The 57,671-nt window shown below is 67.0% G+C and carries 44 protein-coding genes, 2 tRNA genes and 1 pseudogene (2 of these 47 running past the window's edge); 21 read left to right on the top strand and 26 right to left on the bottom strand.

What is annotated here, in order from left to right:
* Positions 1-841, bottom strand: the 5' portion of a protein-coding gene (locus AX767_RS13010) for an ABC transporter substrate-binding protein (protein WP_082755013.1). It extends 488 nt beyond the left edge of the window; the window shows 841 of its 1,329 coding nt (coding positions 1-841); it begins with the start codon at positions 839-841; its stop codon lies beyond the left edge, outside the window.
* A gap of 230 nt (positions 842-1,071) precedes the next feature.
* Between AX767_RS13010 and AX767_RS13005 the strand changes: the two genes are divergently transcribed.
* The 3 genes from AX767_RS13005 to AX767_RS12995 are packed head-to-tail and all read left to right on the top strand — an operon-like array spanning position 1,072 to position 4,613.
* Positions 1,072-2,793: an IlvD/Edd family dehydratase gene (locus tag AX767_RS13005; protein ID WP_068631727.1), complete on the top strand. Its 1,722-nt coding sequence runs from the start codon at positions 1,072-1,074 to the stop codon at positions 2,791-2,793.
* On the top strand, positions 2,790-3,659 hold the full coding sequence (locus tag AX767_RS13000; protein WP_068631726.1) for an amidohydrolase family protein: 870 nt from the start codon (positions 2,790-2,792) through the stop codon (positions 3,657-3,659). Before AX767_RS13005 ends, AX767_RS13000 begins: the two co-directional genes overlap by 4 nt.
* 36 nt (positions 3,660-3,695) lie before the next feature.
* Positions 3,696-4,613, top strand: a complete 918-nt coding sequence (locus tag AX767_RS12995; protein ID WP_068631725.1) for a dihydrodipicolinate synthase family protein — start codon at positions 3,696-3,698, stop codon at positions 4,611-4,613.
* A 188-nt stretch (positions 4,614-4,801) separates the two neighbouring features.
* On the opposite strand, the gene AX767_RS12990 is transcribed toward AX767_RS12995, so the two are convergent.
* The gene (locus tag AX767_RS12990) at positions 4,802-8,818 is read right to left on the bottom strand and encodes an autotransporter outer membrane beta-barrel domain-containing protein (protein ID WP_068631724.1); all 4,017 of its coding nucleotides are present in this window, start codon (positions 8,816-8,818) and stop codon (positions 4,802-4,804) included.
* A gap of 169 nt (positions 8,819-8,987) precedes the next feature.
* Between AX767_RS12990 and AX767_RS12985 the strand changes: the two genes are divergently transcribed.
* On the top strand, positions 8,988-9,662 hold the full coding sequence (locus tag AX767_RS12985) for a histidine phosphatase family protein (protein ID WP_068631723.1): 675 nt from the start codon (positions 8,988-8,990) through the stop codon (positions 9,660-9,662).
* Positions 9,663-9,687: 25 nt separating this feature from the next.
* Here AX767_RS12985 and AX767_RS12980 read toward each other — a convergent pair whose 3' ends face one another.
* From AX767_RS12980 to AX767_RS12960, 5 genes are all read right to left on the bottom strand, one after another.
* The gene (locus AX767_RS12980; RefSeq protein WP_068631722.1) at positions 9,688-10,041 is read right to left on the bottom strand and encodes a hypothetical protein; all 354 of its coding nucleotides are present in this window, start codon (positions 10,039-10,041) and stop codon (positions 9,688-9,690) included.
* Positions 10,042-10,075: 34 nt separating this feature from the next.
* The gene (locus tag AX767_RS12975) at positions 10,076-11,233 is read right to left on the bottom strand and encodes an ABC transporter substrate-binding protein (RefSeq protein ID WP_068631721.1); all 1,158 of its coding nucleotides are present in this window, start codon (positions 11,231-11,233) and stop codon (positions 10,076-10,078) included.
* A gap of 185 nt (positions 11,234-11,418) precedes the next feature.
* Positions 11,419-11,667: a GlsB/YeaQ/YmgE family stress response membrane protein gene (locus AX767_RS12970; protein ID WP_068631720.1), complete on the bottom strand. Its 249-nt coding sequence runs from the start codon at positions 11,665-11,667 to the stop codon at positions 11,419-11,421.
* Between the two features lie 115 nt (positions 11,668-11,782).
* Positions 11,783-13,447 carry a response regulator gene (locus AX767_RS12965; RefSeq protein WP_068631719.1) on the bottom strand — a complete coding sequence of 555 codons (1,665 nt, stop codon included), beginning with the start codon at positions 13,445-13,447 and terminating at the stop codon, positions 11,783-11,785.
* 4 nt (positions 13,448-13,451) lie between these two features.
* Complete coding sequence (locus AX767_RS12960) at positions 13,452-14,966, bottom strand: ATPase domain-containing protein (RefSeq protein ID WP_068631718.1); 1,515 nt, start codon at positions 14,964-14,966, stop codon at positions 13,452-13,454.
* Positions 14,967-15,072: 106 nt separating this feature from the next.
* On the opposite strand from AX767_RS12960, the gene AX767_RS12955 reads away from it, so the two are divergent.
* The gene (locus AX767_RS12955) at positions 15,073-15,711 is read left to right on the top strand and encodes a YbhB/YbcL family Raf kinase inhibitor-like protein (protein WP_068631717.1); all 639 of its coding nucleotides are present in this window, start codon (positions 15,073-15,075) and stop codon (positions 15,709-15,711) included.
* Between the two features lie 15 nt (positions 15,712-15,726).
* Here the strand turns inward: AX767_RS12955 and AX767_RS12950 are convergent, their stop codons facing one another.
* Together AX767_RS12950 and AX767_RS12945 are read right to left on the bottom strand one after the other, a co-directional pair.
* Entirely contained in the window at positions 15,727-16,515 is a 789-nt protein-coding gene (locus AX767_RS12950) for a substrate-binding domain-containing protein (RefSeq protein ID WP_068631716.1), read from the bottom strand.
* Positions 16,512-17,342, bottom strand: coding sequence for a creatininase family protein (locus AX767_RS12945; protein ID WP_068631715.1), 831 nt, complete (start codon positions 17,340-17,342; stop codon positions 16,512-16,514). The genes AX767_RS12950 and AX767_RS12945 overlap by 4 nt, the downstream gene beginning before the upstream one ends.
* A gap of 33 nt (positions 17,343-17,375) precedes the next feature.
* On the opposite strand from AX767_RS12945, the gene AX767_RS12940 reads away from it, so the two are divergent.
* Both AX767_RS12940 and AX767_RS12935 read left to right on the top strand, forming a co-directional pair.
* The gene (locus AX767_RS12940; protein ID WP_068631714.1) at positions 17,376-18,176 is read left to right on the top strand and encodes an SDR family oxidoreductase; all 801 of its coding nucleotides are present in this window, start codon (positions 17,376-17,378) and stop codon (positions 18,174-18,176) included.
* Between the two features lie 49 nt (positions 18,177-18,225).
* Positions 18,226-18,301 (top strand) — tRNA-Gly (locus AX767_RS12935).
* A gap of 57 nt (positions 18,302-18,358) precedes the next feature.
* Here AX767_RS12935 and AX767_RS12930 read toward each other — a convergent pair.
* Both AX767_RS12930 and AX767_RS12925 read right to left on the bottom strand, forming a co-directional pair.
* Positions 18,359-19,273 carry a YcjF family protein gene (locus tag AX767_RS12930; protein WP_068631713.1) on the bottom strand — a complete coding sequence of 305 codons (915 nt, stop codon included), beginning with the start codon at positions 19,271-19,273 and terminating at the stop codon, positions 18,359-18,361.
* Between the two features lie 2 nt (positions 19,274-19,275).
* Positions 19,276-19,971: a Bax inhibitor-1 family protein gene (locus AX767_RS12925; protein WP_068631712.1), complete on the bottom strand. Its 696-nt coding sequence runs from the start codon at positions 19,969-19,971 to the stop codon at positions 19,276-19,278.
* Positions 19,972-20,091: 120 nt separating this feature from the next.
* On the opposite strand from AX767_RS12925, the gene nhaR reads away from it, so the two are divergent.
* Positions 20,092-21,006 (top strand): transcriptional activator NhaR, encoded by a 915-nt coding sequence (gene nhaR, locus AX767_RS12920; RefSeq protein WP_068631711.1) that lies wholly within the window; start codon positions 20,092-20,094, stop codon positions 21,004-21,006.
* Here nhaR and AX767_RS12915 read toward each other — a convergent pair.
* Entirely contained in the window at positions 20,977-21,480 is a 504-nt protein-coding gene (locus tag AX767_RS12915; RefSeq protein WP_068631710.1) for an SET domain-containing protein, read from the bottom strand. The genes nhaR and AX767_RS12915 overlap by 30 nt on opposite strands.
* A gap of 145 nt (positions 21,481-21,625) precedes the next feature.
* Between AX767_RS12915 and AX767_RS21030 the strand changes: the two are divergent.
* Positions 21,626-22,361, top strand: a pseudogene (locus AX767_RS21030) (alcohol dehydrogenase catalytic domain-containing protein).
* Between the two features lie 25 nt (positions 22,362-22,386).
* Here AX767_RS21030 and AX767_RS12900 read toward each other — a convergent pair.
* Positions 22,387-23,718: a PQQ-dependent sugar dehydrogenase gene (locus AX767_RS12900; protein WP_068631707.1), complete on the bottom strand. Its 1,332-nt coding sequence runs from the start codon at positions 23,716-23,718 to the stop codon at positions 22,387-22,389.
* A gap of 250 nt (positions 23,719-23,968) precedes the next feature.
* On the opposite strand from AX767_RS12900, the gene AX767_RS12895 reads away from it, so the two are divergent.
* The 5 genes from AX767_RS12895 to priA all read left to right on the top strand — a co-directional run bounded on the left by AX767_RS12895 (position 23,969) and on the right by priA (position 31,933).
* Positions 23,969-26,110 (top strand): protein-disulfide reductase DsbD family protein, encoded by a 2,142-nt coding sequence (locus AX767_RS12895; RefSeq protein WP_082755011.1) that lies wholly within the window; start codon positions 23,969-23,971, stop codon positions 26,108-26,110.
* Between the two features lie 103 nt (positions 26,111-26,213).
* The gene (locus AX767_RS12890; RefSeq protein WP_082755152.1) at positions 26,214-26,906 is read left to right on the top strand and encodes a thioredoxin family protein; all 693 of its coding nucleotides are present in this window, start codon (positions 26,214-26,216) and stop codon (positions 26,904-26,906) included.
* 95 nt (positions 26,907-27,001) lie between these two features.
* Positions 27,002-28,306 carry an MFS transporter gene (locus AX767_RS12885; protein WP_068631705.1) on the top strand — a complete coding sequence of 435 codons (1,305 nt, stop codon included), beginning with the start codon at positions 27,002-27,004 and terminating at the stop codon, positions 28,304-28,306.
* 43 nt (positions 28,307-28,349) lie between these two features.
* Positions 28,350-29,471, top strand: coding sequence for a uroporphyrinogen decarboxylase (hemE, locus tag AX767_RS12880; protein WP_068631704.1), 1,122 nt, complete (start codon positions 28,350-28,352; stop codon positions 29,469-29,471).
* Positions 29,472-29,836: 365 nt separating this feature from the next.
* The gene (priA, locus tag AX767_RS12875) at positions 29,837-31,933 is read left to right on the top strand and encodes a replication restart helicase PriA (protein WP_068631703.1); all 2,097 of its coding nucleotides are present in this window, start codon (positions 29,837-29,839) and stop codon (positions 31,931-31,933) included.
* A gap of 10 nt (positions 31,934-31,943) precedes the next feature.
* On the opposite strand, the gene AX767_RS12870 is transcribed toward priA, so the two are convergent.
* On the bottom strand, positions 31,944-33,152 hold the full coding sequence (locus AX767_RS12870) for an OmpA family protein (protein ID WP_068631702.1): 1,209 nt from the start codon (positions 33,150-33,152) through the stop codon (positions 31,944-31,946).
* Complete coding sequence (locus AX767_RS21690) at positions 33,149-34,747, bottom strand: serine/threonine protein kinase (RefSeq protein ID WP_068631701.1); 1,599 nt, start codon at positions 34,745-34,747, stop codon at positions 33,149-33,151. Before AX767_RS21690 ends, AX767_RS12870 begins: the two co-directional genes overlap by 4 nt.
* A 233-nt stretch (positions 34,748-34,980) precedes the next feature.
* On the opposite strand from AX767_RS21690, the gene AX767_RS12860 reads away from it, so the two are divergent.
* Entirely contained in the window at positions 34,981-35,868 is an 888-nt protein-coding gene (locus AX767_RS12860; protein WP_068631700.1) for a hypothetical protein, read from the top strand.
* A 58-nt stretch (positions 35,869-35,926) separates the two neighbouring features.
* Complete coding sequence (locus tag AX767_RS12855; RefSeq protein WP_237288452.1) at positions 35,927-36,589, top strand: hypothetical protein; 663 nt, start codon at positions 35,927-35,929, stop codon at positions 36,587-36,589.
* Between the two features lies 1 nt (position 36,590).
* Here AX767_RS12855 and AX767_RS12850 read toward each other — a convergent pair whose 3' ends face one another.
* The 3 genes from AX767_RS12850 to cls all read right to left on the bottom strand — a co-directional run bounded on the left by AX767_RS12850 (position 36,591) and on the right by cls (position 41,110).
* Positions 36,591-37,559, bottom strand: a complete 969-nt coding sequence (locus AX767_RS12850) for an AEC family transporter (RefSeq protein ID WP_068631699.1) — start codon at positions 37,557-37,559, stop codon at positions 36,591-36,593.
* Between the two features lie 37 nt (positions 37,560-37,596).
* The gene (locus AX767_RS12845; RefSeq protein WP_237288450.1) at positions 37,597-39,729 is read right to left on the bottom strand and encodes an esterase-like activity of phytase family protein; all 2,133 of its coding nucleotides are present in this window, start codon (positions 39,727-39,729) and stop codon (positions 37,597-37,599) included.
* Positions 39,730-39,808: 79 nt separating this feature from the next.
* A complete protein-coding gene (gene cls, locus AX767_RS12840; RefSeq protein WP_068633667.1) occupies positions 39,809-41,110 on the bottom strand; it encodes a cardiolipin synthase in 1,302 nt (433 codons plus the stop codon).
* A 124-nt stretch (positions 41,111-41,234) separates the two neighbouring features.
* On the opposite strand from cls, the gene AX767_RS12835 reads away from it, so the two are divergent.
* The 5 genes from AX767_RS12835 to nadE are packed head-to-tail and all read left to right on the top strand — an operon-like array spanning position 41,235 to position 46,621.
* Positions 41,235-43,343: an ATP-dependent helicase gene (locus tag AX767_RS12835; RefSeq protein ID WP_068631698.1), complete on the top strand. Its 2,109-nt coding sequence runs from the start codon at positions 41,235-41,237 to the stop codon at positions 43,341-43,343.
* A 38-nt stretch (positions 43,344-43,381) separates the two neighbouring features.
* Positions 43,382-44,170: a hypothetical protein gene (locus AX767_RS12830; RefSeq protein WP_068631697.1), complete on the top strand. Its 789-nt coding sequence runs from the start codon at positions 43,382-43,384 to the stop codon at positions 44,168-44,170.
* A 5-nt stretch (positions 44,171-44,175) separates the two neighbouring features.
* Complete coding sequence (locus AX767_RS12825) at positions 44,176-44,619, top strand: hypothetical protein (protein WP_068631696.1); 444 nt, start codon at positions 44,176-44,178, stop codon at positions 44,617-44,619.
* Positions 44,620-44,624: 5 nt separating this feature from the next.
* On the top strand, positions 44,625-45,791 hold the full coding sequence (locus AX767_RS12820; RefSeq protein ID WP_068633664.1) for a phospholipase A: 1,167 nt from the start codon (positions 44,625-44,627) through the stop codon (positions 45,789-45,791).
* 8 nt (positions 45,792-45,799) lie between these two features.
* A complete protein-coding gene (nadE, locus tag AX767_RS12815) occupies positions 45,800-46,621 on the top strand; it encodes an ammonia-dependent NAD(+) synthetase (protein ID WP_068631695.1) in 822 nt (273 codons plus the stop codon).
* Between the two features lie 61 nt (positions 46,622-46,682).
* Here nadE and AX767_RS12810 read toward each other — a convergent pair.
* The 8 genes from AX767_RS12810 to rpoB all read right to left on the bottom strand — a co-directional run.
* Positions 46,683-46,758: transfer RNA gene (locus tag AX767_RS12810), tRNA-Phe, on the bottom strand.
* Between the two features lie 18 nt (positions 46,759-46,776).
* Positions 46,777-47,478, bottom strand: a complete 702-nt coding sequence (locus tag AX767_RS12805; protein WP_068631694.1) for a response regulator — start codon at positions 47,476-47,478, stop codon at positions 46,777-46,779.
* Positions 47,479-47,525: 47 nt separating this feature from the next.
* Positions 47,526-49,751, bottom strand: coding sequence for an ATP-binding protein (locus AX767_RS12800; protein ID WP_443082780.1), 2,226 nt, complete (start codon positions 49,749-49,751; stop codon positions 47,526-47,528).
* A gap of 56 nt (positions 49,752-49,807) precedes the next feature.
* Positions 49,808-50,488 (bottom strand): DUF4390 domain-containing protein, encoded by a 681-nt coding sequence (locus AX767_RS12795; RefSeq protein ID WP_443082748.1) that lies wholly within the window; start codon positions 50,486-50,488, stop codon positions 49,808-49,810.
* Complete coding sequence (gene rsmB, locus AX767_RS12790) at positions 50,439-51,764, bottom strand: 16S rRNA (cytosine(967)-C(5))-methyltransferase RsmB (protein ID WP_068631692.1); 1,326 nt, start codon at positions 51,762-51,764, stop codon at positions 50,439-50,441. The genes AX767_RS12795 and rsmB overlap by 50 nt, the downstream gene beginning before the upstream one ends.
* 79 nt (positions 51,765-51,843) lie before the next feature.
* Positions 51,844-52,455, bottom strand: a complete 612-nt coding sequence (locus AX767_RS12785; protein ID WP_237288448.1) for a LemA family protein — start codon at positions 52,453-52,455, stop codon at positions 51,844-51,846.
* Between the two features lie 79 nt (positions 52,456-52,534).
* A complete protein-coding gene (rpoC, locus tag AX767_RS12780; protein ID WP_068631691.1) occupies positions 52,535-56,767 on the bottom strand; it encodes a DNA-directed RNA polymerase subunit beta' in 4,233 nt (1,410 codons plus the stop codon).
* Between the two features lie 20 nt (positions 56,768-56,787).
* Positions 56,788-57,671 carry the end of a DNA-directed RNA polymerase subunit beta gene (rpoB, locus tag AX767_RS12775; RefSeq protein WP_068631690.1) on the bottom strand. It continues 3,241 nt past the right edge of the window, so the window shows 884 of its 4,125 coding nt (coding positions 3,242-4,125); its start codon lies beyond the right edge, outside the window; the stop codon is at positions 56,788-56,790.

Below are 57,671 nucleotides of genomic sequence, written 5' to 3'. Positions count from 1 at the left end.
GGAACATCAGCGCGCCCGGGTTGGTGTGGAAGTAATAGTGCGACTCGCCCAGCTTCATGGTGGCCATGCTCTTGGGAAACATGCCGGCATCGACCAGTTGCTTGACCCAGGTCATCGCCTCCGTCACGCGCGGGTCCTGGAAGCTCAGCTTGCCGGTCAGGAGCTTCTCGTAGTCGTCGGTGCCCAGCTTGCGCAGCAGCACTTCCTGCAGGAAATAGGCACCGGGATACGGGCGGTCGCCCACGCCGGTGGCAGTCGGCGTGATGCCGGCGGCAGCCGAGCGCTTGACCATGTCGGTGAACTGCGCCTGCGTCATCTGCATGCTGGCCGGCGGCGTCACGCCGATCTTTTTCATGAGATCGCGGTTGTAGTAGAGCTCGACGGAATAGGCCTCTTGCGGCACGGCGTACACCTTGCCATTCCAGGTCCAGGAGCGGCGGGCCCAGTCTTCCAGGTTGGCCAGGTTGATGTAGTTGTCGAGCGGCTCGAGATAACCGCTCTTCGCAAAGGCGATCTCGTCCGGCTCGAGCCAGAAGATGTCGGGCGCCTGGCCCGTGCGCACCGAGGTTTTGACCGAGGTGTAGAGGTCGGCCTTCTGCACGAACTGCAGATTGACCTTGCACTGTGGCGTGGCCGCTTCGAACTGCTTGACGCGCTCTTCGATGAAGCCGCGTTTGGAGGCCTCGTCGGGCCAGTGGCTCCACATCGTGAGCGTTTGCTGTTGCGCGATGGCGGGCGTGCCGACCCATGCCAACGCGGTGCCGGCCAAGGCGATCGCCCCGGCGGCCCGGCGGGCGGTACGCAAGCCTGACGAGGCCATGGCGCGAGGGAAAACCGTCATGTGTATCTCCTGTAGTGGGGTCCGGTTCGAACCGGTCGCGCCGACAAGAAAGGCTTCCATGCGCGGCACATTGTCAATATTATTGACTGTTGAGGCGACGGTGTTTGAGGGTTTTCCCCTGAAAAAGCGAAATTGCCCGCTTTAATTATTGACGATGTTCTTCCGATTATTGATACTTTGCCGATCGCAGCGCTCCATTCCGGACCGCAGACTCGTTCACAGGACCTCCCATGACCCAAGGCATGCGCAAAGGATTGACCTCCTACGGCGACCCGGATTTTTCGCTTTTCCTGCGCAAGGCTTTCATCAAGGCGATGGGCTTGTCGGACGATGCGTTGTCACGCCCGATCGTGGGCATCGCCAACACGTTCAGCGACTACAACGCGTGCCACGGCAACGTTCCCAAGCTGGTGGAGGCGATCAAGCGTGGCGTGATGCTGTCCGGGGCCCTGCCGATGGAGTTCCCGACCATCTCCATCCACGAATCCTTCGCGCATCCGACCAGCATGTTCCTGCGCAACCTGATGGCCATGGACACCGAGGAAATGGTGCGCGCTCAGCCGATGGACGCGGTGGTGCTCATCGGCGGCTGCGACAAGACGATTCCCGCGCAAATGATGGCGGCGGCTTCGGCAGACGTGCCCACCATCATTGTTCCGGTCGGTCCGATGCTCGTGGGCCACTACAAAGGTGAGCAGCTGGGTGCCTGCACCGACTGCCGACGCCTTTGGGGCGAACACCGGGGCGGGCGCATCGATGCGCAGCAGATCGAGTTCATCAACGAGCGGCTGGCACCGACGGCAGGCACCTGCATGGTGATGGGAACCGCCAGCACCATGGCCTGCATCGTCGAGACCATGGGCCTGGCGCTGCCGCGCTCGGCCACGATCCCCGCCACCCATGCCGACCGGCTGCGCTCGGCCGAGGCGAGTGGCATGTTCGCTGCCGCCATGGCAAAAAACGGGGGACCCAAGCCCTCCGCGCTGATGACGAAGGCCGCGTTCCGCAATGCGCTGGTGGTCATGCAGGCCATCGGTGGCTCGACCAACGGACTGATCCACCTGACCGCCGCGGCCGGCCGGCTCGGCGTGAAGATCGATCTGGACGACTTCGACCAACTGGGCCGCGACGTGCCGGTGCTGGTCGACCTCAAGCCCTCGGGCGATCACTACATGGAGCACTTTCACTGGGCCGGTGGCGTACCGCGCCTGCTGCAGGAGCTGGAAGACCTGCTCGACCTCGACACCCCGACGGTGATGGGCGGCACGCTGCGCGACTACATGGCCACCGCCGAAGACGTGCCCGGCCAGACGGTGATCCGCCCGCGCGCTGCGCCGATCAAGGCGATGGGCAGCATGGCCGTGCTGCAAGGCAACCTGGCACCGCGCGGCGCGATCATCAAACAGTCGGCCGCGTCGCCGACGCTGATGCAGCACACCGGCCGTGCGGTAGTGTTCGAATCGGTCGAAGACCTGACCCACCGCATCGACCATCCCGACCTGGACGTGACGGCAGACGATGTGCTGGTGCTGCGCAACGCCGGACCGCGCGGCGCACCGGGCATGCCTGAAGCTGGCTACCTGCCGATTCCGCGCAAGCTCGCGATGCAGGGCGTGAAGGACATGGTGCGTATCTCCGACGCGCGCATGAGCGGCACCGCTTTCGGCACCATCGTGCTGCACATCTCGCCGGAGTCGGCCGCCGGCGGGCCGCTCGGCCTGGTGCAGAACGGCGACCGCATCACCCTGGATGTGCTGAAGCGACGCATCGATCTTTTGGTCGACGATGCGGAACTGGCGCGCCGACGCGAGGCTGCCGGTTCGGCCCCGCCCGCCGGCGCAGCGGCCGTGCCCGACCGCGGCTATGCGGCGCTGTTCCACCGCAGCGTGCTGCAGGCCGACGAGGGCTGCGACTTCGACTTTCTCGTGCCCGGCCGCGCCCCCCGCGAATGAACATGGCGGCCCCGGCCACACCCGACTGCGCCCCGCCGCCAACGACCCCGTCAGCACCGCAACAGCGCCTGCCGCGGCACAGTTGCGATACCCATCTGCATGTGTTCGGCCAGCCCGCGCACTACCCGCTGGACGCGCGCCGCGGCTACACGCCCCACGTCAGCCTGCTCGCCGACTACCGCCGCGTGATGGCCACGCTCGGCATCGAACGCGCGGTACTGGTGCAGCCCAGCGTGTACGGCACGGACAACCGCGCGCTGCTGGATGCACTGCGCGAAGGCGGGCCCTGCTTTCGCGGCATCGCGGTACCGGCAGCCGACATCAGCGATGCGCAACTCGCGGACATGCATGCCCTCGGCGTACGCGGCATCCGACTGAACCTGGTCAACCCCGCGGTACTGAGCGTGGATGCAGCGGTCCGGCTTTGCGCGCGCGCCGAAGCGCGGGGGTGGCATCTGCAATTGCAGCTGGTGCTCGATGCCGCGAACGCCGGTGCACTTCAGTCGTTGCTGCAACGTATCGAGGTCCCGCTGGTCATTGACCACCTGGGCCGCGTGCCGCCGAGCGACAGCCTGCAGCCGCTGCTCGCCGCGCTCGACACCGGCCGGGTGTGGGTCAAGCTCAGCGCGCCCTATCGCGTCAGCACGTTGCCGGCACCGCACGACGACTTGGCATCGCGCATTGCAACGCTGCTGGCCGCCCGGCCCGATCGCCTCCTGTGGGGCAGCGACTGGCCGCACACCGAGCAACCCGCGACCACGCCGCAGGCCGGCGACCTGGTCGACCTGCTGCACCGCTGGATCCCCGACCCGGCCACGCGACAGCGCGTGCTGGTCGACAACCCCGCTTCGCTCTACGGCTTCTGACCGCCCCGCTGACCCATCACTTTCGGACACCCATTCATGACCACCCCTCGCCTGCGCGGCGTCATCGCCGCCACCGCCACGCCCGTCCACCCCGATTTTTCGCCGGACATCGCACGACTGATGCCGCACCTGCGGGGCCTGCTCGAGGGCGGCTGCGATGCGATCAACCTGCTGGGCACGACCGGCGAAGCCACCTCGTTCAGCGTGCGGCAGCGGCTGGCCGTGATGCAGGGCGTGAAGGACGCCGGGCTGCCGCTCGAGCGCTTCATGGTCGGCACCGGCGTGTGCGCGCTGGACGACAGCGTCGTGCTGACGCAGGCCGCAGCCGATCTGGGCTTTGCCGGCGCGCTGGTGCTGCCGCCTTTCTTCTACCCTGGCCTGGACGGCGCAGCGCTGCTCGCCTATGTGGACGCGCTCGTCGCGCGCCTGCGGCCCGGCAAGCTGGCGCTGTATCTGTATCACATCCCACAGAACACGGGCGTTCCCTGGCCCGTGGAAACGGTGGCGGCACTGGCCGCGCGCCACGCCGGTCTGCTGGTCGGCGTCAAAGACAGCTCGGGCGACCTGGAATATTCACGTGCGGTCGTGAAGGCAGTTCCGGGCTTCGACGTGTTTCCGAGTTCGGAGGCCACGCTGGCCGACGCCACCCAGGATGGCTTTGCCGGCTGCATCTCGGCCACCACCAACCTCACCGCGGCCGATGCGCAGACCGCCTGGCGTGAGCAAGGCAGCGCCGCCGGCCGCAGCGCGGTCGCACGGGCCGCGACGCAGCGCGGCATCCTCGCGAGGGAGGCGTTGGTGTCGAGCGTGAAAGCCGCGCTGGCCTTGCGCTACGACGACCCGGCCTGGGCGCGCACCTGCCCGCCGCTGCTGCCGCGCACGGCAGCGCAGCAACAGGCCCTGTTGGTTGATTTGGAGCGGGCGGGATGGGAAACGCACGCGGTCATCGCATGACGCGATCGGGTCTATTGCGATCAAAAACATAGCCTTCCGCGCCCACTGGACAAGCGCTGCCGGCGCTGTGGCTTGAACTTTCAGGCTGAAACAACGATCGGGAAGTTGGCCCGCAACCCGTCGCGGGACCGCTCGAACGGCATGGTTACGGCCGCGCGGTCCATCTGTCGCGCCGCTGCGAGTTCCCCTCAGAACCTGAGCTTCACCCCCACCGAGCCCTGCACCGAAGATTTGACCTTCGACGCGCTACCGCCCGCGTGCGTGAGGCTGCCCAGTTCTCCGTAGACGCTGGTCGTGTTCGTCACCGCCAGTGTGGCCCCCGCAGCCACTTCCACCGAGGTGTAGCCGATGCGGTTGCCGAAGCCGGTGGCACCCGCGCCGCCGATGAAGGTGGTCTGGTCGGCGCCCTTGAAGCCGTGCCACAGGTTGAGGCGGCCGTAGGGCTGCAGACGGCCGATACCGGTCGTGAAGTCACCGGTGATGCGCACGCCCAGGCGGCCGATGACCGCGTTGGCGGTGTCCAGCGCGACGGTGGTCAAGCCGCCGATCCGGAGGGTGTCCAGGCTCTGTCGGTTGTAGATCAGCTGGGCTTGCGGCTCGATGCCCCAATCGGTGCCCATCGCAAAGCGCTGGCCGATTTCCGCCGAGGCGCTCAAGCTCTTGCCGTCGCTGCTGCTGGCGACCTGGTTGACCGACGTGCCAATGATGTCGTGCCGGCCGTACTGCAGGACAAAGTCGGCGTACTGGCCCTGCGCGTTGGCATAGGTCGCGTAGCCGCCGAGGTACGCGGTGTCGCTGCGCAGGCTGCCGGCGTAGCGGCTGTAGAGGTTCAGGCCGTACACGCCGTCGACGCGGGCGTCGCTGCGCAGCTTGCCCACATACAAGCCAGCGTTCCAGCGGTCGTCGGCCACGAGGTCGACCCCCGTCTGGAAGCCGCCGATGCGGGTGCGACTCTCCGGGGCGGTGGCGCCACTTTGCGTGACCGTCGTGTTGCCGCCGATGAGGCGTCCCCAGGCGCGGGTGGCGTTGGGCACGGCCGAGGTGCCGACTGCGCCTTGGTCGCCGACGCGGCGGTGCAGCGTGGAGAGCATGGCCAGGTCGCCCTCGCGCAGGATCGACGGCAGGGCCGTGACCATCGGCACCTCGGCGCGGTAAGTGGGGCGAACGATGGCCGGTGCCGGAGCCGCCACAGGGCCTGCGGGCGGCGCCGGCTCGGCCGGGTTCTCCGGCGTGACAGGCGGGACCGGAGCCACCGGCACGACCGGCGTCACGGGCACCACCGTCGTGGTCGAGCGCAGGAACCAGCTTTCGCCGGCACCCGCCGCGTCGCCATCGACCAGGCGGTATTCGAAAGCGCCGGCGTCGACGTGACCACCGGCCAGCGTGAACGCGTTGGCCGCGGTGGTGGCACCGTTCTGCGCGGTGACGACGCTGATGCCGTCGCCGGTGGTGAGCGCACCGAGACCGCCAACGTTCGTGATCTGCACGGTCGTGTGGCCGGTCGCGCTGGCGGCAATGCCGTCGAGCACGAGGCGATCGCTCAGGCTGCCGCTGTCGCCGAGCGCGGTGCCCAGGCGCAGCACGCCGCCGTTGCCGACGTACGCGCCGATGACGGTCAACGTCGAGCCCGGCGTCGCACTCAGCAGCGAGACGGTGCCACTGTTGGCGAGCGACGCGATGCGCTGGTTGAAGCCTGCGGTGTCGAGCGTGGCGCCGGCAGCGACGGTGTGGGCCGAGACGGCGCTGAGTGTGTTGGCCGCGCCGGCGCGCAGGGTGCCTTCGGCAATGTCGGTGGCGCCGGTGTAGGTGTTGGCGCCCGAGAGGGTCAAAGCCCCGGTTCCGATTTTGTGCAACGCCCCGGAGCCATCGATCACGCCCGAGATCGCGTCGTCCAGGTTCAGGCCGCCGAGCGTGAGCGCATTGGCACCGAGCGAGACCGCGCCCGCGCCGCGCAGCGACCCGATCGCGACGCCCGCATTGGCGCCCGAAATATCGACCGTCGAGGTGTCGAGGTTCGACACGCGTGCCGTCGCGAGCTGCGCATCGCCGAACACCAGCAACTGCGAGGCGCCCTTGTTCGTGATGCTCGCGGTGCCGCCGCTGGCGGCGTCCGTGAAGATCAGGTAACCCGCGCTGTCGTTGACCAGCGTCGAGGCGCCCGCGGTGCTGTTGTCGGCAAAGGTGACGAAGCCGCCCTGGCCGTTGATTTGTGCACTTTCAGCGCTCGACGTGCCCTTGAAATCGATCGTGTTGAACGACGTCAGGGTGTCGGCACCGCGCAGGTTGAACACCGCCGTGCCGGCCCTGGACGCATCGTTGAAGGTGATCCCGTTGTTCCACTCGCTCGCATCCAGCCCGCCCACGGTGTAGACCACTGCGCCAGCGCTTGCCGCACCGTTGAAGTTCAGCTTGTTCCAGCCGTTGACCAGGGCCACGGCGCCCGTGCCGAGCGCGTCGGTGACGTTCACGTTCACGTTCACGCCGTTGCTGAGTGTGGTGATGCCAGTGCGCGTGCCCGCCGCGTTGAGCGTGAGCACCCCGCCGAAGTTGGCGGGCGTCACGGTATTCGACGTGACCGTGAAAGCACCCGGACCCGACAGCGCGCCGTTGAAGGTCGCGCTTTGCTGATCGAGGTCGAGCGTGCCGCCGCCCGCGCGCACCGACACGGCGCGCGACGTGGTCCAGTCGGCCGGCGCGCCGACGAGACGGATCGTTCCGCCGTCGAAGGCGAGGCCGCCCGTCGGCGCGCCGAGGTTGCTGTCGTTGGTGATCTGCAGGACGCCGGCACGCACCGTCCAGGGCGTCACCGCGGTCGTCGTGCCGGTGAGCGTCCAGGTGCTTTCGCCGGTCTTCTCAAAACCCGCGAAACCCCGGAACGCGGTGCCGATCGGCGCCACGCTGAAAGGCGTCGCAGGACTGACATCGCCGCCCAGTGCCAGCACGTTGCCCGCGCCTGTGGCCACCACGTCGCCAATGAAGGCCTGCCCGGAGCGAAGCTCGACGGTGTTGGACGCGCCTGTGATGTCGACGGCGTTGGCGCGCACGTTCGTGCGCGACTGGCCGCCAACGATCAGCGACGCGTTCACCAGAACGTTGTTGTCGCCCACCAGACGCACGCCGACGCCACCGGCGCCGGCAGCGCCCACCCCCCCGGCAGCGGCGTTTCCGCCACCACCGCCCACGCCGCCGAAGAGCGAACCCTCATTGACGAGCGTCACGCCGTTGGCGACCGCGCGCACGCCATCGCCGCCGCTGCCACCGGCGCCTGCCCGGCCGGCGCCGGCGACGTTGGGCCCGGCGTCGCCACCGCGCCCGCCCGTCCCGCCGACGATGTACCCCCCGGCCTCGTTCCGGAGCGAACCGCCCGTGATCAACAACCCATCGCCGCCACCGCCTCCTCCGCCGCCACTCGGCCCGCTGACGGCGTTGCCGCCGGCCCCGCCCAGCCCGCCGGCGCCCCCGATGATGGAACCGGTGTTGGCGACCACACCCCCGGTCTGCCAGAGCCCGCTGCCCCCGCCACCGCCGCCGCCGGCCTGCGCGGAGGCCGCGCCGCCCGAGCCGCCATTGCCGCCGGTGACTTGGCTGCTGTTGGTGAATGGGGTGACCGCAGGCGCGAGCACCACGCCGTAGCCGCCGGCACCGCCGCCACCCGCCGCCTGGATGCCCGTGCCCCCGGCGCCGCCGTTGCCGCCGACCAGCGGTGTCGTGTTGCTGCCCGAGGCGCCCGTGCCGCCGAAAAAACCACCGCCACCGCCACCGCCGTAGCCGTTGATCGCGGGGTTGGTGACGTCGAAGCCGCCACCGGCCAGGCCGTTGGGTGCGGCGGCCGTGCCTGCCGCGCCGCCCAAAGCGCCGACGCCGGCCGGATACGTTCCCGGAGTGCCCGCGCCGCCCTCGCTGGCGCCCGCGGTGCCGGCGCTGCCGCCGGCACCGCCAGTGCCGTTGGTCACGCCGTCGTTGAAGCCGCCGGCACCGCCGACGTTGTCCGCGCCGCCGTCACCGGCAAAGAGCGTGGTGGGCGTTGCGGGGCGTCCCCCGAGGCCCCCGCTGCCGGCGAGCGCCGGGGCGGCGCTCAGGCACAGCGCCGTGGCGACGATGCCCGCGGCACTGGAGACGGACTTGCCGCGCGTGCGCGCAATTTCAGACACGGCCACCCAGGCGGCCAACGCAGGATTCCAGACGCTGCGAAACGACGTATTCATTTTTTCGACTCCCTGAGAAACAGCAAATTGCCGACGGCAATGAGTAGCTTAGTGTTACATGAAGCACTCCGCCGCTCGGCAATCATTGTTCACATTGGTGCTATCGAAAACATAGCATTCGTCACACGTGGGACAAGAGCGTTCGGCGCTTTTCGCCAGAATCCGCGGCATGGGAACCCTCTATCTAGTGCGACACGGTCAGGCCAGCTTCGGTGCGGCCGACTACGACAACCTCAGCGAACTCGGTCATCGCCAGGCGGTGCGGCTCGGCGAGTACTGGCGCGAGCGCGGCATGACCTTCGATGCCGTCATCACCGGCACGCTCAAGCGCCACCGCCAGACCTGGGAAGGCATTGCAAAGGGCCTGGCGCTCACGCGCGACGACGTGCTGCCGTGGCCGGGCCTGAACGAGTACGACAGCGAAGCCATCGTCGCGACGATCCATCCCGAAAAGCTGCCGAAACCCGACACGCCCGAGCTCTACCGCAAGCACTTCCGGCTGCTGCGCGACGGCCTGGCCGCCTGGATGCAGGGCAAGACCGAGCCGGTCGGCATGCCGAGCTACCTCGGCTTCCTCGAAGGCGTGACCACGGCGCTCGACCATGTGCGCGACACGCACCACGGCGCGAAGGTGCTGGTGGTGTCGAGCGGCGGGCCGATCAGCACCGCCGTCGGCCATGTGCTGGGGACCAGCGCGGAGACAACCATCGAGCTGAACCTGCGCATTCGCAACACGTCGGTCACCGAGTTCGCCTTCACGCCGAAGCGCCACATGCTGGTGACCTACAACACGCTGCCGCACCTCGACGGCCCGGCATACGAAGACTGGATCACCTACTCGTGACCATTTGGCGTGGCGCCGGGCCAGCTCAGGCCTGCCAGACCCCATAGCCCAGCGCCCTCAGCCGGATGGCGAGTTCCACTTCCAACGATTGCGCCGCCGCGTGGGGCTGGGGGTTGTAGCGCTCGTACAGCGCGGGCAGCAGTCCGACGCCGTGGTCCCGCACGAACACATTGGCCTGGATGCCGGCCTTGTGCTTGTCGAAGCGCACGTCCGGGTCGAGCCCCGTCATACCGACATACACGAAGGGCTTGCCCAGCACATGGTCCGGATTGGCGCGCCGGAAGCGCGCGCTGTTCCACACGCGGTCGTCGAGCGCGACGACATACACGTGATAGTGGTGGCTACGGGGCGTCTTGGCCGCCGGCTTCGGAGACCGCATGGGCCCCGATGCTCTCAGTTTTCCAACACGCCGGTCAGCGCAAGACCCGGCCCTCGGCCGTGATGTAGACCAGATCGACCGCCCGCGCGGCGTCGTGCAGCGGCGGGCGCAGATTGATGCGGAAGCCGCCGACATCGAACGCACCCATGCCGGCCATCGCCTTCTGGAGGCTGGCGCGGGTGGCCGTCGGGCCGGCGCGCTTCGCCGCTTCGGCCAGCGCCTTGGCGGCAATAAAACCTTCGAGGCCTTCGTACGACGCGGTCTGGTCGGAGTCCCCCACGGCGGCCAGGTATTCCTTGACGATCGCGACGTTGCCGTTGCTGCGCGGAGACGGCACCACCTGCGAGATCACCACGCCGCGGGTTTCCTTGCCGAGTGCGGTGTAGAGCGGGTCGATGCCGACCACCGAAAAAGTCATGAAGCCGCTGCCGTAGCCCGTCTTGCGCATCTCGCGCACGAAGGCGGCGGTGGTCGGCGACAGCGAAGCCTGGATCACGGTCTGCGGCTGCGCCTTGGCGACCATCGCGACGGCATCGGCCACCTGGGTGCCGCCGGGCTTGACGAAGGCGGCAGCCACCGGCGGCGCCATCTTCAGTTCGGCCGCGGCGTCCTGGATGGCCTGCAGCGCGGCCCGGCCCATGGCGTCGTCGTCGGCCACGACGGCAATGCGCGTCTGGCCGAGGATGCCGCAGTGCCGGAGCATCGCGAACGCTTCGTCGGCCATGCTGGGGCGGACGTGGAAAACATGGGGATGCATCTTGTCGCGCAGCGCGTCGGCCGCGGCGAACGGGGCGAAAAACGCCGCGCCCTGCTGCTGCGCAACCTCCGACGCCGCGGCGCTGCTGGCTGTGCCCACGAAGCCGAACAGCACGTCGGCGCCGTCGGCCAGCAGCTTGGTGGCATTGGCCCTGGCGCGCGTCGCGTCGTAGCCGTCGTCGAGCTGACGCAACTCCAGCGTCGGGCCGGAGCCCCGCTCGTTCCAGCCGTCGATGAACAGTTTGGCGCCGGCGGCAAAGGCCAGACCGATCTCGTTGGCCGCACCCGTCATCGGGTACGACTGCCCCACGATCAGCTTGCCCGCGGCCGCTCGGCGGGCGCTCTGCGCGCGCAGCGGCGCACCGATCAGCCCGGCCGAACCGAGCAACGCCAGCGCCGCGGCGGTCCGGGTGAATCCTCTTCGAGTGGCCTGCATGGTCGACTTTCGGTTGGCACGTGAACAACGTCGCAAACGAACAAAAGACACATTCGTTTACAAAGATGGATCATGAGCCAGGGCCGGATTGCCACGCACAGCCTGCGCACGACGCGCCTGTCGGCTGCGTGAATTTGTGCACAACAGCTGAACTTTGATGCGCAGCGGCCTGCGGGGGGGGGCAATCAGGCCTTGCGAGCGACCAGGCCGTACACGAACAAAAGAATGACGGCGCCGACGACCGAGGCAATGAAGCCGGGGCCCGCACCCGCCACGTACCAGCCCATCGCCTGGCCGAGGTAGGTCGCGATCAGCGAGCCCGCGATGCCGAGCAGCGTGGTGATGATGAAGCCGGCCTTCTGCGTGCCCGGCATGACCGCGCGCGCGACCAGACCCACGATGAAACCGATGATGATGGTCCAGATGATGCCCATGATGTTCCCTGAAAAGTTAAGTGGAGAGGCTTGAAAAACCGGGGCCCATGATAGGGGTGAAACCTGACAGATCGCAGACGACACGGCGGCTTCCTACCGAGGTCCGGGGCCGCGGTTACCGGGCCTGTAGGGCTTTGGAAACGGCCGCAGCCAGCGTCGAAATGTCGAAGGGTTTGATGAGGATCGATTGGGTGCCGAGCACGCGTCCGACCTCCGCCATGTCGGCGTAGCCTGTCGCCAGGATCACCGGAATGTCGGAGGCGTGTTCCCTCGCCCGATCAATCACTTCGGCGCCGTTCATGTCAGGCATGGCGTAGTCGACCACCAGCAGGTCGGGCATCTCCTGAGCCAGCGCCGCCAGGCCCGTGGCACCGTTGGCGGCCTCGCTCACCACGTAACCCAGCATCGACAAGCTCTCGACGATCGCGCGCCGCACTTCAGCGTCGTCTTCGATCACCAGCACCTTCTGGCGCTGCGCGCTCGCTTGCGGACTGTCGGCGCTGACCGCGTCGGGGCCGTCGTTGCGCTCCGAAGAAGCCGGGAAACGCATCTCGACCACGGTGCCACGGCCTTCCTCGCTGCGCACCGTGGCGACACCGCCCGACTGCTGCGCGAAGCCGTAGACCTGGCTCAGCCCAAGACCGGTGCCGCTGCCGACCGGCTTGGTGGTGAAGAACGGGTCGAACACCTTCGACAGCAGATGCAGCGGGATGCCGGTGCCGGTGTCGGACACCGAGACCGCAACATAGGGGCCCGGCGGCAAATCCGCGCCCGCCGTGCCGACCACGCTGACCGCGACGGAGAGCGTCCCGCCGCCCGACATGGCATCGCGCGCATTCACTGCAAGGTTGAGGACCGCCATTTCTAGCTGGTTGGCATCGAGCACCGCCCAGGCCGGCTCGTCGCATGGCCGGATGTCGACAGTGACCGCCGGCCCGACCGACACCGCGACCAGCTCGCGCAGGCCGTCGAGCAGCACATTGACGTCGGTCAGCCGCGGCAGCAGCGACTGGTTGCGCGCAAAGGACAGCAACTGGCCCGTGAGCTTCGCGCCCCGCCCGACGGCCCCCTTGGCGCGCGCCGCGATGCCGAGCACCTTTTCGTCGCTGGCGACACGCGACACCAGGTCGAGGTTCATGTTGACCACGTGCAGCAGGTTGTTGAAGTCGTGCGCGATGCCACCGGTGAGGCGACCGATCGCTTCCATCTTCTGCACCTGGATCAAGGCCGCCTGCGCACGTTCGCGTTCGGCGATCTCCGCCATCAGCCGGTCGTTGGCGCCCGCAAGCTCGCGGGTGCGCGCCACGATGCGTTCTTCGAGCGCGCCGTTGAGCCGTTCGACCTCGGCGCGCGTGTCTTCCAGCTGCTGCAAGTGCAGCCGCGTGGCGTACTGCCGCCGCCGGGCGCGCACCGCCGCGTCGGCGGCGCGCGCCAGCGTTTCAGCATGCACGGGTCGCTCGAGCACGAACACATTTCCGAGTGTCTGCAACAGCGCCAGTGCCTTGCGCGAGCGCCCGTTGGCGTCGCGCGACGCCAGCACGATGAACGGAAAATCCGACCAGCTCGGCTGGCGCGTGAGCCACAGGCTCAACGGTGCTTCGGGCACCTGCAGCAATGATTCCTCGGTCATGATCGCAGCGGCCGCGCCTTCGTCGAGGTTGGCCAGCATCTGGTCGGCCGAAGCACAGACCAGCGTGGCCAAACTCCGGCTGCCGAGCACCTTCTGGACCACCGTGGCATCGCGGCCACGCGGCGCATGAATCAGTACACGTCCCTCCATGCGTTCAGGCCATCTCGAGGCTGGTCGCGCCCAGCAGCGATATGCCGCCGCTGTACGACGGCACACCGGCCAGCACGCCCTGGAAATCGGTGAGGGCGGGGCCGACTTCGACGCCACCGTCGCCGAGGCGGAACTCGCGGATGGTGAGTTCGTGGCGATGGGTCCGGCTCTTCACGACCGACACCGCCTTCAACAACTGGCCCTGCGATTCGAAGAAACGGAACAGCACGATCGAATCCGACAGGTAGCTCAGGTCGAGGTCGCTGCGCACGTCGCCGATGATCCCGTGCTGGCCCAGCACCAGCATCGTCACGATGCCCTGCTGGTTCAGGAAGGCGAGCAACTCGTGCATCTGCAGCAGCAGGAACTGCGCACCCGGCATCGCCTGCAGGTAGGCGTTCAGGCTGTCGATCACAATGGTTCGGGCCCCGCCTTCCTGCACCGCCTCGCGGACCATGTTGGAAAACCGGCCCGGCGACACCTCGGCCGGGTCGAGCGGAAACACCTGAAGTTGCCCACTGTCGATGTAGTGCCGGATCGGCAGGTTGAGCGCTTCGCAGCGCTGTAGCAAGGTGCCGATGCCTTCGTCGAACAGGTAGTAGGACGCGTTTTCGCCGCGCTGCAGGGCGGCCACCACGCACGACATGGCCGAGGTGGTCTTTCCCACCCCCGACGGACCGATGAACAGGGTGTTGCTGCCGCGCGTGAGGCCGCCCCCCAGCACCGCATCGAAGGCGGCGTTGCCGGTGCTGACCGACACCAGCTCGAAGTCGGCCCGATGCTCCGACGCGATGAGGCGCGGAAAGACCTCGATGCCCCCGGTGTCCAGGTGCACGTCGTGCTCGCCGCCGCGGTACTTCACGCCGCGCATCTTGAGGATGCGCAGATGGCGCCGCACCGGCCCGTAGGCGCCGCTCACCTGGGTGAGACCGAGCACGCCGTGCGCGATGCTGTGCAGCTGGAGGTCGCCGCCGCTGGACGTCATGTCGTCGAGCAGCAGCACGGTGCAGTCGCGTGCCGCGAAGAAGTGCTTCAACGCGAGAATCTGCCGGCGGTAACGCAGCGGATCCTGCGCGAGCAGCCGCATTTCGGAGAGGCTGTCGAACACCACGCGGCTCGGGTTGAGCCGCTCCACCGCCGCCATCACGCCGCGCGTGGTCTCGCCGAGCTCCACCTCCGACGGATACAGGATCGACTGCTCGGCCGACGGGCTGAGCCCTTCTTCAGTGACCAGCTCGAACACCTCCACGCCGTCCAGCGACCAGCCGTGCGAGCCCGCCACGATGCGCAGCTCGTCCGCCGTCTCCGACAGCGTCACATAGAGGCCGCGCTCGCCGAGCGCGCGCGCTTCGAGCAGGAACTGCAGGCCCAGCGTGGTCTTGCCGGCGCCCGGCGAACCTTCGAGCAGATAGAGATGGCCCCGGGGGAGGCCCCCACCCAGAACACTGTCGAGACCGGCGATGCCGGTCGATGCGCGTGGCTGCACGGGGGCAACAAAGGGCGAGAGAGAAGTGACCATGAAAGGGCTGAATGGGAAGTTCTTTTTATTCTGGGTTCAAGCGCTGGAAGGCCTTGTCATGCGTTGTCCTACGTCGAGGTGGGCGTTGGCCGGATATACCCGTCCCATGCTTGAAAAACTCCCTGATGTGATCGGCCACGCCCTGCACGATGTGCGCGCGGGTCTCGACGCCCTCGTGTTCAACACGCTGGGCCTGCGCAGCGGACTCGCTGCCATCGAGGTTTCCAGCCTCGCCTTCGCGGACCACGCGCCGATTCCGTCGCGCTATACCGCCGACGGTATCGGCCACTCGCCACCCGTGCAATGGCGCAACGTGCCGGCCGATGTCGCAACTTTGGTGCTGCTGGTGGAAGACGCCGATTCGCCAACGCCGTCGCCGCTGGTCCACGCCATCGTGGTGGCGCTGCCGCCGAGCGATGGCGGCATCGCCGAAGGCGCGCTCGCGAGCGCTGACCAGGAGGGCACCGGCCTGCACACCGGACGCAACTCCTATCTGCAGGCCGCCTGGCTTCCGCCCGACCCGCCGCCTGGCCACGGCGTGCATCGCTATGCGTTCCAGCTGTTCGCACTGAAGGCGGGCGACGCGTTCTCGGAAACACCGGGACGCGACGAAGTGGTCGATGCGCTGCGTGCCCGCGCGGTGGCGAGCGGAATGCTGATCGGCACCTGCGAGCGACCCGACAGCTCGATCAGGATTGGCGAGAGCGAAGCGGCGCCGGCCGGCATGACACCTGCCGCAGGCTGACTCGCGACGTCCTCGTCAGGGCGGCAACATGCCCTTGGCGCGGATCGTGTCCGCTGCGGCCGCACCGTTCATGCTGGACAGAAACGCCTGCGCAATGGACGCATGTGCCGACGTCGCGGCGACGCCACCCGCGTAGCTCGTGTAGTTCTGGATCTCTTCGGGCAACGGACCCACCAGCGTGACGCCAGCCACCGGCAGGATTTCGCTGATCTGCTGGATCGCCAGGTCGGCCTCGCCGCTGACGATGCGCGCTGCCGAATAGCCACCCTTCACCAGCACGGCCTTGGCGGCCACCTGCGGCGCGATGCCGAGCCGCTCGAACAGACCCTGCAGGTAGATGCCACTCGAACCGCCCGCCGCAGGATCGATGTAGGCCACGGCGCGTGCGTTCAACACGGTCTGGCGGAACTGCTCGACCGTGAGGATCTCGGGTAACGGCGTGCCGGCCTTCATCCCGACGCCCGCCCCGACCCGGGCCAGCGTCACGACGCTCGCCGGCACCACCTTGCCCTGCTCGGCATATTGCTTGAGCACCGGCGGCGTAATGACCACCACATCGAACGGTTCACCGCCATCGACGCGCTTCTGCAAGGCGCCCGCCGTGCCTTCGGCCACCTCGACCTTGTGGCCGCTGCCCGCCTCGAAGGCCGGCACGAATGCCAGCACCACCTGCTTGAACGCGCCGGACGTGAGCACCTTGATCGTGTCGGCCAGAGCGGCCGGCGCTGCGACGCCCAGCAAGAGCGAGAGCGGAACCGCAAGCGCCAGTCGGGCGGAAAGTTTGCGGGAGGGTCGGGTGTTCATCGAGGGTCCTTTCCAAGGGTGCTGAGGGGCAGCCGCGCGACTTCGGCCAGCAGCAAGGCGAGCTGCCGGGCGGCTTCGTCGATCACCGCACGGCCCTTGCCGGCCGTGGCTGCAGCGGCGTTTCCGGCGGCACCCTCGGCGTTGTAGTCCTGCATGGCCCAGCCGAGCTTGGCGCTCTTGCCGTTGCCCAGCAACGCGAAATCGACTGCACGCTGCTGCGAGGCCGACGTGAAGTCTTGCGCGGCGTCCATGCGCACCAGTGCCGGCTGCAGCGCCAGCACCATCGAGGTTTCGATGTCGCCCGCATGCACGCCAAAGCGGTGCTCGTCTGCATCGAACTGCGCCCCCGCCTCCCCGAGCGGCAGGTTGAACCAGCTCACGCTGTAGACGATGAGGTCGTGCGCCTCTCGCAGCTCGCGCGCCACGATGTCCATCGCGCCGACATGGCCGCCATGCGCGTTGAAGAACACCAGCTTCTTCACGCCCGCCCGCGCGACGCCGGCGCCGATGTCTTTCCACAGGCGGATCAGCGTTTCGGCCGACAGCGTGAGCGTGCCCGCGAAGCGCGCGTGCTCGGGGCTGAGACCGATCGACTGGGTCGGCAGCACCAGCACCGAGGCATCGGCCGGCAACAGCGGCAGCGCGGCGGCGACGATGCCATCGGCCAGCAGCGTGTCGACGCCGAGCGGCAGGTGCGGGCCATGTTGCTCGGTCGCGCCGAGCGGCAGCACCGCGACCGTGGTGGCCGGATCGAGCGCCGCGAAGTCGCGCGTCGTCAGGGCGGCCCAGTGACGGTGCGGGCGGGGCGGAGCAGAGGCGTCGGTCATGCGGCAATCTTAGAGCGGTGGTTGAATCGCGGCATGAACCTCCAACTCGACAACCAGCACGTTCTCATCACCGGCGGCAGCAAGGGCATCGGCCTGGCCTGCGCGCTCGGCTTCCTGCGCGAGGGCGCGCGCGTGAGCCTCGTGTCGCGCGACGGCGCCAACCTCGAAGCCGCCCGGCAAACGCTCACCGCCCAGATGGGCGAGGACACCAGCGCGCGGATCGCCGTCTACACCGCCGACCTGAAGCTGCCCGGCGACGCAGTCGAAGCGCTCGACGCGGCCGAGGTGAACTTCGGACCGATCGACGTGCTCGTCAACTCGGCCGGTGCCGCCAAACGCACGCCCCCCGAAGCGCTGGAGCCACTGGTATGGCACGAGGCGATGGAGGCCAAATACTTCACCTACATCCACATGATCGATCCGGTGGTCAAGCGCATGGGCGCGCGCGGGCGCGGCGCGATCGTCAACGTGATCGGCATGGGCGGCAAGGTGGCGAGCCCGATCCACATGCCCGGCGGCGCGGCCAACGCGGCGCTGATGCTGGTGAGCGCGGGCATGGCCGCAGCGTATGCCGGCAAGGGCGTGCGAGTGAACGCGGTGAACCCCGGCCTCACGCTGACCGCGCGGCTGCAGGAAGGCATGAAGGCCGACGCCGGCATGCAGGGCATCGCCACCGACGAGGCGCTCCAGCGCGCCACCGCGAAGTTGCCGCTGGGCCGCATCGCGACACCGGAAGAAATCGCGAACGCCGTCGTGTTCCTCGCATCGCCCAGGGCCAGCTACGTGACGGGCGCGATTCTCGCGATGGACGGCGCCGTGACGCCGATGATCTGAGCCTGCGCAAAAGCGTCCGTTTTGCCCTCTATAATTCGACCCGCTTCATGCGGGATTAGCTCAGTTGGTAGAGCGCAACCTTGCCAAGGTTGAGGTCGAGAGTTCGAGTCTCTTATCCCGCTCCAGAATAAAAAAAATGGCCACCTCCGGGTGGCCATTTTTGCGTTCGGGGTGCGCCGTTTCTAGCGCCGCACCATCGACAGGATTTGCTTGACGTCGATCGTCCGAGCCTTTTCCTGCATCTGCGGCAGGTAGCGCGTCTGCATGCCCTGCGCCTCCTGCATCACATTGGCGTAGGCATCCTTCAGCATCTGCGTCGAGAGCTTCCGGCCGCCGGCGTAATAGCGCTTGGCCACGTGGCCGAGCGCATAGGTCGTCGCGAAGCTCATGCCCGAACTGACCGCCTGCTTGCCCAGCCCGCCGAGCAGTCCGCCGCCGACGCGACCCAGCAAACCACCGAGCAGCTTGCGGCCTGCCTGTTCGAGGTATTGCGAAGTGAGGCCGACACCGACCGTCGCGACGAAATCCTTCACGTGGCCGGAATCGAGCTCGAAGCCATAGGCCTTGCCCACGCGATAGACCAACTTCATCTGCAGCGGAATGATCGCCATGGTCGACAGCGTCTCGGGCAGCAGTTCGAGCGCGCCGTTCAGGATGGCTGCGTTGAGGATCGCCTGATCGAGATCGGCCTCATCGACTGCCGGCCCGGCGGTCGCGAGCGGAACGGTCGCGAGCGCCTGCGCCTGCTCGGTGAACTGCGCAGATGCCGCGGCGTCGAGGCCCAGCGAACTGCGGACATCCGCGAGAAAAGCGCGCTCGGCCTCGGAATGCGCGCCATCGGCATCGCACACGCACACGGCCATTTCGTAGGCCAGGCGTTTCGCGTCCGCGCTGGCCAGCTGCGTGGTCACGTCGGCCAGCGACACGCGCTTCATCAGCACGTCCTGGTAAAGCGCCGGCATGTGCAGCGCGCCGTCTTTCGACAGTCCCTCGGCGATGCGCTTGATTTCCTCGCGCTCGCGTTCGTGCTTGTCGCCATCGACGAACGCCGCCATCAGGCACAGCGTGACGACGGCGCGGGTTTCTTCGGTGCCCATCGTCATTCTTCGCGGCCTCCGCCGATGCCCAGCAGCGCCAGCAACGACGAGAAGACGTTGTAGAGGCTCAGGTACACGCCGAGCGTGGCGGTGATGTAGTTGGTTTCCAGGCCGTCCTTGACGCGCTTCAGGTCATGCAGGATGAAGGCCGAGAAGATGCCGATGGCCAGCACCGACAGCGTGATCATCAGTGCGCTCGACTGGATGAAGAAGTTCGCGATGCCTGCGACCAGCAACATGATCACGCCGATGAAGAGCCACTTGCCCATCGAGGACAGGTCGCGCTTGATGACCGACGACAGCGTCGCCATGCCGAAGAAGATCGCGCCGGTGCCGGCGAAGGCCGTCATGATCAATCCGGCACCGTTGGCCAACCCGAGCACGCTGCCGACCAGGCGCGAGAGCATCAGGCCCATGAAGAAGGTGAAGGCGAGCAGCACCGGCACGCCGGCGGCGGAGTTCTTGGTCTTTTCGATCGCGTACATGAAGCCGAACGCGCCGACGAGGAACACGATCATTCCGATGCCCGGCGACAGCATGCGGGCGACGCCGGTTTCGACGCCGATCCACGCGCCGAGCACGGTGGGCAGCATCGACAACGCGAGCAACCAGTAGGTGTTGCGAAGCACCTGATTGCGTTGGGTGGTGGTCTGCAGGCCGGCGTTGCCAGCGCTGTAGACGGAAGTGGTGTCGTTCATGGAATCTCCTTAGGTGACCAGCGCACCTTATGCATTTCGAGTCTTCGGGAAAAGTCGATTTTTTACCCACTTCTCTTCGAATTTTACGTACGATTGCGGCTTGCTCTCCTACGAAGCCCCATGAACTTCAAACACCTTCACTATTTCTGGGCCGCAGCCAAGGCCGGTGGCATCGTGCGTGCCAGCGAGCAGTTGCACATCACGCCGCAAACGCTGTCGGGACAGATCAAGTTGCTCGAAGAACGCCTGGGCTGCCATTTGTTCCAGAAGAGCGGCCGCGGGGTCGAGCTCACGCCAGAAGGCCGCACGGCGCTCAGCTACGCCGACCAGATCTTTTCGCTCGGCGCCGAACTCGAAAGCGCGCTCGGCCGGCACGGCGAGAGCGGCCGCACGCTGAACTTTCGCGTCGGCATCGCGGACGCGGTGCCCAAGTCGATCGCGTATCGCCTGCTGGAGCCGGCGCTCGGCATCACTGAGCCCGTCCGGCTGATCTGCCACGAAGGCAACTTTCGCGACCTGCTCGGCCAGCTGTCGGTGCAGCGACTGGACCTGGTGATCGCCGACGAGGCGATGGGCAAGCAGACCAGCGTGAAGGCCTTCAACCACCCGCTCGGCGCAACCGCCATGAGCTTCTTCGCGTCGAAAGGCCTGAAGGAATCCTTGAAAGGTGCATTTCCGCAATGCCTGGACGGCGCTCCCATGCTGATCCAGGGTTCGTCGTCGGCGGTGCGCCAGCGCCTGGACCTCTGGCTCGCGGAACACGGACTGCGCCCGCGGCTCATCGGCGAGTTCGACGACGCCGCGCTCTTGAAGGCATTCGGCGGCGAGGGGCGCGGCGTGTTCATGACGCCGACCGTGCTCGAAGACGAAACCTGCGCGCAGTACGGCGTGGAGGTGGTGGGCCGGGCGTCGGAATTGCTCGAAGAGTTTTTCGCGATCTCGGTCGAGCGGCGCATCACGCACCCGTGTGTGGTCGCGATCACGCGGGCCGCGCGCGTGCAGTTCTCAAGGCGCCAGGCCGACAGCCTCGCCTGATTCGACGGTTTCCACGGGCGCCAGCATCGTGCCGCGGCAGCTTTCGGTGCCGCAGTGACACACGTAGTCGGCGGCGGTCGAGCCGTCGTCGGCGGTCAGGCCGTAATCGATGAACAACTCGTCGCCGGCTTCGACGGCGACGAGCGTCTGGAACTTCAGCACCAGCTCGCCGGCCTCGTCGTATTCCTCGACCGCTTCGCAGTTCGGATCGCACGAATGGTTCAAGTGGCGGGTCGCGTTGCCGCCCTTTGCGCCGTCGATGGTTTCGTCGTTCGACAGCATGAAGAGGTAGGTCAGCTGGTCGTTCCAAGTCTTGGCTGCGATCTGGGCGGGCGTGTAGCGCCGGCCTTCGTAGAGGCCGAGAAACGCGCCGGCCGGCAAGGGCCGCGTGGCATAGGCGCCGAGGCCGTGGATGCCGCTGGCGGAAACGCGCAGGTGCGGCGTGGAAGAAGTGGCGGATCGTGACTTGCTCATGGAATTTTCTGCACGCAAGTTCCGCGCGCACTCGGGGTCTGGAATCGGGTCGCGGGGAGGGCCCGGGAGAAGCCCCAGGGCACGCGACGCCGGACCGGCATCCTACCGTTCTGCCCCACCTTCGAAGGATCCGGCCCCGAAAGCCATCGGCTTCTACAACACCTGCCCGGTGGACGACGCGGCCTCGTTGCAAGACATCGAACTCCCCGCGCCCAACCCCGGCGCCCGCGACCTGCTGGTGCGCGTGAAAGCCATTTCGGTGAATCCAGTCGACACCAAGGTGCGCAAGAACGCGGCACCCGAGGCCGGCCAGGCCAAGGTGCTGGGCTGGGACGCCGTCGGCACGGTCGAGGCGATCGGCAGCGCGGTGAAGCACTTCAACGTCGGCGACCGCGTGTACTACGCCGGCCCGATCACCCGGCCCGGCGCCAACAGCGAATTGCACGCGGTCGACGAGCGCATCGTCGCGCTGGCGCCGGAGAGCCTCGACGACGCGCAAGCCGCCGCCCTGCCGCTCACCACCATCACCGCCTGGGAACTGCTCTTCGAACGCTTCGGCGTGGCCAGAGCGGGAGGCTGCGGGATGGCGCGAGGTCGACTACGTCGCCAGCCTCACGCGGACGGCGCAGCACTACGCGCAGATCATCGGATCGCTCGAGCACCAGGGTGCGATCGGCGTGATCGACGACATGCCGACGCTCGACGTGATGCCGCTCAAGACCACGTGCCTCTCGCTGCACTGGAAACTGATGTTCACTCGCTCGCGCTTCGAAACGCCCGACATGGCCGAGCAGGACAAGCTGCTGGCCGAGGTGGCCGAGGTGGCCGCGCTGGTCGAAAGCGGCAAGGCGCAAGGCAAGGTCGTGCTTGAGGGTTTCTGACGGCGCCTTGTCCGTCAGGCGACCGTCAGCGCGCCTTCGAGACGCGCCACACCACGTTGCCGACGTCGTCGGCCACCAGCAGTGCACCGGATTTGTCGAGTGCCACGCCGACCGGGCGACCCTGCGCCTTTTCCTCCGCGTTCAGGAAACCGGTCAGCACATCGACCGGCGGCCCGCTGGGCCGGCCGCCGATGAACGGCACGAACACCACCTTGTAGCCCGACAGTGGCTTGCGGTTCCATGAGCCGTGCTCGCCGATGAAGACGCCGTTCGCGAGCTCGGGCGGCATGCCGCGCGCGCTGGAGAAGGTCATGCCCAGCGGCGCCACGTGCGAGCCGAGCGCGTAGTCGGGCGGGATCGCCTTGGCGACCATGTCCGGACGCTGCGGATTCACCCGGCCGTCGACGTGGCCGCCGTAGTAGCTCCAGGGCCAGCCGTAGAACGCGCCGTCCTTCACCGAGGTGAGGTAGTCGGGCACGAGGTCGCTTCCGATCTCGTCGCGCTCGTTCACCACCGTCCACAGCACCTGCGTATCGGGGTCGAAGCCGAGGCCGTTCGGGTTGCGCAGTCCACTCGCGAAGAGTCGCTTGGCCCCCGACTTCACGTCGACTTCCCAAATCGCCGCGCGGCCTTCTTCGGCGGCCATCCCGTTCTCGCCGATGTTGCTGTTGGAACCGACCGTGACGTAGAGCTTGGTGCCCTCGCGATTGGCAGCGACGTTCTTGGTCCAATGGTGGTTGATGCCGGCCGGCAGGTCGGTGACCACAGTGGGCGGCGTCGCGATGCTGGTCTGCCCCTCGGTGTAGGGCACCTTCACCAATGCATCGGCGTTGGCGATGAAGAGTTCGTTGCCGACCAGCACCATGCCGTACGGCGAGGTGAGGTTCTGCAGGAACACCTGTTTCATCTCGGCCACGCCGTCGCCATTGGCGTCGCGCAGCAACGTGATGCGGTTGGCGCTCGGCACGCCAGCGCCGGCGCGCGCCATCACCATGCCCATCACCTTGTTCCGGATCTGTGCAAAGAGGCCATCGCCGCCATCCTTGGGCTCCTTCGGCTTGGGCGGCTTGTTGCTTTCGGCGACCAGCACGTCGCCGTTGGGCAGCGTGTAGACCCAGCGCGGATGGTCGAGTCCGCGCGCCAGTGCCGTCACGGCGAGGCCGTTGGCGGGTGTCGGGCCGGCGGTGTCGGTCCAGCCGACGGCGGGCGCGATGTTGACGGTCGGGATCATTCGCTTGTCGGGCGCGGCCAGCTGAGGCGCCGGGCCGATGGTGGCTTCGGCAGGCAGTTTGGCGGTTTCCCCGCAGCCCGCCAGGAAGGCGGCGGCGGCGAGCGCGGTGAGGATCGGTCGGTTCATGAAGCAGTCTCCTGTTGGATCGATCATCCAGCGTCGGGGCATTGGTACCTGTCGGCTGCAGGCGCTTTCGGGCGTGGGCACACCCCGGTCATGCATCGCCGCTACCATCGCCGGGTGACCCACGCCCTGTTTCGTGCCCGGCCGGGGCCAGTGCCCGGAACTTGCCAGCGTGCAGCACGCTCCGACTGATCGAATGCTTTCCTTTCGCCTCCCTCTTGCTACGTTTTTGATAGCTTCTTTTGCAGCCTGCATGCCGGCTGCGGCGCAGTTGACGTCGAAAACCGGGGCGGTGGTGACGACGCCGCATGTGCGCGCCGAGTTGGTCGCACAGGCCCCCGACGGGGTCGTGCCCGGTGCGCCGGTGTGGGTCGGCCTGCAAATCGCGCACCAGCCCGAGTGGCACACCTACTGGAAGAACGCCGGTGATTCCGGCTTGCCCACCGAGCTGGCGCTGACGCTGCCGGCCGGCGTGACGGCCGGCAATATCGCCTGGCCGGTGCCGCAGAAGATTCCGGTCGGCACACTCGCCAACTACGGCTACGAAGGCACGGTGCTGCTGCCGGTTCCGCTCACGATCACGCCGGATTTCAAGCCGGCCGTCGCGTTGGCGGGCAACCCCGAAGTCGAGATCAAGCTGCACGCCACCTGGCTGGTGTGTCGCAAGGAATGCATCCCCGAAGAGGGCGACTTCTCGCTCAAGCTGCCGGTGCAGGGCTCGACCGCGCTGCACAAGGTCGATTTCGACGCCTCGCTCGCCGCACAGCCGGCTGCACTGACGCGCCCTGGCGCGGTCTCTGTGCGCGGGCAGACGATCGAGGTGACGCTGGCTGGCCTGCCCGCCGCGGCGCAGAACAAGAAGCTCGCCTTCTTCCCCGAAACCGGCGAAGTGATCCACAACGCCGCGGTGGACGGCAAGGACTGGACGCAACGTTGGGATGGCGGCACCTGGATCGGAACCTTGCCGCTCGCCGAGCAGCGCTCAGAGAGCCCCGACACGATGGCAGTGGTCGTCGCGCTGGCAGCCGGCGACCGGACTGCGGGCCAGCCCTTTGCCTGGCGCGCCGAAGCGCCGGTGCAAGGCCCGTGGCCGCCGGTCGCGCCGCGCGCCACGCTCTCGCCTGCACTCGCGAACGTTCTGGCCGCAGATGCGGCCCGGGCTGCGGCCACCCCGGTGATGGCGGCGGGTTCGTCCACCACCTTTGTCATGGCACTGCTGGGCGCGTTTCTTGGCGGGCTGTTGCTCAACCTGATGCCCTGCGTGTTCCCGATCCTCGCGATCAAGGTGCTGGCCTTCGCGCGCCAGGCCGGCGACCACGGCACGCATCGCCGCGCCGGGCTCGCCTACACCGGCGGCGTGATGCTGTCGTTTCTCGCGCTCGGCGGCGTCATGCTGGCGCTGCGTGCGGCCGGTGCCGGGCTCGGCTGGGGCTTTCAATTGCAGTCGCCCGCGGTGATCGCAGTGCTGGCGGGCCTTTTCACCCTGATCGGCCTCAACCTCGCCGGCGTGTTCGAGTTCAGGCGCATGGCGCCGCAATCGGTTTGCACGGCCCAGGTGAAGCATCCGGTGATGAACGATTTCCTGTCGGGCGTGCTGGCCGTGGTGATCGCCTCGCCCTGCACCGCGCCCTTCATGGGTGCCTCGATGGGCTATGCCGTCGGCCTGCCCGGCACGCAGGCGCTGCTGCTGTTCGCGGCGCTCGGTTTCGGCATGGCGCTGCCCTACCTGGTGGCGGGCTTCGTGCCGGCCATCGCCCTGTTGCTCCCCAAGCCCGGCCCGTGGATGGAAACGCTGCGCCGCCTGCTCGCCTTCCCGATGTTCGCGACCGTGGCCTGGCTGGTCTGGGTGCTCGGCCAGCAGGCCGGCATCGACGGCGCCGGCGCGCTGCTCGCCCTGCTCGTGTGCCTGGCGGCCGTGGTGTGGTCGTTCACGCTCAAGGGCCAATCCAGGCGCGTGGTCGCCGTCCTCCTGCTCGCCGTGACCGTCGGCGTCGCCGGCACGATCGGCCGGAATGTCCTGCAGACCGTGGAGCCCGCCACCGTGGCCGGCGCGGCCAATGCGCGGTGGGAGCGCTGGTCCAGCGAGCGGGCGACCGACCTGATGGCCTCGGGCCGACCGGTGTTCATCGACTTCACCGCCGCCTGGTGCGTGACCTGCCAGTACAACAAGGGCACGCTGGAAGACAAGCAGGTGCTCGCCGATTTCGACGGCAAGAACGTGGCGATGTTGCGGGCCGACTGGACGCGCCGCGACCCGGCGATCACCGCCGCGCTGGCCGCGCTCGGGCGCAACGGCGTGCCGGTGTATGTGTTGCAGGCGCCCGGCAAGGCGCCTGTGGTGTTGACGGAAATCCTGGGCAAGAACGACGTGCGCGCCGCGCTCGCGGCGTTGTAGCCCCGCGCTATTCCTCGCTGCCATACGGGTTGTCACAAGCAGGCGAGAAAACCGTCCTAAGCTGCAGCCACCGTTCATATTTTTTGTGGAGCATTCGCCGACCATGCCTTCCTTGCCATCGTCCGCATCGCGTTCCCTCCGGGCCGCTCGCAGCGCCCGCGCCGCCCTCGACCGCGCCTCGCGCCGCGCCGTGATGGCCGCTGCGGTGGCGCTCGGCGCCACCTTTCTGATGGGCGCGAACGCCAACGCCGCCCCGGCCGTCGGCCAGCGCGCGCCCGATTTCGTCGCCGTCGACACGCGCGGCCAGCCGCACAAGCTCTCCGACTTCGCCGGCAAGTTCGTGGTGCTCGAATGGACCAACCCCGGTTGTCCTTTCGTGAAGAAGCACTATGGAAGCGGCAACATGCCGGCCACGCAAAAAGCCGCGACCGGCCAGGGCGTGGTGTGGCTCGCCATCAATTCCACCGAGCGTGCCGCGAGCGACTACCTGAAGCCGGCCGCGCTCGACGGCTGGATGAAAGAGCACGACGCTGCGCCCACTGCCATGCTGATGGACGAAGACGGCGTGATCGGCCAGGCCTACGGCGCGCGCACCACGCCGCACATCTTCATCATCGACCCCAAGGGCACGCTGGTGTACGCGGGCGGCATCGACAGCATCGCCTCGGCGCGACCTGCCGACATTCCGGCCGCGACCAATTACGTGAAGCAGGCGCTGGGCGAAGCGCTCGGCGGCAAGCCGATTTCTGCCGCCACCACCAAGCCCTACGGCTGCTCGGTCAAGTACAAGACCTGAGGCAGGACCGCAGCACCTGACCCCCGCGGTCAGGCTCCGGTCGGGTCGGGCCGTCTAGCCTCGTTGGCGACAAGCCAACGACAAGAGACACACCCATGACCCCAGGGACGACCCCCACCGCTTCCTCCTCCAAGTTCGCCACCGTCCTGCGCGTGACGGGTGGCAACTTCATGGAGATGTTCGACTTCTTCCTGTTCGGCTTCTACGCCACGCAGATCTCGAAGGCGTTCTTTCCGGCCGGCAACGAGTTCGCCTCGCTGATGCTGACCTTCATGACCTTCGGCGCAGGCTTCTTGATGCGCCCGCTCGGCGCGATCTTCCTGGGCGCCTACATCGACCGCGTCGGTCGCCGGCAGGGATTGATCGTCACGCTCGCGCTGATGGCGCTCGGCACGCTGCTCATCGCCTGCGTACCGGGCTACGCGACGATCGGCCTCGCCGCACCGTTGCTGGTGCTGGTCGGCCGCTTGCTGCAGGGCTTTTCGGCGGGCGTGGAGCTGGGTGGCGTCTCGGTGTATTTGTCGGAGATGGCGACGCCGGGCCACAAGGGCTTCTACGTGGCGTGGCAATCGGCCAGCCAGCAGGTGGCGATCGTCGTGGCCGCGGCGCTCGGCTACTGGCTCAACGTGACCTTCACCTCGGCCGAGGTGGCCGACTTCTACTGGCGCATTCCGTTCTTCGTCGGCTGCCTGATCGTGCCGGTGCTATTCATCCTGCGCCGCTCGCTGCAGGAAACCGAGGAGTTCATGGCGCGCAAGCACCGCCCCGATGCCCGAGAGATCTTCCAGTCGATGGTCTCGAACTGGCGCCTCGTGGTCGCCGGGATGATGCTGGTGTCCATGACGACCGTGAGCTTCTACCTCATCACCGTCTACACGCCGACCTTCGGCAAGAGCGTGCTGCACCTGAGCACGACCGATGCGCTGGTGGTCACGCTGTGCGTGGCCATTTCCAATTTCTTCTGGCTGCCTGTCATGGGCGCGCTGTCGGATCGCGTCGGGCGCAAGCCGCTCCTGATCGTCTTCACCGTGCTGACCATCCTCACCGCGTACCCGTCGCTCAAGTGGCTGGTCGGCGCGCCGAGCTTCGTGCGCATGCTCGAGGTCGAACTGTGGCTGTCGTTCCTGTACGCCAGCTACAACGGCGCGATGGTCGTGGCGCTCACCGAAGTGATGCCGGTCCACGTGCGCACCGCCGGCTTCTCGCTGGCCTACAGTCTGGCGACCGCGGTGTTCGGCGGCTTCACGCCGGCCATTGCCACCGGCCTCATCGAGATGACCGGCGACAAGGGCGCGCCCGGCCTGTGGATGACGGCCGCGGCGATCTGCGGACTGATCGCCACGCTCATCCTGTACCGCCGCCAGGCGCGCACGCCGACACCTTACGGCGCACCGGCGTAGCGGACGGCGTGAGGGCGCCGGAGCCCCCTGCGACAATCGCCGCATGCCTTCTGCGTCCTTCCAACCCCTCCAAAACGACACTTTCCTGCGCGCCTGTTGGCGTCAGGCCACCGACCACACGCCCGTCTGGCTGATGCGCCAGGCCGGCCGATATCTCCCCGAATACGTCGCGACCCGCGCCAAAGCCGGCAGCTTCATGGGGCTGGCCACCAACGTCGACTACGCAACGGAGGTCACGCTGCAGCCGCTCGCGCGCTATCCGCTGGATGCGGCGATCCTGTTTTCCGACATCCTCACCGTGCCCGACGCGATGGGCCTGGGCCTGTCGTTCGAGGCCGGCGAAGGCCCGCGTTTCGCACGGCCGGTGCGCGACGAGGCGGCGATCCACGCGCTGGAGGCGCCCGACCTCAACAAGCTCAAATATGTATTCGATGCGGTCACCTCGATCCGTCGCGCGCTCGATGGTCGGGTCCCGCTCATCGGCTTTTCGGGCAGCCCGTGGACGCTCGCCTGCTACATGGTCGAAGGCGCCGGCTCGAGCGACTACCGGCGCGTCAAGTCGCTGATGTACAGCCGGCCCGACCTGATGCACCACCTGCTGGCGATCAACGCCGACGCCGTGGCCGCGTACCTCAACGCCCAGATCGATGCCGGCGCGCAGGCCGTGATGATTTTCGATTCCTGGGGTGGTGTGCTGGCGGATGGCGCGTTCCAGGAATTCAGCCTGGCCTACACCACGCGCGTCCTGGCGGGCCTGAAGCGCGGCGGCGCCGATGGCGTTCCGGTGCCGCGCATCGTCTTCACCAAGGGCGGCGGCCTGTGGCTCGACGCGATGCGCGGACTCGACTGCGAAGTGCTCGGCGTCGACTGGACGGTGAACCTCGGCCGCGCCCGCGCGCTCGTGGCGGAAAACGGCGCCGGCGCGAAGGCGCTGCAGGGCAACATCGATCCCAACGTGCTGTTCGCGCCGCAGGCGCAGATCGAAACCGAAGTGGCGAAGGTGCTTCGGGCTTTCGGCGCGCCACACACCGACAAAACGACGACCGGCCCGACCCACATCTTCAACCTCGGCCACGGCATCAGCCAGTTCACCCCGCCCGACCATGTAGCCCATTTGGTTGCAGCGGTTCACCAGCAATCGCGCGCGCTGCGCACTGTGGCGTGAGCGTGTGAGCGGTTGTAAATAACAACAACACACCGACCCTTGTCAACCCCCGAAAACGACGACCCGGGATTGACTTATGCACAAAACGCTTGCTGCGGTGCGGAAAATCATCTTTCAGGCAGCGGCCCGTGCTACCAAAGCGATAGCGCTGCTAAGTCGTTGATTTATATGGATTTCAGATTTTGCTTTTTTTGCGGGCAATCCAGCGGATGCCTTGATTTGCGGGCCTTCGGAGCGTGTCGGGCTGGGATATCAACAAAGTTATCCACACATTCTCTGGATGAACTGCAAACCACAGTCAAATCAACAACTTAAGCCGTTTTGTTCGACTCCACATCAACAACCGACCGCAGCCAGCGCCTCCCATGAACTGGCGAATCGACGTCGCCGTTCAAACCCCGGCGCACAGCGCGCTGGGCGATTTGTTGAGTTACGCCGGCAACGATCCGTTGCCCGCCGGCACCCTTTTGCGCGTTCCGCTGGGCGCGCGCGAAGTGCTGGGCGTCGTTTGGCAAAGCACGCCCGAGACGGAAACCGAAACCGCGATGGCGCTCAAGCCCGTGGGCGCCGCGCTCGATGCGCTGGCGCCGCTCGGTGAGGCGTGGCGCGATCTGGTGGCGTTCGCCGCCCGTTACTACCAGCGCTCGCTCGGCGAAGTGGCGTTGGCGGCTTTGCCGCCCCAGTTGCGCGACCTCAGCAGCGTGCAACTGGCCCGCCGGCTCAAGCGCAAGACGGCGGCCCGCGCGGAGGTGGTGGCCGACACCGCGGCCAACGCCATCGCGCTCTCGGCCGAGCAGAGCGACGCCCTCGCCCGCTTCGAGACCGAAGCGGGACCCTTCCTGCTGTTCGGCAGCACGGGCAGCGGCAAGACCGAGGTGTATCTGCGCGCCGTGGCCGCATTGCTGGCGCGCAACGACGCCGCCCAGGCGCTCGTCATGGTGCCGGAGATCAACCTGACGCCGCAGCTCGAAGCGCGCTTCAAGGCGCGCTTCGGCGACGACGCAGTCGTGTCGCTGCACAGCGGCATGACCAATCCGCAACGTCTGGCGAGCTGGCTGGCGGCGCACAGCGGCACCGCCCGCATCGTGCTGGGCACGCGCATGGCGGTGTTCGCGTCGATGCCGGGGCTGCAATTGATCGTCGTCGACGAGGAGCACGACCCGAGCTACAAGCAGCAGGAGGGCGCACGGTATTCGGCGCGCGATCTCGCCGTGTGGCGCGGCCAGCGCGAAAACGCCAAGGTGATCCTCGGCTCGGCCACGCCGTCCTTCGAAAGCTGGCACCAGAGCCGCCCGGCCGAAGGCGACGATCCCGGAGGCCGCTATGTGCGGCTCGCCATGCCTGCACGCATCGGCGCTGGCGAACTGCCGGCCGTGCGCCTGGTCGACATGAACCTGCAGCCGCCGAAGACGGTGCTGTCGGGCGCATTGCTGGCCGCCATCGGCGAGCGCATTGCGCGCGGCGAGCAGAGCATGGTGTTTTTGAACCGCCGCGGCTATGCGCCGGTGCTGGCCTGCGGCGACTGCGGCTGGAAGAGCGAATGCCCGCATTGCAGCGCCTTTCGCGTGTTCCACAAGATCGATCGCACCCTGCGTTGCCACCACTGCGGCTACGCGGAGCGCGTGCCGCGCGCCTGCCCGGCCTGCGGCAACCCGGACATCGCACCGGTCGGCCGCGGCACCGAGCGGCTCGAAGAGCACCTGGGCGAACTTTTCGCCGACGTGAAACGGCCCGACGGCAGCGCGGTGACCATCGCGCGCATCGACGCCGACAGCACCCGCAAGGAAGGCGCGCTGGAATCGCAGCTCGCGGCCGTGCACTCGGGCGAGGTCAACGTGCTGGTCGGCACCCAGATGATTGCCAAGGGACACGACTTCCGGCGCATCACGCTGGTGGCAGCGGTCAACCCGGACGGCGCGCTGTTCTCGAGCGACTTTCGGGCGCCGGAACGCCTCTTCGGTTTGCTGATGCAATCGGCCGGACGCGCCGGGCGCGACGCCGCGTACCTCGCAGCGCAAGGCAGCCGCGCCGAAATGTGGGTGCAGACCTCGCATCCGCAGCATCCGCTGTTCGCGGCGCTGCGGCGCCACGACTATGCGGCCTTCGCACAGTCGGAGCTGGCAGAGCGGCGCGCCGCCGGCATGCCGCCGTTCGCGTTCCAGGCACTGATTCGCGCCGATGCGCGCACGCAGGACGCCGCGCAGGCGTTCTTGACCGCGGCGAGCACCGCGGCCGACCGGCTCGAAGGTGCCGAGCGCGTCACGCGCTATCCGGCAGTGCCGCTCGCGGTCCAGCGTGTCGCGAACGTCGAGCGTGCGCAGATGCTGGTCGAGAGCGGTTCACGCGCCGCGCTGCAGAGGTTGCTCGCGGGCTGGCAGCCGGTGTTGCACGCGCTGCGCCGGACGCCCGAAGGCAAGGGCGTGATCCGCTGGCTGATCGACGTCGACCCCCAGCAAATCTAAAGCTCAGGCGTCAGGCGGGGCAGGCGACGATCTTGAATTCGACGCGACGGTCGAGCGCATCGACCGTGTTGTCGGTGCCGGTGCCGATGATGTTTTCGCGAAAGCCCTTGCCATCCGCACGCGTGCGCTTTTCGAGCGGCGCCGACTGCGCGGTCAGTTTCTGACGAATGAAATCGGCGCGCTGCAGCGACAGCGAATCGTTGAGCGCCGCCGTGCCGGTGTGGCTGGTGTGGCCGACGATGTCCATGCACACATTGGCCGCCGTGCTCAGGCCGGCGAGTTGGCGCAACCACATGTCGTAGGCACCGCTGACCTTGGGATCGGACCAGAACACGGTGCTGCCCGGGTTGAACAGGAACTTCACGCCGAGCTGCTTGTTGGCAATGCCGTACGAGACGATCTTGGCGAAGGCCTGTTCGGCATCGGCGGTGCGGTCCAGCTTGACCGAGGTCAGGTAAATGCCGCTCAGCACGCGCAGCTGATCGCCGGCCGGCGTCGCGTTCGCGGCGTTGTATTGCGCGAGTGCTTCCTGGTAACGGCCGGCGTTGTAGAGCGCGGTGGCCTCGGTGATCACCGGGGCTGCGGTCAGCCGTTGCAGGTAGTACGCATCGGCGGGTTGGCCCGGGCCGGTGGCGGTGGTGCGCACGTAGCCGTCGATCACCTGGTCCTGGGCGAGCACCGGGCTGTCCTGGTCGTAGGCGAGCGGGGTGTTGTCGATGCCTTCGTCGCGCGCCAGGCCCGACGCTTGCGCCACGACCTTGCCGCTGCGCACATCGGTCAGCGCCAGCTTGATCTGGATCGGACCCGGCGTGGTCGGCGAGCGCTGCGTGCGCGCCAAGGTGCCGGTCAGCAAGTAGCTCGCCTTGTCCAGGTTCTCTTTTTGGAACGGCAGGATTTCTGCCGTGTCGTGCTGCGTGCGCATGCGTTCGGCGACGCGGCGTTGCAAGGTTTGCGTGGCGACGGTTTGCTGGCCACTGCCGACGTCGACCATCGGGTCGAGCACCAGGCTGCGTTTGGATGCAAAGCCGGCAAAGCCGCTCGTTTGGGCCATCAGCCCGTCGGTGACGTTGGCGACCGCCTGGTCGAACGGCAACACGGTGGTGGACACGCTGGCCTTGGGCGCGGCGCAGCCCGTCAGGGCCAGGCCAGCCAGCAAGGCGGCTGTGCCGAACGCGGCCTGAAGCCAGCGTCCGGTGGTGGTGGTTTTTGCAATGTTCATTGTCGACACTCCCTTTTTAAAAATGCAGCCTCGCCGGACCGAAGTGGTTCGATGGAAGCCCGTTGAATGATTTCGCCGCACCGCTGACGGACGTCTGCTGTTCTGGACGGCGCCGCTTCGGGCGCAGCGCGGGTGGACGAGGGCGCCACCGCGTCTCGTGCCGGCGCTGGCGGCCGCACCACGGCGGGCGCAGTGGCCGGACCGCGCGCCACAGCTTTGGGCACCGGGGCCATCTGTGGCATTGGCGGCGGGGGAATCGGCGCCGGCGCGGAGGCCTGCACCGGCGCCGCTTCAGGTGCCGGCGTCGGCGAACTCGCGGTGGCCGCCGGCCGCTCGGCAGGCGCATCGACGGCTGGCGCCCGATTTCGAAGCGCAGTCAGCCCCCAAGCACCCAGGACAAGCAGCAGCGCCAGCAAGGCGTAGAGCGGCAGCCGGCTGCGGCGCTCCCACGGCTGCGCGATCGTGCCCAGCGACGGCGGGTCGGTAATGAGCGGCGGCGCGACGGGTGCCACGGCGGCCACGACCGGTTCGGAAACAGGCTCCGGGACAGCAAGCAGCGCCGGCACAGCCACGCCCTCAGGCACTTCAGGGATCGCTTCGAGCATTCGCGGTGCGTCTTCGACCGCGTCCAGGCGCGCCAAAAAGTCAGCGGCCGTGGCGGGCCGGTCGACCGGCTTCAGCGCAAGCGCTGCGTCGATCGTGGCAAGAAAAGGCGGGCTGTAACCGCCTTGCGCAACCTCCGACAGCGGCAGCAATGTGTCGTCGACCCAGCGTTCCACGGCGGGGATCGGCGGGCGCCCGGTCACCGCCGCATACACCACGGCGGCCAGCGCATAGAGGTCGGTCCACGCGCCCTGCTTGAGCTCCTGCATTTCGCCGTACTGCTCGATCGGCGCATAGCCCGGCTTGAACACGACGGTGGGCGTGTCGGCCCTGTCGAGCACGACACGACGCGCAGCGCCGAAGTCGAGCAGCAGCGGGCCGTCGGGCGTGAGCAGGATGTTGTCGGGTGCGATGTCGCGATGAAAGCAGCGCGCGGCGTGCAACACGGTGAGCGCCTGCAGGAGCGGCCGCAGCCAGGCCAGAATTTCTGCTTCGACGGGCGCGCGGCCCATCGTCTCCAGCACCTGCGCCAGCGTGTGCCCTTCGTAGAAAGGCATCGCCATGTAGGCCGTGCCGTTGGCTTCCCAGAAATGGAGCACCTTCACCAGCGACGGATGGTCGAAGCGTTCGAGCAGCCGTGCTTCGTTGATGAAGCTGCGCAGGCCGACATGGAACGACTCGGCATGCCGCTCCGACTTGATCACCACCGCCTGCGATCCGCTGGCGCGCGACGCCAGCGTGGTCGGCATGTATTCCTTGATGGCGATGTGTCGTTCCAGCAAGGCGTCGTAGGCGAGGTAGACGATGCCGAAGCCACCCTCGCCGATCAGCCCGATGATCTCGTAATCGAGCAGTCGGGCACCTTCGGGCAGGCTCTGAACGATGACGGGTTCGGCAGCTTCGGTCGCGGCCAGCGGCAGGTCGACGTCGTCGTCCAGCCCTTGCATCGACGCGAGCACGGTGGGCTCATTGAGTCGAATAGCCAGGCTCATGGCGAGCTCCGGCCACACCGCGCAAAAGTGGTGGCGCGCACACTGCACACATCGGTGCGAACTGACGTCGCTGTCATGGGACTCCCTGGTTTGCCGGGACTCTACCAGCGCATGTATACGAAAGCACTCAAACTAGTTCACGGTTGCCGTCAATAGTGTTTGCGTGCCGCCGTGTTGCGATTTGATTGCATATTCCTACGCGTCGGCAGCGGCGCATCACCCACGATGACGCCATGAAACATTTTTTGCGCCACGGCCTGTTTGTGTTCTTCATCGTCGTGGGGTCTGCGCTGGTCTCCCAGGCGGCACAGGCGCAAAGCGCCGGCAGCGCCGATGCGTTGAACGCGCAGTTCAAGGCCATGACCGCGCGACTCGACCGCAACCCCTTCCAGCGAAAGCTGGTGCTCGAATCGAAGGAAGGCAGCAACCAGTTGAGCGGCGACATCTACGCGGTGGTCGACCATCCGTTCGGCGAAGTCGGCAACGCGTTCAAGCTGCCCGGCACCTGGTGCAGCGTACTGATGCTGCACCTCAACACCAAGTATTGCGCGGTGACCGGAGCCGCCACCGCGCCCATGCTTGCGGTGTCGATCGGCCGAAAGTTCGACCAGCCCGTGGCCGATGCGTCGCGGGTCGACTTCCGCTACCAGGTCAAGAGCGCGAGCGCGGGCTATCTCGACGTGGAACTCGACGCCCCCAGCGGGCCGATGTCCACGCGCGACTACCGCATCCTGCTCGAAGCGACCCCCATCGGCGGCGGCCAGACCTTCATTCACCTGGGCTACTCGTATGGTTACGGCACGGCAGCGCGGCTTGCGATGCAGGCCTACCTCGGCACCTTGGGCAGCGACAAGGTCGGCTTCACCACGACCGGCAAGGACTCGGCTGGCGCGCCGGATTACATCGGCGGCGTGCGCGGTGTGGTCGAGCGCAACACCATGCGCTACTACTTGGCGATCGACGCCTGGCTCGACGCCCCCGCGCCGCAGCAACTCGACAAGCGCCTCATGGCCTGGTTCGACGCCACCGAACAGTACGCACGGCAACTGCACGAGATGTCGCGCGACGACTACCTGTCGATGAAGCAAAGCGAATTCCGCCGACTCGCCACAAGCCCCTGACGACGTATCGGGCAAAAGACGGAAATAATCTGGATGCCAACGCCACCGGGAGCACACCGTGAACACGTCGTATCGCATGCTGATGGTTCTGACACTCGCCTGCGTGGGGGCTGCTTCGGCGCCTGCGGCCGAGCTCTCGCAGGAAGGTCCGCGACTCGTCGTGACCGGCCTGCTCGACGGCAGCGCTTCCCGCGAATTCGTCGACCAGCTCGGCAGTGGCACGGTGCGCACGGTCGTGTTCGTCGACTCCTTCGGTGGCACCGCGGAAGCTGCTGAAAGCTACGCCCGGGCGATCCGGTCGAGCGGGGTCAGCACCGAAGCGATCGGCCAGTGCCATGCCGCCTGCGCCTGGGCATTTTTGGCGGGCAAGGAACACCGCTTCGGCCGCGGCCCGCATGTCAACGGCCTGCTGATCCCCTTGGCCACGCGCCCGAAGGCTGGCGAGGCAAAAAAGCTGTTGAACGACATCACCACGACCACCGGCACCTCGCCTGCGCCGGCCATGCCCGCCGCTGGCGTCGAGGTCGTGTCGTTGACCACGCCATCGCGCGAAAAGGAAGTCTGGCAACCCGACCAGGGCGTGTTGTTCAGCTCGACACCGACCCTGTTCGGCCGCGTCTACAAGACCTTCTATTGCGATGGCACGCAAGGCCGCGACGTGTCGAAATGCGAAGTGCTGTCCGACGCCGACCCCTACAAGCTGGGCGTGCTGACACCCTGATTCAGCGCAACCAGCGCACCGCGAGCGGGAAGGTGACGAAGGCCGCGGCTGTCGTCCACAAGATGATGCGTGCGATGCGCCCGTTGTCGGCGCCGAATCGCTCGGCCAGCATCGCCACGTTGCTCGCGCTCGGCAGCGCAGCGACCAGCACGATGGCCACCAGCGCAGGCTCGGTCAACGGCAGCCCGAGCGCCATCGCCCCACGCGCCGCCGACCACACGAGCAGCGGATGCACCAGCAACTTGGCCAGCACCACCGGCAGCACGTCGCCGGCGCGCGAGAGGCCGTGATCGGGCGTGCTGCGCGCCAGCAGCGCCGACCGTGCGAGCACCGCGCCGATGGTGAAGAGGGCCGCCGGCGAGGCCGCGTCGGCCAGCATCGCCACCGTGCGATCGATCGGACCGAAGAGGCTGAACTGCATCGCCGACGCCAGCGCGCCGAGCAGGATCGACCAGGGCAGCGGGTTCACGAACATGCCGCGCAAGGCCTGCCGCACCGCCCGCGCCGCGCCGTGTTCGTCGGCACCGTCGAGACGCGAGAGCGCGATGCAGAGCGACGACGTGATGACCATGTCGAAAGTGATCGTGATGATCACCGGCCCCGCCGCGCTGGCGCCGAGCAGGGCGGCCAGGAGCGGCACGCCCATGAAGCCGGTGTTCGGGAACGCTGCCACCAGCGCGCCGAACGACGCGTCGTTCCAGCCGAGCCGCGCACTGCGCGTCCACCACACGGTGGCGGCGACCAGCAGCAGTCCGCTGACGCCCCACACCAGCGCCACGCTGCCATCGAGCAACTGCGCGATCGGCGTGCGCGCGCCGAAGCGGTACAGCATGCACGGCAGCGCGAAATACAGAACGAAGGTATTGAGCCCCGGGATGGCATCGAGCGGCAACACGCGCAGGCGCGCGGCCGCATAGCCGGCCGCGATCAGCGCGAAGAACGGGAAAGTGACCAGGAAGATCTGCAGCACGCCACGATTGTCGCGGCTCTGCTGCGGTCTTTTCCGGTCAGGGCAGACGCAAGGCCGACAGGCTCTGGTCGAACTTGATCAGCCACACGCGCGTCGGCCGCTCGAGGTCGCTGCCGCGCGTGAGGCGGGCACCGCCGGTGGCCTTGGGGCAGCCGCTCACGATCGCGCCTGCGGCATCGACCGTGCAGTCTTCCATGCTGCCGGCGATCTTGGCGCCGGTGGCATCGAGCAGCGTGGTGGCAACGCCGAAGTCGTTGTCGTTGACCAGCGCCAGCGTGTGGTCGTCGACCCAGGCCAGGCCTTCCGCCTTTTCGGCCAGCCAGCCGAGCGCGTTGAGGTCGAGCAGCTCGGTCTTCTTGAGCGTGATGACGGCGGAATAGTCGGCCGTGCCCGCCACGGCTTGCGTGATGCTGCTGACTTCGAGGTTCTGGTCGAACCCGACGATGTCGGTCGCATTGGCCGGCACTTCCACCAGCATCAGCTTGTTGAACACCTTGCCGTCGCTCTTGCGGGCGCCCTGCTCGATCACGATGAACCGGCCGTTGCCGAGGCTCACCAGGTCACCCAGCTTGGCGTTGCCGGTGCGGTCCTTGTCGTAGACGCCGCCGTTGATCGGGTAGGCGTACATCTTCGAGGTTTCGGTGCTCGGGTCAAACTCGAGCCAGCGCGCGAACTTCGCGATGTGGCGCACGTCGGTACTGACACCGCCTGGCGGCGTCGCCTTCAGCGACTTGCCCGCACCGTCCTTCGGGTCGATCGGGCTTTGCAGGTAGCCGTGCAACTTGCCGCTGGCGATGTCGAGCGCCAGGCCTTCCATGCCGCGGTTGGCACGCCGCTGCTGCAGCACGGCCGGCAGGTCGCCGGCGCCCGTGCCGGGCTTGTAGCGCTTCTCGACCACGCCGGTGGCAATGTTGATGCGGGCGATGAACGGCCCGTACTCGTCGCTGGTCCACAGCACGTTGCGTTTGGCGTCGAGCACCATCGATTCGGGGTCGATCCCGTTCGCATCGAAGTTGGATTTGGTGGCGTCGAACACGTAGGCATCGGTCAGCGGTGTCTCGCCGGTCGAGCCCACGCCCGATTGCGGCGGCAGGCCGGTGAGCTTCTGGCCCGCATTGAGCCGGAGCGGCGTGCTCGACTGCAGCACGGCGCCGTTGCTGCCCACGCGGATCACGCCGTAGCTTGGCGCGAACGAGGGCGCCGGGAACACCTTGCTGACGTTCGTCCCCGTGCCGCCTGGCACCGGCGTGGTCGGCCCGTCGCCGTTCGGACCGCGATCGGTGATCGCATAGAACTCCAGTGCACCGTCGGCCGCCTTGCCCTTGAACGCCATGCCGGAGCCATAGGCCGGCAGGAAGCCGTTGGGAAAGTCGGCCTTGATGAGCGCGTTGCTGCCTTCGTAGGGCACGTAGAACTTCGCATCGGCCTGCAACTGATAGCGCGTGACGGCCAGCGCGAACTTGCCCAGCGCATTGGTCTGCGTGGACGTGTCGACCACCGGTGTGCCGAGGCGCGACGCCAGCGTGTTCTCAAAATGTTCCTGCGCGAGGATGCGACGGCTCGCGTCGACGGTGCGCGTGCTCCAGGGCGCGGGCAAGGCCGCGAGCAGCTTGTTCAGCGCCAGCTCGAAGGCCGCGGGCGTCGCGGCGAAATCCAGCACCCCGGCCGTCAGCGCGGCCTTGAGCGGCGCCGTCAACTTGATGCCGTTCGACGGGTCGGCGTCGTCGTCGAGCGTCTGCAATGCCAGCAGGCGGTTGACCACGGCATCGGTCTTGATGTCGGAGCCGCCGGCGAGCGTGAGCGGCGTGACGGTGGCGCCGCAGGCGGCACTGCCGAGCGCCACAGCGCCCGCGCTGAAAACGACGGTGTCGCCATCCTTGCAAACGAATTCGCCGGCCGCGTTGGTCGCGGCCTTGGTGCCCGCACCGGCTGTGTAGTCCAGGCCTTCGACGGCGGCATCCAGGAAGGTGCCGGTGACCGTGCTGGCGACGACCGGGGTCGTGCCGGCGGGCGCAGGGGCCGACGTCTGCGTGCCCGTGCCGGTACCGCCGCTCGCAGCCGGAAAGGCGAAGCCGCCGTTGCCGCCGCCATCACCACCACCGCACGCCGTCACCATCAGTGCGGCGCTCATGAGCGCGATACCGCCCGCCATCGTTCTTTGTCTGGTCATCCGGAAATCCTGTAATTTCCCCGCGCGGCGCGCGGGCCCGGCGATTAGGGCCGAGCGAGATGACAGTTTTGTGAAAGCGCTAGAGCTGGGCCGACAGCAGCGAGGCGAGGTGCTCCTTGACCTTTTCCTGCAACGGGCGGTTCTGCCACTGCGCGAGCGTGACAGCGCGGCTGTGCCGCAAGTCGTTCTCGAAGATCGCGACCTGCGCCTTCGCAAAATCGGTGTCGTAGATGTTGAGGTTGGCCTCGTCGTTCAGGCGGAATGAGCGGTTGTCGAAGTTGGTGGAACCGACCGACACCAGGAAGTCGTCGACCACCAGCACCTTGCAATGGAACATCGTCGGCTGGTACTCGTGCATCTGCACACCGGCCTCCAGCAACGGGCCCCAGCCCGCGCGCGACGCGTTGCGCACCGACTGCGCATCGATGATCGGCCCCGGCGTGATGATGCGCACCCGCACACCGCGCTTCACGGCCGCCACCAGCGCATCGCGCGTGAGGTCGTCGGGCACGAAATAGGCGCTCGACAGGTCGATCGTCTTCTCGGCCGCGGTGATCGCGAGGAGGTACATGAGGTGCATGCTTTCGCTGCCGCCCGACGGCGAACTGCTGAACATCTGCGCGCCGCCGCGCTCGTCGTTGCCCGGCACGTCGCGCGGCGCAAGCGCCGGGAAGTAGCGCTGGCCGTGCAACACCTCGCCCGACACCTTGACCCAGTTGTCCATGAACACGGCCTGCATCTGCGCGACCACCGGGCCCTCCACCTTGAAGTGCGAATCGCGCCAGTGCGCGGGGTCCTGCGCGTTCCCGGTCCACTCGGGCGCGATGCCGACGCCGCCGGTGAAACCGACCGCACCATCGACCACCAGCAGCTTGCGGTGGGTGCGGTTGTTCATGCGCGCGATGTCGTACCAGCTCGGCTTGTGGAACTTGCGGATCTCGACGCCGGCCTTCTCCATTTCCTCGAGGAAGCTGTCGTCGATCTTCGCGCTGCCGACCCAGTCGAGCAGCACATGCACCTTGACGCCGGCGCGCGCCCGCTCGGCCAGCGCATCGGCGAACGCCTTGCCGATGTCACCGGACCAGTAGATATAGGTTTCGAAGGTGATGCTTTCTTTCGCACCGCGAATGGCCGCGAGCATCGGCGGAAAGATCTGGTCGCCGTTCAGCAAGGCCTCGAAGCGATTGCCCTGCACGATCGATGGACCGAGCAGCACGCTCATGGCGCGACGGAACTGCGGGTCGTGCAGGCCGTATTCGCGCGACACGTGCTGGTCGATCTTTTTCTCGCCCGGGATGAAGTTCAGCACCAGCACCGTCGCGGCCATGGTGAGCAGCGCGGTCCAGAAGGCGATCTTGAAAGGGTGTCTCGTTTTTTGCATGACATGCATCGAATGAATTACCGGTCTTAACACGCCCTTACAACCCGCCTCGTCCGACACTCGCCCGTATCATCGAGCGCTTTGCGCCCAGGCGTTTCTGCTCGCGGTTTCCCGCTCGGTCTCCATGTCTTCCGGTCTCAATCTCGCGCAACAAGAAGCGGTCAACTACCTGCACGGGCCCTGCCTCGTGCTGGCCGGTGCCGGCTCGGGCAAGACGCGCGTCATCACGCACAAGATCGGCCGGCTCATCGAGTCCGGCATGGCCCCCAAACGCATCGCCGCGATCACCTTCACGAACAAGGCGGCTGCCGAAATGCGCGAGCGCGCCAAGGGCCTGATCGGGCGCGACGCGAAGCATGTCGTGGTGTGCACCTTTCACGCGCTGGGCGTGCGCATGATGCGCGAGGACGGCGCCGTGCTCGGCCTCAAGCCGCAGTTCAGCATCCTGGACAGCGACGACGTCACCCGCATCCTGAAAGACGCGGGCGGCACCACCGATGCGGCCACGGCGCGCATCTGGCAATGGACCATCAGCAAATGGAAGAACGCGGGCCTGAACGCGGCGCAGGCGCTGGCCCAGGCCGCCGATGACAACGAACGTGTCACCGCCACCATCATGGGCCGCTACGAAGAGCGCCTGACCGCCTACCAGAGCGTCGACTTCGACGACCTCATCGGCCTGCCGCTCAAGCTCTTGCGCGACCACGACGACGTGCGCGCCAAGTGGCAGGCCGCCCTCGGCCATGTGCTGGTCGACGAGTACCAGGACACCAACGCCACGCAGTACGACGTGCTGAAGGCGCTGGTCGGCGAGCGCGGCCATTTCACTGCGGTGGGCGACGACGACCAGTCGATCTACGGCTGGCGCGGCGCGACGCTCGACAACCTGAAGAAGCTGCCGATCGACTACCCGAACTTGAAGGTCATCAAGCTCGAGCAGAACTACCGCAGCACCAGCGCGATCCTGCGCGCGGCCAACAACGTGATCGGGCCAAACCCGAAGCTGTTTCCCAAGACACTGTTCAGCGAACTGGGCGAAGGCGAACCGGTGCGCGTGATCGATGCCGACAGCGAAGCGCACGAAGCCGAGCGCACGGTGGCCCGCATCCAGAGCCTGCGGGCCGGCGAAACCATCACGCAAAGTTCGACCGGTACGCAGCATCTCGAATGGCGCAATTTCGCGGTGCTGTACCGCGCCAACCACCAGGCCCGCGTGTTCGAGCAGGCACTGCGCAAGGCGCAGATTCCGTACAAGGTGTCGGGCGGGCAAAGTTTCTTCGACCGGGCCGAAATCAAGGACCTGTGCGGCTGGTTCCGCCTCTGGGTCAACAACGACGACGACCCGGCCTTCCTGCGCGCGGTGACCACGCCCAAGCGCGGCATCGGCCATACCACGCTGGCCAGCCTCGGCACCTTCGCGAGCCAGTACAAGCTGAGCCTGTTCGAAGCGCTTTTCAGCCCGTCGCTGCCCAGCGTGATGGCCAAGCGCGCACACGAGCAGTTGCACGAATTCGGCCGCTACATCAACGACCTCGAATACCGCGCCCGCCGCATCATGGGTGCCGAGGATTCGCGCGCTTTCATGACGGAGTGGCTGAAGGAAATCGACTACGAGAAGCACCTCTACGACGGCGAGGACAGCGAGCAGGTCGCCGCCGCGCGCTGGACCAACGTGATGGAGTTCTGCGACTGGATGTCGGCCCGCGCCGGCGGCGAGATCGACGACACCTCGGGCGCCACCGTCGAGAGCGAGCGCAAGAGCCTGCTCGAGGTGGCGCAGACCATCTCGCTGCTGTCGACCATCAGCGAGCGCGAAAAAGACCAGAACGTCGTCACGCTCTCCACGCTGCACGCGTCCAAGGGACTCGAGTGGCCGCACGTGATGCTGGTCGGCGTGACCGAAGGCCTGCTGCCCTTCAAGCTCGACGACGACAACGGCCGGCAGGAGAAGATCAGCGACGACACGCTCGCGCGCCTGCAGGAAGAGCGCCGCCTCATGTACGTCGGCATCACCCGCGCGCAGCGCAGCCTGGCGGTGAGCTGGACCAAGAAGCGAAAGAAAGGCCGCGAGATGGTGGCCGGCATCCCGAGCCGCTTCATTGCCGAGATGGCGCTCGACAAGGCGACCGCGAAAGAAGACCCGCGCGAGAAGCTCAAGGCACTGCGTGCCGAGTTCGCACGCAAGGCGCAAGACAATGCGGCCGCGGCGGCAGCCGCCGCCGCGGCGCCGTGAACTTGTTGTAGAGCGCCTGCTCAAAACCCGACCTGCGTATGCGCCAACACCTCATCGAACCCGGCGACGTTTGCCTGCTGCTGTCCGCGTCCATCCGGCCGAACGCGCTGGCCGACGTGTCGATCGCCGATCCGGTGCAGCGGGAGACCGACTACCTGGACACCCTGGCTTACTACCTGAACGCCCACCCCGGATTCAAACGCTTCGTCTTCATCGACAACTCCGGGTGGCCGCTCGACAAGTTCGCGCAATTGGCCGCGAGCGTGGCCCCCGATGTGCAGATCGAACTGATCTCGCTGGACCTGAACGACTTCGCGCCGCACCTCGGGAAGAGCTACGGCGAAATGTTGTTGCTGGAACGCGGGATCGAACGCTCCACGCTGGCCAAGGAATCCGTCTACCTGGCCAAGCTCACGGGACGCTTGCCGCTGACGAATCTCACGGCGCTCGTGCAATCCGTGACGCGGCATTTCGATCTGTTGTGCGACGTAAAGGACCATCCGATCAACGAATGGCTGCGCCGACCTGTCACCGGCCGCCGGGCGGACACCCGCTTCTTCATGTTCAGGCTTCGCTTCTGGGACAAGTACGTGCGCGGGCACCTCGACGAATTCGACGAGCGCCGCGGCGAGTTCGTCGAGTGGTTCTTCTACCGCCTGGCGACCCGGCGAGGCACCGGCGAAGTGATGCTGAACCGCCTGCCGCGCGAGCCCGTGTTCGAAGGGCTCGCCGGCCACGGGAGCAAGGACTATTCGTCGTCGGCCGAAAAAAAGAAACGAATGATCCGGGACATCGTCCGGCGCGCCGTTCCGTGGTTGAAGGTCTGACGTCCATGAAGCGCTTTTCCACGGCTGTTCTGATCGCCGTTTTTGGCGTGCTTGGCACGGCTTGTGCGCAGCAGATCCCTGTGGCGGCCGACTGTCCCGCGAGCGCGCAGGAAATGCCGACGACGGCGCTCTACGGCCAATGGGAAGCGCGCTTCGACGGACTGCCGGCGGTCGCCGCCGTGCGGCTCGGCAAGCATCCCGACTACGAAGGCGTGCGTGGCACCATCACACGCACGCCGGGCGCAACCGTGGCGCAGCTGGCCGGCGACATCGACGATGAGGGCCAGCTAGCCATCGACGAATCGCAAGACGGGCACCGCATCAGCGGCGTCTGGTTGGGCCGGATGGAGCCGGGGTCGTGCGGCAAGGAATTCACGGGAACCTGGCGCAACGCTGCCGACGACAGCACGCATCCATTCGTGTTGAGGAGAACAGGTCAATCGCAATGAACGCAATGAACGAAACGAAACGACACACACGCATCCTGATGGCGCTTGGCGCCGGGCTCGGCATGGCAAGCGCCCATGCGCAGCCCGCCGACAAGCCGGCGAGCCCGCTCGCAAGCGCCCAACTCACCTGGCAGCAGTGCAGCGCCCTCGCGGGCAGCAACGAGGCGCGCCTCGCTTGCTACGACCGTTGGGCACAGCAGCAATCGCTGCCTGCCGCCGCCGTCGGGTCGGCGCCGCCTGTGCTCGCCAGCACGCAGCCGGCGCCACCGGTCGACGCCTCGGTGCCCGCGACGCGCGTGGTCTCGGTGAGCACCGAAGAAGGCTGCCGCGACCGCCAGTACTCGACGCTCTCGCGCTTCTGGGAACTGGAAAACGGCAGCGACTGCGGCACCTTCACTTTCCGCGGTTACCGGCCGCTCAGCGTGTCGTTCTCGGCCGCCACGAAGAAGCCGGACACGCCGACCTCGCCGGCGGAAGGCCACACCGGCACGGCCATCGACTACCAGGCCAACGAAATGCGCATCGGCCTGTCGGTGCGCACCAAGCTGGCCCAGGGCATCCTCACCAAGGACGATCCGGTGAAGAAGGATTCGCTCTGGTTCGGCTACAGCCAGCAATCGACCTGGCAGCTCTTCAACGGCGACCTTTCGCGGCCGTTCCGCACCACCGACCATGAGCCCGAGGTCATGTACGTCTACCCGACGGATTTCAAGCTGCCGGGCGGCTGGCGCTGGCGGTATGCGGGCCTCGGCCTGGTGCACCAGTCGAACGGCCAGAGCCTGCCTTACTCGCGCAGCTGGAACCGGGTGTACCTCATGGGCGGCATGGAGCTGGACGATCGCTTCACCGTCACCGGCCGCATCTGGCAGCGCCTGAACGAAAGCGCCAAGAGCGACGACAACCCGGACATCGCCGAGTACATCGGTCGCGCCGAAGTCACCGCGCGCTGGAACCTGAATCGCGATAACCAGCTCGGCGTGACGGTGCGCAACAACCTGCGTGACAGCGGCCGCGGCTCGATCCGCCTCGAATGGCTCAAGGCGATTGGTGATCCGACCAAGAGCAACCTGCGCTTTCACACGCAGCTGTTCCATGGCTACGGCGACACGCTGGTCGACTACAACCGCAAACGCACCGTGCTCAACGTCGGGCTGAGCCTGGTGGACTTCTGAGGCCATCCATGACCATGAGCGACGAACAAAAAAAGATCATTGCGACCCTTCAGGTCGAACCGGTGTTCGATGCCGCGACCGAGATCGAGCGGCGCACGGCTTTTCTCGCGGGCTACCTGCGACAGAGCGGCCTCAAGACGCTGGTGCTGGGCATCAGCGGCGGCGTCGATTCGCTGACCGCCGGGTGCCTCGCGCAACGCGCGGTCGACCGCCTGCGCAGCGAAGGCTATCCGTGCACTTTCATCGCGATGCGGTTGCCCTACGGTGTGCAAAAGGACGAGGCCGAAGCCCAGCGCTCGCTCGTCGTCATGAAGCCCGACCGCACCCTCACCGTCGACATCCAGCCCGCTGCGGACGGCATGCTGGCTGCATTGAAAGCGGGCGATCTCGCCTTTCGCGATGCGGCACATGAAGACTTCGTGCTCGGCAACATCAAGGCACGCCAACGCATGATTGCCCAGTTCGCGGTCGCCGGCGCGCACGACGGTCTCGTGATCGGAACCGACCACGCAGCCGAAGCGCTGATGGGCTTCTTCACCAAGTTCGGCGACGGCGCGGCCGACGTGACACCGCTCACCGGCCTCAACAAGCGCCGCGTGCGTGCCTGCGCTCAGTGGCTCGGTGCGCCCGATGAACTCGTCTACAAGGTTCCGACGGCCGACCTCGAGTCGCTCGTACCGGGCAAGCCCGACGAGGATGCGTTCGGGGTGAGCTACGAGCAGATCGACGATTTCCTCGAAGGCAAGGCGGTGTCGCCGGAAGCCGAGGCGACCATTCTGTCGACGCATCGCAAGAGCGCGCACAAGCGGGCCTTGCCGGTCGAGCCCTGAGCCCGCCTTGAAATCGCCATGAAAAAAGCCCGCTGTCGAGGGACAGCGGGCTTTTTGTATCTGGTGGCCTGGGTCGGAATCGAACCAACGACACGCGGATTTTCAATCCGCTGCTCTACCAACTGAGCTACCGGGCCATGGAATGCAGCCTCAGATTATACAGCGCTGCGCCGACCTCTCGAAAGATCAACGCCCAATTGTTTGAGTTTGCGATACAGGTGCGTGCGCTCGAGACCCGTTTTCTCGGCCACGCGGGTCATCGAACCGTTTTCCATCGCGAGATGGAATTCGAAGTACGCCTTCTCGAAGCCATCGCGCGCATCGCGCAGCGGACGGTCGAGGTCGAAGCTCTGGTTCGACTGCGGACCGGCATCGACCACCACGGCCTGCAGCGGGGTCGGCATCATCGCGCTGTCGTTCACCGTCGTGACCGCCGCCGCGAAGCTGTTGCTGGCAGCCGCCGGCACCACGCTGGCCGCCGCGCGACGTGCGCTCTCGCGGGCGAGTCCCTGCTCCACGGCTTTCAGCAGCTTCTGCATGGTGATGGGCTTTTCGAGGAACGCGAAGGCGCCGATGCGCGTTGCGTCAACGGCGGTGTCGATGGTGGCGTGGCCGCTCATCATCACCACGGGCATCGTGAGCAGGCCCGCCGTCGACCACTCTTTCAGCAGCGTGACGCCGTCGGTGTCGGGCATCCAGATGTCGAGCAGCACGAGGTCCGGCCGCGCGCGTTGCCGCGCGGCGCGCGCCTCGGCAGCGTTCTCCGCGAGTTCCACGTTGTGGCCTTCGTCATTGAGAATTTCGAAGAGCAGGTCACGAATGCCCAGCTCGTCGTCGACCACGAGGATATTTGCCATGAATACTTGTTGTGTGCGCCGTTGTCATGGCGCGGTGTGAGCGACCGCTATTGCGTCTCGCCTGCCAGCGCGAATGATAACGAGACTTGTGCCCCTGCCACAGCCCCATCGACCAGGCGATTCGAAAGTTCGATGCGGGCGCCGTGCTCGTCGGCGATCTTCTTGACCACGGCGAGGCCGAGCCCGGTGCCCTTGGTCTTGGTCGTGACGTAGGGCTCGAAGGCGCGCTTGAGGATGTTTTCCGCGAAGCCGGGCCCGCTGTCCTGCACCGTGAGCCGCACGCGCTGGCCCGACTCGCCGAGCCGGGTGCGGATGACCACCTCGCCGATTTGTCCGGTGCTGCGCGAGGCGGCCTCGGCCGCGTCCTGCGCGTTTTGTAACAGGTTGTGAATGACCTGCCGGACCTGCTGCGCGTCGGCCCGGATCGGCGGGCAGCGCTCGTCGAGCTCGCAGCGCATCGCGATTGGCAGCGTCTCGGCGTTGTAGAGCTGGAGCACGTCGTTCACCAGCGCGTTGAGGTCGACAGGCTTGAGGTCGGCGGCCGGCAGCCGCGCGTAGTCGCGGAACTCGTTGACGAGTCGTTTCATGGCATCGACCTGGTCGACGATGGTCTTGACCGACTTGGTGAGGATCGCCTGTTCGGGCGCATCGACCTTGCCAGAAAGTTTCATTTCCAGCCGCTCGGCCGACAGCTGGATCGGCGTGAGCGGATTCTTGATTTCGTGGGCGAGTCGGCGCGCCACCTCGCCCCATGCCTGCGCGCGCTGGGCCGAGACGATTTCTGAGATGTCGTCGAACACCAGAAGGCGTGCAGCGCCCGGCAACTCGGCGCCGCGCGCCACGATGTTGATCGCGTCCTGCGACAAGCCGTTGCCCGACGCGTGCAGCTCGAATGCGTGCTGCCAGTGGTCCAGGCCGTGCTGCAGGCGTTCGACCTGGAACTCGTCGAACTGCTGCTGCACGTCGTGGCCGAACTCAGCGAGGCCCGGCACCTCGGTCAGCCGTTGGCCTTCAAAAGCAGCAAGCGGGGCGCGCAACACGCGCGTGGCGCCGGGGTTGGTCGATAGCACCGTCCCTTCGGCGTCGAGCACGATCACGCCGGACGTGAGGTTGTCCAGGATGGTCTGCAGGTTGGCGCGTGCCGCGTCGAGCTGGCCCATGGTTTTTTCGACAGCGCCACGGGCATCCGACAGCTGCTGCGTCATCACCGCGAAGGAGCGCGTCAGGCCGCCGAGTTCGTCCTTGCCCTGCAGCACCGCGGTCGGTCGCAGGTCGCCGGCGGCCACCTGGCGCACGCCGTCCGCCAGCACGAGCAGCGGCCGCGCGAGCTGATTGCCGAAGAGCACCGCGAGCAGCACCGCGCCGAACACGGCGAGAAAGAGGCTGAGCGTGAGCGTGCCGATGTACATGCGCCGCAAGCCCTCCCGCGCCAGCGCGCGCTCCTGGTATTCGCGATTCGCTTCCTGCACCGCCAGCGCATTGGCAACCACCGCCGGGGGCAGCGGCACGGTCACCTGCAGATAGCGCGGCTCGGTGTTGAAATCGAAGCCCGGGCGTTGCACCAGCGCGAGCGCGCGCACCGTGGCCACCGGCGGTGCGTTGGCGCCGGGTGCCGGCACTTCGTCGAGCCCTTCGACGTGGGCCATGGCCCGATCGGCGCGAACTTGCCGGAACTGCTGCGGCGTCGGCCGCTCGGGACTCAGCTGGAACCGCGAGGCGCCGGTGCCTGCCACGAGCTGGCCGGTGCCGGTCCAGAGCACGACGTCGCTCGCACCCAGCTGATCGCGGATGCGTTCCAGCGCCAGACCGGCCCCGGCGTCGGTCACCTGGGCGAGCTGGCTGCTGGCGCCACGCGTCTTGTTGGCCAGGTCGTCCGACAGCGAATCGAGCGTTGCGCGGCCAAGATTGAGGCCGGCATCGAGCGCGCCCTCGACCTTGACGTCGAACCAGCTTTCGATCGAGCGTGCGACGAACTGATAGGACACCACGTAGACCAGCGCCCCCGGGACCACGCCCACCAGCGCGAAGATCGCCGCGAGCTTGATCAGCAGGCGGCTGCCGAACTTACCTTGACGCAATCGCCGCAACAGCCGGAACGCGACCCAGCCGATGACCAGCACCAGCAACGCGGCCACCACCACGTTGATGCCGAAGAGGCGTGCGTAGTTCTGTTCGTAGAGCGCGCGGTTGTTGGTGGCCTGCGCCAGCAGGAAAATCAGCACCAGACCGATGGCCGTGACCAGCGCAGCGCCCACGCCGATGGCCCATCGCATCGCGCGCGAACGGCGCGCGACCGGTGCGGCCGCGGCGCCGCCACGCGGCTCGGTGCTCACTTCAGCTTCTCCAGCAGCAGGCGTTCGGTGCGCGCCGCCACGATGTTCCAGTCCGCCTGACCGGCCACGCCGATCTGGAACGGACGGGGCAGCTGGGAGGTGTCGAGCCGAAAACTGAACGCCACCGGGTGCGCGCTCCCGTCGTCGGCGATCTCGGCCCGGTCGCCCAGCCGCAGGCGGCCGATGCGTTTCACCACGTCGAGCGCATCGGTCAGGTTTTCGAAATTCTGATTGAGCGAAACACCGAGCCCCGTATTGGTGATGGGCATTGACGACACGTTGAGACGCCACCGCCGCGTCAGGGGCTGGTAGGCGAGCCGCATGTGGCGCATGACCCGCGCCACGCGGCGGTCCGCCCAGTACCAGCGTTCGGTGAACAGTTCGGCTTCGGCCACGAAAAAGATGGCGATGCCCTTTTCCAGCACCTCGGTGACGCCGGCCGGCAGCTCGAACTGCACCGCCGCCGTGAGGTAGACGCCGTCGTCGCCTTCTTCCAGCCGCATCTGCGTCACCGACGCCAGAGGCGCCTGCGCGAGCGCGGGAACGGCGAAGGTGCCCAGCCCGCCTGCCAGGGTAACGGCGGCCACCGCGATGAGTTCGCGCCGGCTCAAGGCGAGCGCGCACGCCTCAACCGGGGCGCTTTTCAAGCAGGGCGTAGAAGAAGCCGTCGTGTTCACCCAATTGATTGTCCGGGACGCCATGACCATTCCCCGTGCTTTGGGGCAGCAAATGGCCGGGCGATGGCCGCAATCGGGCATCGGTGTTGTGCGCAAGGAACGCATCGATCTGGTGCGAACCCTCTTCCCGGAAAACCGAGCAGGTGCAATAGAGGAGCCGGCCGCCTGCACGCACGAGCGGCCAAAGCGCCGCCAGCAACTGGGCCTGCTGTGCCGCGAGCTGGTCGATGTCGCTCTCCCGGCGGAGCCACCGCACGTCGGGATGCCGCCGCACGATGCCCGATGCGGTGCAGGGCGCGTCGAGCAGGATGGCGTCGAACGGCGTGCCGTCCCACCACTTCTCCGGGCGCGCGGCATCGGCGATGACCACCTGGGCCGTCAACCCCAGTCGTGCCAGCGTTTCGTCGATGCGTCGACTGCGGTGGGCATCGATTTCGAGCGCAATCACTTCCAGATCGCGGCCGGCCGCCAGCTCGAGCAGATGCGCCGTCTTGCCGCCGGGCGCGGCGCAGGCATCCAGCACGCGCAGCGGTGCGCCGACGGCGAGATCCAGGCCCTCGAGCAACAGCGGCGCAGCCATCTGGGCAGCGGCGTCCTGGACCGACACCTCGCCCTCGGCAAAACCCGGAAGCTGCTGGACCGGGCGCGCACGCGACAGCTGCAGCCCGGCCAGCCCGACCGGCTTGGCAATCAGATCCATGGCGGCGAGCGCGAGCTGATAAGCCGCGAAATCGGTTTTCTGCCGGTTGATTCGCAGCGTCATGGGCGCCTGCAGGTTGTCGGCCGTGAGCACGCGCTGCCAGTCGCGGGGATGGTCGCGCCGCAGCCGCTCGATCCACCACCGCGGGTGGTTCCACTGCGCCACCGGCTCGCGTTCGGTCGCCTCGACCAGTTCGTCGCGCTCGCGCAGGAAACGCCGCAGGCACGCGTTGATGAAACTGGCCTGCGCACGGGTGGCCGGATTGCGCTTGGCCGCTTCGACGGCCTGGTCGACCAGCGTGAACGGCTCGTAGGGGGCGCTTGCCGGATCCCAGGCCAGAGCGAGCGCGGTGCACAGCAACGCGTCGGCGGCTGGCGGCGGGGTTCGTTTGGCGAGGTGCCGGCGCAGCGCCTCGGCGCGGCCCAGCCAGCGCAGGACCTGGAAGCCGAGCGACTGGACGCCGGGGCGCAAGGCAGCTTCGACGTTCTCGAACGCCACCGTGCCCGACACGCCGCTGCGGATGGCCGCAAGCGCGGTGGCGGCAAGCTGCAACTGGCGCCAGAGCGGCGGTTGCAATTGCGATGAGGAAGGTGGAAGTGAGAGGTCTGACAAGTCTTCGATGGTAACCAACGCCGCCCGTCGTCGGGCGCGCGCTTCAGAGCAACGGCGCCGCCGGCCGGAGTCGCATGATCCACGCCACCAGGAGCGCAGGGAACTGCCCGATGCCCTGGTTGTAAGCGCGCACGGCCAGATTGAAATGGCTGCGCGCGATCTCCGCCGCCGCCGAGGGCTCGGGCCACGCAATGGGCATGTTGGCAGACGGCGCCTCGTCGATCCCGCCGAGCGGTGCCGGGCGCGAGAGCATGCCGTCGGCGTCGAAGCTCACCATCGAATCCGGATGCTGGCGCTGCCAAGCCGAGAGCAACGCGCGCAGCGCCGTGCCGAGCGCGGCGATTCGTTCGGGGTCGAGCGGCTGCAAGCGCGTGCCGGCCAGCAAGGTGGTCAGTTGGGCGGTCGCGGCGCGCAGCGAGGCGCGGGTCGAAGCGTCCTCCCCGGCCGCGTCGCCCGCACTTTCTTCCGCGGCCGACGATTCGGCCTGGGTGAATTCAAGCTGGCGAACCAGCGCAGCGTCCAGCGTGGCGTAGCTTTGCAGCGCCGCCGAGCGCAGTCGCATCAACCGGTTGTAGGCACCGACGAACCAGAAGAGCAGCAGCGCCGCCACGATCCAGCTCACCAGCGAGTCGGGCAGCGCGTTCACGACGGGCATCGCCCCAAGAAAAATGCCCCCCGACCGCGAGCGGTTGGGGGGCATGTGGGACCGGTCATGGTCCCGCGATGCTAACCAGTTATTCGGCTGCAGCGCCTTCGCCAGCGTCGACCGTCGCGGTCGTCGCTTCCTCGGACTGGCCGGCCAGTTCGGCGGCTTCCGATTCGGCGATCGCGCGGCGCTCGGCATCGTCCATCGCGTCCTTGGCCCGGCGTGCCTGGTGGTACGCCATGCCGGTGCCCGCAGGAATCAGGCGGCCGACGATGACGTTTTCCTTCAGACCGCGCAGCTCGTCGCGCTTGCCCATGATCGCGGCTTCGGTCAGCACGCGCGTCGTTTCCTGGAAGGACGCCGCGGAGATGAACGAGTCGGTCGAGAGCGAGGCCTTCGTGATACCGAGCAGCAGGTTGGTGAACGTCGCGGGGATCTTGTCAGCGGCGCGCAGGGCGTCGTTGGTGTTGAGCATTTCGCTGCGTTCGACCTGTTCGCCGGAGATGTAGTTCGTGTCGCCGATGTTGTCCACCACGACGCGACGCAGCATCTGGCGAACGATCACCTCGATGTGCTTGTCGTTGATCTTCACACCCTGCAAACGGTACACGTCCTGCACTTCGTCCACGATGTAGCGCGCGAGTTCTTCGGAGCCCAGCAGGCGCAGGATGTCCTGCGGATCGGCCGGACCGTCGACCACGGACTCGCCCTTGTTCACCACCTGGCCTTCGTGCACCAGGATGTTCTTTTCCTTGGGCACGAGGTCTTCGTAGACGCCGCCTTCGGGATCGGTGATCTGCAGGCGAATCTTGCCCTTGGTCTCCTTGCCGAACGACACGGTACCGGTCATCTCGGCCAGCATGCCCTTGTCCTTCGGCGAGCGGGCTTCGAACAGCTCGGCCACCCGCGGCAGACCGCCGGTGATGTCGCGCGTCTTCTGGCCTTCGACCGGAATGCGGGCCAGCACTTCGCCGGGGCCCACATCCTGGCCGTCGCGCACCTGAACCAGCGAGCCGATCGGGAAGCCGATCGTCACCGAGTGGTCGGTGCCAGGGATCTTCACCTCGACGCCCGAGGCATCGATCAGCTTGACCTGCGGACGCACGACCTTGGTGGCGCCGCGGCGCTTCGGATCGATCACGACCAGCGTCGACAGACCGGTCACTTCGTCCACCTGCTTGGCGACGGTGAGACCTTCTTCGACGTTCTCGAACTGCGCCTTGCCGGCGAACTCAGTGATGATCGGGCGCGTGAGGGGATCCCAGTTGGCCAACACGTGGCCGGCCTTGACCTGCTGATCTGCCTTGATCGCCAGGATGGCGCCGTAAGGCACCTTGTGGCGTTCACGCTCGCGGCCGTGCTCGTCGTGAATCACGATTTCGCCCGAACGCGAGATGACGACCAACTCGCTCTTGCTATTGGTCACGTAGCGCATCGTCGCGTTGAAGCCGATCGAACCGTTCGACTTGGCTTCCACGCTGGAAGCGACCGCCGCACGCGATGCCGCACCGCCGATGTGGAAGGTCCGCATCGTCAGCTGCGTGCCGGGCTCGCCAATCGACTGCGCGGCGATCACGCCGACCGCTTCGCCGATGTTGATCAGGCCGCCACGACCCAGGTCGCGGCCGTAGCAGGTCGCGCAGATGCCGAAGCGCGTTTCGCACGTGAGCGCGGTGCGCACCTTGACTTCGTCGACGCCCTGGGCTTCCAGCACTTCGATGTTGTCTTCGTCGAACATCTCGCCGGCCTTGAGCAGCACGGCCCGGTTTTCCGGATGCAGCACGTCTTCGGCTGCCGAGCGGCCGAGGATTCGGTCGCGCAGCGATTCGATGACTTCACCGCCTTCGACGATGGCGCGCATCAGGTAACCGCCGTGCGTGCCGCAGTCCTGTTCGATCACCACCAAGTCCTGCGTCACGTCGACCAGACGACGCGTCAGGTAGCCCGAGTTCGCGGTCTTCAGCGCGGTGTCGGCCAGACCCTTGCGGGCACCATGGGTGGAGATGAAGTACTCCAGCACGTTCAGACCTTCGCGGAAGTTCGCGGTGATGGGCGTCTCGATGATCGAGCCGTCAGGCTTGGCCATCAGGCCGCGCATGCCGGCGACCTGGCGGATCTGCGCAGCGGAGCCGCGCGCACCCGAGTCGGCCATCATGTAGATCGAGTTGAACGATTCCTGCTCGACTTCCTTGCCATGACGGTCGGTCGTCTTCTCTTTCGAGAGCTTGGCCATCATCACGCGCGAGACGTCGTCGCCGGCCTTGCCCCAGATGTCCACCACCTTGTTGTAGCGTTCGCCGGAGGTCACGAGACCGGAGACGTATTGCTTTTCGATCTCCTTCACTTCCTTGGCCGAGCGCTCGATGATGTCGTGCTTTTCAGCCGGCACGAGCATGTCGTCGATGGCGATGGAGATACCGGCCTTCGTCGCGAGACGGAAGCCGTTCTGCAGCAGCTTGTCGGCGAACACCACGGTCTCTTTCAGGCCGCACTTGCGGAACGAGACGTTGATGAGCTTGGAGATTTCCTTCTTCTTCAGCGCCTTGTTGATGTTCGAGAACGGCAGGCCCTTCGGCAGGATCTCGGACAGCAATGCACGGCCCACGGTCGTGTCGACCAGCGACGTGGACGCGGTGAACTCACCGGTCTCCTTGTCCTTGGCGTACTCGGTGATGCGCACTGCAACCTTGGCGGTGAGCTCGACCACGTCGGCGTCGAGCGCGCGCTGGACTTCGCCGATGTCGGAGAAGATCAGGCCCTCGCCCTTGCCGTTGATGCGGTCGCGGGTCGTGTAGTACAGACCCAGCACCACGTCTTGCGACGGCACGATCGACGGTTCGCCGTTGGCCGGGAACAGCACGTTGTTGGAGGCCAGCATCAGGGTGCGGGCTTCCATCTGCGCTTCGACCGACAACGGCACGTGGACGGCCATCTGGTCACCGTCGAAGTCGGCGTTGAACGCCGCGCAAACGAGCGGGTGCAGCTGGATCGCCTTGCCTTCGATCAGGATCGGCTCGAAGGCCTGGATGCCCAAACGGTGCAGCGTGGGCGCACGGTTCAGCATGATCGGGTGCTCTTTGATCACCTCTTCCAGGATGTCCCACACCACCGGCGTGCCGGATTCGACTTCCTTCTTGGCGGCCTTGATCGTCGTCGCGATGCCCATGGCTTCGAGGCGCGAGAAGATGAACGGCTTGAACAGTTCGAGCGCCATCAGCTTGGGCAAGCCGCACTGGTGCAGCTTGAGCGTCGGGCCCACCACGATGACCGAGCGGCCCGAGTAGTCGACGCGCTTGCCCAGCAAGTTCTGGCGGAAACGACCGCTCTTGCCCTTGATCATGTCGGCCAGCGACTTCAGCGCGCGCTTGTTGGCGCCCGTCATGGCCTTGCCGCGACGACCGTTGTCCAGCAGCGAGTCGACCGCTTCCTGCAGCATCCGCTTCTCATTGCGCGCAATGATTTCCGGGGCCTTGAGCTCCAGCAGGCGGCGCAGACGCGAATTGCGGTTGATGACGCGGCGGTACAGGTCGTTCAGGTCGGAGGTCGCGAAGCGGCCGCCGTCCAGCGGCACCAGCGGACGCAGGTCCGGCGGCAACACTGGCAGCACGTCGAGCACCATCCAGTTGGGCTTGATGCCCGACTTGCGGAAAGCCTCGAGCACCTTGAGGCGCTTGGAGTTCTTCTTGACCTTGACTTCGGAGCCGGTCAGGTCGCCCCGCAGGCGTTCGATCTCGCTGTCGAGCTCGATGCCTTCCAGCAGGTCCTTGATACCTTCGGCGCCCATCTTGGCGGTGAACTCGTCACCGTATTCCTTGCGCTTGGCGTCGAAGTCGTCCTCCGACATGATGTCGCGCTTCTTCAGCGGGGTCATGCCGGGGTCGGTGATCACATAGGCTTCGAAATACAGCACGCGTTCGATGTCGCGCAGCGTCATGTCGAGCACCAGGCCCAAACGCGACGGCAGCGACTTCAGGAACCAGATGTGCGCGCACGGTGCGGCCAGGTCGATGTGACCCATGCGCTCGCGGCGAACCTTGGTCTGCGTGACTTCAACGCCGCACTTCTCGCAAATGACACCGCGGTGCTTCAGGCGCTTGTACTTGCCGCACAGGCATTCGTAGTCCTTGATGGGGCCGAAGATCTTGGCGCAGAACAGGCCGTCGCGTTCGGGCTTGAAGGTGCGGTAGTTGATCGTTTCCGGCTTCTTCACTTCGCCGAAAGACCACGAGCGGATCTTCTCTGGCGAAGCCATGCGGATGCTGATGGCATCGAAATGCTCATCGGGCGTGAATTGCTTGAACAGGTCGAGTAATGACTTCATGTGACTCTTTCCTTGTCTGCTTAAGAACGTTCGAGTTCGATGTCGAGGCCGAGGGAACGAATTTCCTTGACCAGCACATTGAACGATTCCGGCATGCCGGCTTCGATGGAGTGTTCGCCCTTGACGATGCTCTCGTAGACCTTGGTACGGCCCACCACGTCATCGGACTTCACCGTGAGCATTTCCTGCAGCACGTACGCAGCGCCGTAGGCTTCCAGCGCCCACACTTCCATTTCGCCGAAACGCTGACCACCGAACTGGGCCTTGCCGCCCAGCGGTTGCTGCGTGACCAGCGAGTACGGACCGGTCGAGCGCGCGTGCATCTTGTCGTCCACCAGATGGTGAAGCTTCAGGAAGTGCATGTAGCCGATCGTGACCGGGCGCTCGAACTGGTCGCCCGTGCGGCCGTCGTACAGGTAGGCCTGCGTGCGCGTGTCGGTCAGACCCTTGAGCTTGGCGATGTCGTCCGGATAGGCGAGCTTCAGCATGCCGCGGATTTCTTCTTCCGACGCGCCATCGAACACCGGGGTCGCGAAGGTCACGCCGGTCGCCAGGTTGGCGGCCATCGCGAGCACGTCGCTGTCGGTGAGCTGGGCCAGGTCTTCCTTGCGGCCGGAGCCGTTGTAGAACTGATCCATGAACTTGCGCACTTCGGCCACCTTGGCTTCGGCTTGCAGCATGTCGCCGATGCGCTGGCCGATGCCCTTGCCGGCCCAGCCCAGATGCACTTCGAGCACCTGGCCCACGTTCATGCGCGAAGGCACGCCCAGCGGATTCAGGCAGATGTCGCACGGTGTGCCGTCGGCCATGTGGGGCATGTCTTCGACCGGGACGATCTTGGACACGACACCCTTGTTGCCGTGACGGCCGGCCATCTTGTCGCCGGGTTGCAGGCGGCGCTTGA

The organism is Variovorax sp. PAMC 28711, assembly GCF_001577265.1.
Classification (GTDB): domain Bacteria; phylum Pseudomonadota; class Gammaproteobacteria; order Burkholderiales; family Burkholderiaceae_C; genus Variovorax.
The sequence above is the reverse complement of the archived record's forward strand: the minus strand, read 5'-3'. Positions and strand labels throughout refer to the sequence as shown.

Bases quoted from the DNA above. Each gene is read 5' to 3' on its own strand.
- AX767_RS12885 (WP_068631705.1), top strand. From the start codon at position 27,002: ATGACCCCAGGGACGACCCCCACCGCTTCCTCCTCCAAGTTCGCCACC.
- AX767_RS12955 (WP_068631717.1), top strand. From the start codon at position 15,073: ATGCTTGAAAAACTCCCTGATGTGATCGGCCACGCCCTGCACGATGTG.
- nhaR (WP_068631711.1), top strand. From the start codon at position 20,092: ATGAACTTCAAACACCTTCACTATTTCTGGGCCGCAGCCAAGGCCGGT.
- AX767_RS12925 (WP_068631712.1), bottom strand. From the start codon at position 19,971: ATGAACGACACCACTTCCGTCTACAGCGCTGGCAACGCCGGCCTGCAG.
- AX767_RS12940 (WP_068631714.1), top strand. From the start codon at position 17,376: ATGAACCTCCAACTCGACAACCAGCACGTTCTCATCACCGGCGGCAGC.
- AX767_RS12835 (WP_068631698.1), top strand. From the start codon at position 41,235: ATGTCTTCCGGTCTCAATCTCGCGCAACAAGAAGCGGTCAACTACCTG.
- AX767_RS13005 (WP_068631727.1), top strand. From the start codon at position 1,072: ATGACCCAAGGCATGCGCAAAGGATTGACCTCCTACGGCGACCCGGAT.
- AX767_RS12825 (WP_068631696.1), top strand. From the start codon at position 44,176: ATGAAGCGCTTTTCCACGGCTGTTCTGATCGCCGTTTTTGGCGTGCTT.
- AX767_RS12900 (WP_068631707.1), bottom strand. From the start codon at position 23,718: ATGAACCGACCGATCCTCACCGCGCTCGCCGCCGCCGCCTTCCTGGCG.
- AX767_RS21690 (WP_068631701.1), bottom strand. From the start codon at position 34,747: ATGAGCCTGGCTATTCGACTCAATGAGCCCACCGTGCTCGCGTCGATG.
- AX767_RS12785 (WP_237288448.1), bottom strand. From the start codon at position 52,455: ATGCCCGTCGTGAACGCGCTGCCCGACTCGCTGGTGAGCTGGATCGTG.
- AX767_RS12870 (WP_068631702.1), bottom strand. From the start codon at position 33,152: ATGAACATTGCAAAAACCACCACCACCGGACGCTGGCTTCAGGCCGCG.
- AX767_RS12990 (WP_068631724.1), bottom strand. From the start codon at position 8,818: ATGAATACGTCGTTTCGCAGCGTCTGGAATCCTGCGTTGGCCGCCTGG.
- AX767_RS12845 (WP_237288450.1), bottom strand. From the start codon at position 39,729: ATGACCAGACAAAGAACGATGGCGGGCGGTATCGCGCTCATGAGCGCC.
- AX767_RS12995 (WP_068631725.1), top strand. From the start codon at position 3,696: ATGACCACCCCTCGCCTGCGCGGCGTCATCGCCGCCACCGCCACGCCC.
- AX767_RS12980 (WP_068631722.1), bottom strand. From the start codon at position 10,041: ATGCGGTCTCCGAAGCCGGCGGCCAAGACGCCCCGTAGCCACCACTAT.
- AX767_RS12975 (WP_068631721.1), bottom strand. From the start codon at position 11,233: ATGCAGGCCACTCGAAGAGGATTCACCCGGACCGCCGCGGCGCTGGCG.
- AX767_RS12820 (WP_068633664.1), top strand. From the start codon at position 44,625: ATGAACGAAACGAAACGACACACACGCATCCTGATGGCGCTTGGCGCC.
- AX767_RS12805 (WP_068631694.1), bottom strand. From the start codon at position 47,478: ATGGCAAATATCCTCGTGGTCGACGACGAGCTGGGCATTCGTGACCTG.
- AX767_RS12945 (WP_068631715.1), bottom strand. From the start codon at position 17,342: ATGACCGACGCCTCTGCTCCGCCCCGCCCGCACCGTCACTGGGCCGCC.
- AX767_RS12860 (WP_068631700.1), top strand. From the start codon at position 34,981: ATGAAACATTTTTTGCGCCACGGCCTGTTTGTGTTCTTCATCGTCGTG.
- AX767_RS12915 (WP_068631710.1), bottom strand. From the start codon at position 21,480: ATGAGCAAGTCACGATCCGCCACTTCTTCCACGCCGCACCTGCGCGTT.
- AX767_RS12800 (WP_443082780.1), bottom strand. From the start codon at position 49,751: ATGCGATGGGCCATCGGCGTGGGCGCTGCGCTGGTCACGGCCATCGGT.
- AX767_RS12830 (WP_068631697.1), top strand. From the start codon at position 43,382: ATGCGCCAACACCTCATCGAACCCGGCGACGTTTGCCTGCTGCTGTCC.
- hemE (WP_068631704.1), top strand. From the start codon at position 28,350: ATGCCTTCTGCGTCCTTCCAACCCCTCCAAAACGACACTTTCCTGCGC.
- cls (WP_068633667.1), bottom strand. From the start codon at position 41,110: ATGCAAAAAACGAGACACCCTTTCAAGATCGCCTTCTGGACCGCGCTG.
- AX767_RS12895 (WP_082755011.1), top strand. From the start codon at position 23,969: ATGCCGGCTGCGGCGCAGTTGACGTCGAAAACCGGGGCGGTGGTGACG.
- rpoC (WP_068631691.1), bottom strand. From the start codon at position 56,767: ATGAAGTCATTACTCGACCTGTTCAAGCAATTCACGCCCGATGAGCAT.
- AX767_RS12965 (WP_068631719.1), bottom strand. From the start codon at position 13,447: ATGGAGGGACGTGTACTGATTCATGCGCCGCGTGGCCGCGATGCCACG.
- priA (WP_068631703.1), top strand. From the start codon at position 29,837: ATGAACTGGCGAATCGACGTCGCCGTTCAAACCCCGGCGCACAGCGCG.
- AX767_RS12950 (WP_068631716.1), bottom strand. From the start codon at position 16,515: ATGAACACCCGACCCTCCCGCAAACTTTCCGCCCGACTGGCGCTTGCG.
- AX767_RS12970 (WP_068631720.1), bottom strand. From the start codon at position 11,667: ATGGGCATCATCTGGACCATCATCATCGGTTTCATCGTGGGTCTGGTC.
- AX767_RS12960 (WP_068631718.1), bottom strand. From the start codon at position 14,966: ATGGTCACTTCTCTCTCGCCCTTTGTTGCCCCCGTGCAGCCACGCGCA.
- AX767_RS13000 (WP_068631726.1), top strand. From the start codon at position 2,790: ATGAACATGGCGGCCCCGGCCACACCCGACTGCGCCCCGCCGCCAACG.
- nadE (WP_068631695.1), top strand. From the start codon at position 45,800: ATGACCATGAGCGACGAACAAAAAAAGATCATTGCGACCCTTCAGGTC.
- AX767_RS12930 (WP_068631713.1), bottom strand. From the start codon at position 19,273: ATGGGCACCGAAGAAACCCGCGCCGTCGTCACGCTGTGCCTGATGGCG.
- AX767_RS12890 (WP_082755152.1), top strand. From the start codon at position 26,214: ATGCCTTCCTTGCCATCGTCCGCATCGCGTTCCCTCCGGGCCGCTCGC.
- AX767_RS12985 (WP_068631723.1), top strand. From the start codon at position 8,988: ATGGGAACCCTCTATCTAGTGCGACACGGTCAGGCCAGCTTCGGTGCG.